The organism is Streptomyces sp. NPDC002104, assembly GCF_053593795.1.
Genome location: NZ_JBSFDF010000030.1, coordinates 55,392 through 103,684, shown reverse-complemented (window position 1 = coordinate 103,684; position 48,293 = coordinate 55,392). Strand labels below are relative to the sequence as shown.

Here is a 48,293-nt window from a genome sequence, read left to right as displayed (position 1 = left end):
CTACCCGCCCTTCCACCGTTCCCCGGGCGCTGCCCGGACCCCGGTCCTCAAACGCCGGACGGGCTGGGGAGGGGTCCCGGGCTGCGCCCGGACCCCCTGGGTCTCCGCCCCAGACCCCGCGCCTCAAACGCCGGCGGGGCTGGAATTGCCCTGCGGGCAATCCAGCCCGCCCGGCAAATCCAGGCCCGCCGGGCAAGATCCAGCCCCTCCGGCGTTTGAGGAGCGGGGGTCCGGGGGGCGGCCCCCGGCAACGGCGCCGCACGCGGCAAGGGTCCGGGCGGAGCCCGGGGAACGGTGGAAGGGCGGGTAGGGGACCCAGCCCCGCAGGGCCCAGCACCCGCACCCGCCCACCGACCCCAGGCCGGGACGGCCATGGCACCGGCACCGCCCCACCACCGCCGGACGGAGTCCGGCGCAGCGGCGCGAAGCCCGCGCAGCGGTGCGAGGGGCGCGTCAGAAGACGGACAGGCCCGTCAGGGTCGTGAAGCGGTCCAGGGCGGCCACCGCGGCGACGGAGTTGCCCTGGGGGTCCAGGCCGGGGCTCCACGCGGCCAGCGTGCACGCGCCGGGGACCACCGCGACGATGCCCCCGCCGACGCCGCTCTTGCCGGGCAGGCCCACCCGGTAGGCGAACTCCCCCGCCGCGTCGTACGTCCCACAGGTCAGCATCACCGCGTTGACCTGCTTCGCCTCGCTGCGGGTGAGCAGGCGCGAGCCGTCCGCGCGCAGGCCGTGCCGGGCCAGGAAGCGGCCCGCACGGGCCAGGTCGGCGCAGCTCATCTCGATGGAGCACTGCCAGAAGTAGTGCTCCAGCAGCATCGGCACCGGGTTGTCGATGTTCCCATAGGCGGCCATGAAGTGGGCCAGGGCCGCGTTGCGGTTCCCGTGTTCCTGTTCGGAGGCGGCGACCTCCGCGTCGAAGGTGACCTCCGGGTTCTGGCTCTCCTCCCGGAGGAAGCGCAGAAGTTCGCTGCTCGCGTCGCCCGTCAGTGTCTGGAGCCGGTCGGTGACGACGAGCGCGCCCGCGTTGATGAAGGGGTTGCGCGGGATGCCGTTCTCGTACTCCAGCTGCACGAGGGAGTTGAAGGGGTTGCCGGAGGGTTCCCGGCCGACCCGCTCCCACAGGCTGTCGCCGCCCTCGGCGAGCGCGAGGGCCAGTGCGAAGACCTTGGTGATGGACTGGGTGGAGAAGGGGGTCTTCCAGTCGCCCACCCCGTACACGTTGCCGTCGAGGTCGGCGATGGCCATCCCGAACTGCCGGGGGTCCACGGACGCCAGCGCCGGGATGTACTCGGCGGTGGCCCCGCTGCCGATCAGCGGGGCGATGTCGGTGGCGACCTGCTCCAGCAGGGCCTGGTAGTCCATCTCCGGCGGCCCGTCCTACGCGTGCTTGGTGCCGCGGTGCAGGGCCACGATGCCGCCGCTCAGGTTGCGCCAGGCCACCTTGGACCAGCCGGCCTTCTGCAGCAGCCCGGCCAGCGCCGGCTGGTCGGGCCAGGCGCGGATGGAGTCGGCGAGGTAGACGTACGCGTCGGGGTTGGAGGAGACCGCGCGGGCGACGGGCGGCATCGCGCGCATCAGGTACTCGGTGTACACGGTCCGGAACGGGGCCCAGGTGGGCTGCGAGAACTCGCAGATCACGACCTGGCCGCCGGGCTTCGTGACCCGGTGGAGCTCGCGCAGGGCGGCGTCGGTGTCCTGGACGTTGCGCAGGCCGAAGGAGATGGTGACGGTGTCGAAGACGTCGTCCTTGAAGGGGAGCTTCGTCGCGTCGCCGGCGGTCAGCGGGAGCCAGGGGTTGCGCTTCTTGCCCTCGCGGAGCATGCCGAGGGAGAAGTCGCAGGGCACGACGTACGCGCCGGTCGCGGCGAAGGGCAGCGAGGAGGTGGCCGTGCCGGCGGCCAGGTCGAGGACCAGCTGCCCGGGGCGCGCGCCGACCGCCTTGGCGACCTCCTTGCGCCACAGGCGGGCCTGCCCGAGGGAGAGGACGTCGTTGGTGAGGTCGTAGTTCGCCGCCACCCCGTCGAACATCGAGGCGACTTCGTGCGGCTGCTTGTCCAGGGAAGCGCTGGTCACTGGGATGGGCCCCTCGTGTGCGGTGCGGTGCGGATCGGCGGATACGGCCCCATCCTCTCAGGCCGCACCGCCCTCGGCGGCGAGGGCTCCCTCGGGGCGGGGCCGCAGCGGCGGCGGCACATGGCGTCCGGCTCCGCGGGGACCGCAGGGCTCAGCGGCGGCGGTGGAGCAGTCTGCCGCCGATGACCGTGGCCACGCAGCTCGTCGGGCCCTCCACCAGCAGCTCCGCCGGGCCGGGCACCGCGAAGACCGCGAACCGCGCCGGGGCGCCCGGCTCCAGGACCCCGTGGAAGGCCTGCTCGGCGGCGGTCAGGCCGGCGAGCGGGTCCAGGGAGGCGGGTCCCTCGCAGGGGGCGGGCGGGACGACGGTGAGCCCGGAGCGGACCACGGCCGTCCGGACGGCCGGGACGGTGAAACGGCCGGCCACGGCGACGACCCCGCGGGCGAGCAGCTTCTGCGTGCCGCGCCGCGCGCTGTTGCCCCAGCGCGGCTCGGTCATCTTCAGGTCCGCCAGCGCCTCGGCGCCGCTGATCGGTTCGGTCCCGAGCTCGGTGATCTCGTACGGGTCGTCCGGGTAGTACGTGCGCTCCAGCAGCTCGTCGCCGCCGCGCACCAGCAGCCCGGGGGTCAGTACCCCGGGCCAGGTGCGGGCGCGCGCGTGCGGATAGGCCGCGGCGAGTTCCTCGTACGGGCCCACCCGGGCGATGCGGTCGCCCTCGACCAGGACCGCGCCGCCGGGCAGCGGCGCGGGTCCCCGGCCGGAGGGGCCGGTCACGAGGAGTGCGGCGGTGTGGATCGTCAGCACGGGCGCGTCAGTTCGTGGAGATGAGCTTCAGCTCGGGGTGGGCCGTGCCGCCCTCGATGGCGGTGGAGGAGATGTGCGAGACGACGCGGTCGTCGACCGGGTCGTTCGCCGGGTCGTCGTGCACGAGGAGGTGCTCGTACGTCGTGGCGCGCTGGGCCGGGGTGCGGCCCGCCTTGCGGATCAGGTCGATGATCTCCATGCGGTTGGAGCGGTGCTTGGCACCGGCCGAGGAGACGACGTTCTCCTCCAGCATGATCGAACCGAGGTCGTCGGCGCCGTAGTGCAGGGAGAGCTGGCCCGCCTCCTTGCCGACGGTGAGCCAGGAGCCCTGGATGTGGGCGACGTTGTCGAGGAAGAGCCGCGCGATGGCGATCATGCGCAGGTACTCGAAGACGGTCGCCTGGGTCCGGCCCTTGAGGTGGTTGTTCTCGGGCTGGTAGGTGTACGGGATGAAGGCGCGGAAGCCGCCCGTGCGGTCCTGGGTGTCCCGGATCATCGCGATGTGCTCGATGCGCTCGGCGTTGGTCTCGCCGGTGCCCATCAGCATGGTGGAGGTGGACTCCACGCCCAGCTTGTGGGCGATCTCCATGATCTCCAGCCAGCGTTCGCCGGACTCCTTGAGCGGGGCGATCGCCTTGCGCGGCCGCTCCGGGAGCAGTTCGGCGCCGGCGCCCGCGAAGGAGTCGAGGCCGGCGGCGTGGATGCGCTGGATCGCTTCCTCGGCCGACACCTTGGAGATGCGGGCCATGTGCTCGACCTCGGACGCGCCGAGGGAGTGGATGACCAGCTGCGGGTAGGCCTGCTTGATGGCGGAGAAGTGGTGCTCGTAGTACTCGACGCCGTAGTCCGGGTGGTGGCCGCCCTGGAACATGATCTGGGTGCCGCCCAGCTCGACGGTCTCCGCGCAGCGGCGCAGGATGTCCTCGAGGTCCCGGGACCAGCCCTTCTTCGTGTCCTTGGGGGCCGCGTAGAAGGCGCAGAACTTGCACGCCGTGACGCACACGTTGGTGTAGTTGATGTTGCGCTCGATGATGTACGTCGCGATGTGCTCGGTACCCGCGTAGCGCAGCCGGCGGGCCGCGTCGGCGGCCTGGCCCAGCGCGTGCAGGGGCGCGTGGCGGTAGAGGTCGAGCGCCTCTTCCCGGGTGATCCGGCCCCCCGTGGCGGCTCGGTCGAGGACTGACTGGAGAGCGGCCTGGTCGGTCACCGGTGCGTCACCTTTCGGCTGTGTCGTTCGGCTGGCGCCCGGCTGCGGTCGAGATTCCCGGACCGATCCAGCCTACGCCAGCCCCTGCGGCTCCCGGTCTGGCCCCCTGCGGGATGTCCCGGGCGGGCTCAGGGAACCGCTCCCGCGCCCAGGACGGGGCCGGACCCCAGGTCGAGTCCCAGCCCCAGGCCCAGGCCCGCGTAGATCACGCCCGCGAGGGCGCCGCCGGCCATGAACGGGCCGAAGGCCATCGAGGTCCCGCGCTCCACCCGGCGCAGGGCGACCCGGGCGTAGCCGTGCACGGAGGCCGCGGTGAACGCGGCGAGGCTTCCCACGAACAGCACGAACCACCCGTACCAGCCCAGGACCTGCCCCACGGTCAGGGCCAGGGTGACGTCGCCGAAGCCCATGCCGGGCGGGTGGATCAGATGGAGGACGAGGTACACGGACCCGAGGACGAGCCCCCCGAGCAGGGCGCGCGTCCATGATCCGCCGGTACCCGCGAACAGGGCGGCCACGCCGAGCGCGGCCGCGGTGGTGACGGCCAGCGGCAGGGTCAGTACGTCGGGCAGCCGGTGGACGGCCTGGTCGACGAAGCAGAGCAGGACGGTGAAGGGGGCCAGCAGGAGCCAGGCGGCCAGCTCGGGCCGCGCCCCGACCCCGGCCCCGAGGGCGAGGCACACCAGCACGGTCGCCAGAACGGACCCCGCGAGGGGCGCGTAGCCCTCGCGCCGGCGGGAGCGCGGTGCGCAGCGGGGGCAGACCGGGAGGCCCAGCCAGCCTCCGGCCGGGCCGGTCAGCGGGTGGCCGGCCGGGCAGGCCGAGCGCCGGGGCAGGCCCACTTCCACGGAGAGGCGGTAGGCGGCCCGGGGCAGGAGGAGGCCCGCTGCCGCGCCCCAGAGCGTGACCCCGGCCACGAACAGCGCGATGCCCATGTCAGCCCGCCCCCGCGGCTGCGCGGCCCGGCGCCGCCGCCCGTTCCCGGATCCTCATCCCAGCCCCCGCCCCGCGCCCCGTGACTTGGCGAGGCACGCTAGCAGCGCCGCCGGGCACCCTCAAGGAGCGGCGGACCGCCACGCCTCACGTCCCGCGTCCCGCGTGCCCGCGGGGGCCGGGGGCGGGTGAAAGGAGAAGGCGTGCATTCGCGGTAAACGGCCGGGGTCCGGGGGCATTCGCCTTTCCGCTCCATTCCGCTGTGCGGAAAGGCGAATAACCTCATAAGCCGCGCTAATGACCCGGCACGGCCACCGGCAGGAGCTCCACGTTCACATCGGGCGCATAGCCCGTCGTGAGTCCCGTCCGCCGCGCGAATTCACGTACGCCGGCCAGTTGGTCGGGGCCGAAGCGGAAGTCGAGCGTCGTGAAGTAGCGCTCCAGCAGTTCCGCGTCGAAGGCCTCCCAGCGGGCCGCCTGCTCGGCGACCTTGCCGACCTCCTCCAGGGACACGTCCCGGGAGGCGAGGAAGGCCTCGTGCACCTTCTGCACGACCTCCGGCTCACGCTCCAGGTAGTCCTTGCGGGCCGCCCAGACGGCGAAGACGAAGGGCAGTCCCGTCCACTCCTTCCACATCGCCCCCAGGTCGTGGACGGTGAGTCCGAGCCGGGGCGCGTCGTGCAGCGAGGCCCGCAGCGCGGCGTCGCCGATCAGCACCGCCGCGTCCGCCTCCTGCATCATCAGGCCCAGGTCGGGCGGGCAGGTGTAGTAGTCGGGCCGGACCTCGTACTTCTCCGCGAGCAGCAGCTGGGCCAGGCGTACGGACGTTCGCGAGGTGGATCCCAGCGCGACGCGGGCGCCGTCGAGCTGGTCCAGGGGGACCTGCGAAACGATCACGCAGGACATGACGGGGCCGTCGCAGCCGACCGCGAGGTCGGGGAAGGCGACGAGGTCGTCCGCGTTGCGCAGGAACTCCACGAGGGTGATGGGGCCGATGTCCAGGCCGCCCTGGACCAGGCTCGCGCTGAGCTTCTCCGGGGTGTCCTTGGTCAGCTCCAGGTCCAGCAGCGTGCCGGTTCTGGCCAGCCCCCAGTAGAGGGGCAGGCAGTTCAGGAACTGAATGTGGCCGACACGGGGCCGGCTGCGATTGACGTCCACATCGCGAGACTAGCCCCAGTGTCCGCGTCAGCCGTCTGGCGGGTCTCAAACGTCCGAGTGACGTGATCTTTCCCTCTGGTCTCGGCCGGGAGGTGCGTGCTAGGCTCGACGCAAGTTGCAGTTTGGTTTCCCTTGCAGTACGAGGCCTGCGGAGAATGTGACCCGCAGGCTTTTGTAGTTTTCAGACTTCTTAGCAGGTTCTGGAGCAGGGCGACCCTTTGGCCCATAGGAGGGCTCATGGCTACCGGAACCGTCAAGTGGTTCAACGCTGAAAAGGGCTTCGGCTTCATCGCCCAGGACGGCGGCGGCCCGGATGTCTTCGTCCACTACTCCGCGATCAACGCCGCCGGCTTCCGCTCCCTTGAGGAGAACCAGCTGGTGAACTTCGACGTCACCCAGGGTCCGAAGGGCCCGCAGGCGGAGAACGTCACCCCGGCCTAGTCGCCTGGGCCAACCAGTCGCGGTTGGATATGCAGTACCCAAGGAGCCCTGTCTTCTCTGCGCGAGCAGAGTCGACGGGGCTCCTGCCTTTGCTCCGGCCGGGTCGTGGAACCGGTCGGGGCTTCGCCGTTTCCCGGGCCGCCCTCCTCCTCCTCCTCCTCCTCCTCCTAGGAATCCTAGGTGCATCCCTAGGAGCCCTAGATATAGGTTGGGGGGACTGATCAACGGGAGGGGCACAGCGTGCGGATGGGGTTGACGGCCGAGCGGGTCACCGCCGTGGGGGCCGAGGTGGCGGACGACGTCGGGCTGCACCGGCTGACCATGGCGCAGGTCGCGCGGCGGCTCGGGGTGCAGGACGCCAGCCTCTACGCGCACGTCCGCAGCCTGGAGGACCTCCGCGGGCGGATCGCGCTGCTGGCGACGGACGAGAAGACGCTGCTCATCGCGGAGGCGACGGCCGGGCTCGCCGGACGGGACGCGCTCGTCGCGTTCGCCAACGCCTGGCGGGAGTACGCCCACAAGTACCCCGGCCGCTACGCGGCGACCCAGGCCCCGGGCAAGATCGACCCCGAGCTCGCCGCCAAGGCCGCCGGGCCGCGCCGCGCGATCGCGCTGACGTACGGCATGCTGCGCGGCTACGGGCTGGCGGAGCCCGATCTGACCGACGCGGCCCGGCTGCTGCGCAGCACGTTCCACGGGTTCGTGGCCCTGGAGGCCTCGGGCGGTTTCGCCCACGCGCGCTCCCCGCAGGCTTCCTGGCTCTGGGCCCTCGACGGCCTGCACTGCATGCTGAAGCAGCGCACCGCCTCCCGCAGGGGAGGCTGCGCATGAGCACCGCGACCAGCGCCGGCCTGCGCGTGCCGGGCGCGACCCTGCACTACGAGGTGCGCGGCCGGGGCCCGCTCCTGCTGCTGATTCCGGGCGGGACGGGCGGCGCGGCCGCCTTCGACGGGGTCGCCGACGCCCTGGCGGCCGAGTACACCGTCGCGTCCTACGATCCGCGCGGCCTGTCCCGCAGCCCGCTGGACGAACCGGCGGCCGGGCAGAGCGTGGCCGAGCACACCGAGGACGCGCTGCGGCTGCTGGACCTGCTGTCGCCCGGCGAGCCCGCCCGGGTCTTCGCCTCCAGCTCGGGCGCGATCGCGGCCCTGCACCTGCTGGCCGCCCGGCCCGAACGCTTCGTACGCCTGGTGGCGCACGAGCCGCCGGTGGTGGAGGTGCTGCCGGACGCTCCCGCGCACCGCGTGTTCCTCGCACGCGTACGGGACACCCTGGACGCGGAGGGGCTGATGCCGGCGTTGGGGATGTTCGCGGCGGGGCTGAAGGGGGAGGGGGAGGACGGCGACGCCCCCGCATCCGAGCCCGCCCCTGCCCCTGCCCCCGCCCCGTTGCCGGCGCACGCGGCCGCCCGGGCCGCGCGGACGATGGCCGATCTGCCCTACTTCCTCGGGCGCATCGTGCCGAGCTTCATGGCCTACGCCCCGGACCTCGGGCGGCTGGAGGCGGTCGCGGACCGGCTCGTGCTCGCCGGCGGCCGGGACTCGCGGGGCGAGCTTCCGTACCGGCCGGCGGCGTACCTCGCCGAGCGCCTCGGCGTGGAGCTGCTGCACTTCCCCGGCGGGCACACCGGCCTGACCACGCACCCCGCCGAGTTCGGCGGGGCGCTCCGGCAGGCCTTCCGGGACCAGTCCTTGCGGGACCAGTCCTTGCGGGACCGGTCCTTGCGGGACTAGTCCTTGCGGGTCCGCTGCTCGGTCGCCGAGGGCTTCGTGTCCGGCTCCTCGGTGGCCGGCGGCTCGGCCGCGGTGACGGTGATCTCCAGGAAGAGCACCACCTGGTCCGAGATCCGCACGCGGAGGGTGTACGTGCCCGCGGCGACGCCCGTGGTGGACAGTTCGGGCAGGTCGACCTTGCCGTCCGCGCCGGTCGCCGGGAGCGCCAGCTCGGTCAGCTTCTTGCCGTCCTTGTCCAGGAAGTACGGGGTCTCCCCCGTCTTGGCCGGGTCCGCCGGGACCCACTTCCCGTCCTTGTCCTTGGTGCCGATCCCGGCCGTGGCCTTGGCTCCGGCGACCGGCTTGTCCTTCGCCGTCGCCAGGAACTGCACGCCCTTGATCCCGGTGCCGGCGACCGCGGTCAGCGGCTTGCCCGCGTTCCCGTCGCTGCGGACCAGCTCGTCCGCCTCGGGAACGGGGACCGGCGTGGCCGGGGTGACCTTGCCCCGGATGCTCACGGAGGCCTCGACCGCCATCTCGTAGCCCGAGGCCCGCAGGGTGAACTCGCCCGCCTTGCGGCCCGCCTTCAGCTTCGGGACCCGGATCAGGCCCTTGGCGTCGGTGATCAGGACCGCGTACTCCTGGCCGTCGGCCGCGAAGACGGTGCGGCCGGTGGTGTCGTCGTCGACGGAGACGATGATCCTCTTGCCGACGGCCGGCATGCCGTCGGTCAGCACGGCCTTGATGAGCGGCATGCGCCCGAACTCGGTCCCGGCCTCGGCCGTGAGCTCCCGGGTGCCGATCCTGATCAGCTTGTCCAGGGTCGGGGCGGGCTTCGGGGGCTTCGGCGGAGGAGTCTCCTTCGGGGGCTTGGTCGGGTCGGGAGCCGGCTTCGGGGGCGTCGTCGGGGCGGGAGGCGGCGTCGGCAGCTGCGGCGGGTTCGGCGTCGGGTAGTTGCCGGCCGGCGGGTTGGGGACCGGGGTCGCGCCCTGGCCCGCCATGTACTGCCGCATGTAGCCGAGCACGGAGTTCACGTACGCGCGCGACCTGTTGTAGCTGAGGATCGCCTTGTCGAGGTCGCCCGCGTCGGTGAGGTTGCGCTGGCCCGCGCAGAGGTAGAGGCCGGCGCCCAGCGCCGCGTCGTAGATGTTGTTCGGGTCGCGCTTGCCGTCGGCGTTGCCGTCGGCTCCCCAGGTGGTCCAGGTGGAGGGGATGAACTGCATCGGGCCGACCGCGCGGTCGAACTCCGTGTCCGCGTCCCACTCGCCCTTGTCGGTGTCCTTGACCTCGGCGAAGGCGTTGCCGTCCAGGCGCGGTCCGCGGATCGGCTTCTCGGTGTACCCGTCCGCCTTGAGCCCGTAGCCGGAGGCGTGCACGGATTCCACCCGGCCTATGCCCGCCAGCAGTTGCCAGGGCAGGTGGCAGCCGGGGAGGGCCGCGGCCACCGAGATCCCGGCACGCTTGTAGGCGTCGAGGGCGGTCGCGGGTATGCCCGCGGTGGCCGCGTCGGGGCTGGTGACGCCGGGGATCACCGGGGGCGGGTCGGCGACCAGGTCCGGGAGTTCCAGCCGGGCGTCACCGCGATCGGTGGCCTGGGGGCTGTCGGGGGTCGGCTCGGCTTCGCCCGCGCCCGCGATCGGTGTGTTGGTCACGACCGCGGCGGTGGTCAGGCTGGCCGCGAGGGCGGCCGTGCACACGACTTTGCGCGAGGTGTTGACGAGGTGACGGTGAAGTGGCTTCACAGTGCGGCGATCCCCCCAGAGCGGAGGCCGGTCCGGGCCCCCGTAATACGTAAAAAAGTCACATAACGCCCCGCGCACCCCAGCTGTCTTCGCGCGGACGGCCGATCGGGCCGTGGAGGTTAACTGTCTATCAGCTCTTCGCCCGCGACTCACCGCCGCCCCCGGAGATGTGGCCCACCATTTGCCGCATCTTCACGGACCCGCGCCCGGAGACGATTCGGGACTTAGGGCCCTGCCCGATTCGCACCAATGGCACATACTTGAGCGCTCTACGATCTTTATCCTTGGGGAATGGCAACCAGCAAGAAGACCCAGCGGCGCGAGGCCCGGACGCGCATGCGCGAGGAGCGCGAGGCCCTGGCCCGGCGCGACAAGCTGCGCGGGCGTCTGCTGATCGGCGGCGCGCTGGTCGCCGTACTGGCCCTCGCGACGGGCATCGGCCTCTACGTGTCGAAGCCCTCCGCCGACGAGGAGGCGGCCGGCAAGCCCTTCGTGCGGCCCGCCAACACCACCGGCAAGGACGGGATCGTGATCCCGTACGGCAAGGCGGACGCGAAGAACGTCCTCTCCATCTGGCTCGACCCGCGCTGCCCCTACTGCGCGGGCGCCGAGATCGGCCTCGGGAAGACCATCAAGGAGCAGGCGGACGCGGGCACGTACCGCGTCGAGTACCACTTCGCCACGTTCCTGGACAAGGCCATCGGCGCCGGCAAGGGCTCCAAGCGCGCGGTCAACGCCCTGGGCGCGGCCGCGAACGAAAGCCCGGAGAAGTTCATGGAGTACCTCCAGGTGCTCTACACGAACCACCCGGCGAAGGAAACGGACGACAAGTTCGGCTCCACGGCCACCCTGCTGGACCTCGCGAACCAGGTGCCGGGGCTGCGCACGCCGGCCTTCAACCAGGCGGTCAAGGAACTCACCTACATGCCGTGGGTCGAGAAGGTCGGCCAGGCCTTCTACGACCAGAACATGCAGGGCACCCCGGACGTCTCGATCAACGGCAAGAACCTCACCGTGAACTCGGGGCAGGGCATCGACTCGATCACCCCGGACGCGTTCAAGAAGCTGATCACCGCGAACCTGAAGTAGCGGGGCGGCCGCTCAGGCCGGCTCCGCCGCCGCCGCGCCCGCGGCTTTGGCCTTCTCGTCGAGCTTGTCCCCGTACCCGCCGGCGGTCCAGACGTGGTGCCGGAACCGCTCCGGGCTCGCCACGCCCTCCCACGGACCGCCCTGCGGCGCGAAGAACACGGCGTCGCACGCGGAGCAGAACCGGGCCCCCGCGGCCGCCTCGGCCGCCCGGCCCGCGCCCGCCTCCACCCGGCGCTTGTCCTTGCCCTCGCTGCGGATCACGGCGACCGTCCCCACCATCACGAGCAGCCCGGCCACGATCCCCACCGGCAGGAGCCACGGCCAGCCCCGGTCGTCGGCGTAGTACGCACCCCGGACACGACCAGCCCGGCGATCACCGTGCCCTCGATGAAGTTCGTGCACCCGTCACCGGTCGTGTTCGGCGCCGGGGCGAGCCGTATCCGGTCCTTGCCGCGCCGCACGTCCGCGACCGGAACGCCGTCCCCCGCCCCGCAGCCGGGACACACCACCGGACCGCCCTTCACTTCCCCGTCGTTCGTCATGGGCTCCATGATGACGGCCGTCCCCCAGCCCCCGGTGGCGCCCGGGGCCCGGGCCGCATTCCTCGGCGGGGTGTCGGAAGAGGCATAAGGCAAGGGGGCCACTGCCCGTGGCCCCCTTGCCTTCCGCTTTCCCCTTCAGCCCATCAGGGCCCTGACCGCCGCGATCACCGGAACTCCGGCCTCTCCCACGAGGGTGGCGATTCCGGAGAAGGTCGCGAGGATTCTCCGAAATCTCCCCTCGGGGGGATTCCCCTGGAGTTCTTCCACCGCCGCGTCGACTTCCGCCCGGTCGGTCTCGTCCAGGTGCTGCCTCATCGCCTGGACTTCTTCGAGGAGCTTTTCGAGCGCCGAGGGCTCCGGCGGAGTTCCGCCGACGTATTTGCCTCCGGCCACGATGTCTCCGGAACCACTGTGCGTGGCGTGTCCGATGCTTCCGGCTCCGTGCTGTGTATAACTGTCGCCGGCCATCACCGACCGCCTCCCCGGATGTCTCCGGCGCCGCTGTGCTCCGCCCGGCCGATGCTGCCGGCGCCGTACTGCTTGATCTGGTCGCCCATGACGGCTTCCTTGATGTTGATGGTCACCGGGGCGGCGTTGGGCCGGCCGATGGCCTTCGTGATCTCGAAGACCAGGTTCTCGATCTCTGCGCGGTCCAGCGACCACACCGCCTCGCGCTGGATGCCCGAGGTGTTGAGGACCAGGCCGTACACCGGGGGCCTGTTGATCACCTTCACGAGCTGCCAGATCAGCAGTCCGAAGACGATGACCGCGAGGACTCCGGCAACGTCGCCGAAGATGGCCGCCGCGATGGAACCGATGACAATGCACAGAAGGGCCCGGCCGATGAACTTGCGCCATGCCGCCCCCTTGTCCACCTCCAATACGCGCTGCCCCACGTGGGAGATGTTGTGCAAAGGATAGGCCTCACCGTCGACCCACAGCACACCCTCTTGAACACGGACTTGGACCGTCGAATTACTACCCGCCATTTCGCGCCCCCCTGGCTCTTTTTGGCGTTGACGGCTCGAAGTGTAGGACGGGTCCGACCGGTCAAGTAGGGATTGGACCATTTCGACGTAGTCATGATCGATTACGCGTTCCGCTTGACAGCCACGGACCGGAATGAATCATTTCCCCTCCCCCGCGCACGTGCTTCTCCAGCCTCTGCGTCCAGGCCTGCCGGCAGCGTGCCTGGTGGGAGCGTCCGCACTGTTCCGCCGGCGGCGGAACACCGGCCGGACCGGGTCGACGCTCACTACCGTCCCGTCTCATGACGACGATCACGACGATCACGACGCGCACGGTCGAGTACCCGGCCGACGGTTTGACGATGGTCGGGCACCTCGCGCTCCCGGCCGGCGGCGACCGCCGGCCCGCGGTGCTGGTCGGACCGGAGGGCATGGGGCTCAGCGACGTCGAGCGCCGCCGGGCCGATGCCCTCGCCGAGCTGGGATACGTGGCGCTGGCCTTCGACCTTCACGGCGGGCGCTATCTGGGCGACCCCGAGGAGATGCTGGCCCGCTGCCTACCGCTGCTCTCCGATCCCGGCCGGATGCGGGGCATCGGCCGTGCGGCGCTCGACGTGCTGCGCACCGAACCGCGGGCCGACCCCGACCGGATCGCCGCCATCGGCTACGGCACCGGAGGCGCCATCGGGCTGGAACTCGGCCGCGACGGCGCCGCCCTGCGCGCGATCGGCACGGTCAACGCGACCACCACGGGCCGGCCGGGCGAGGCCGCGCGCATCGGCTGCCCGGTGTGGGCCGGCGTCGGGTCGGAAGACCCGATCATGCCGCCCGCACAACGGGAGGCGTTCACCGCCGAGATGCAGGCCGCGGGCGTCGACTGGCGCCTCACGGTCTACGGCGGCGCCTTGCACGCCTTCCACCACCCGACGGTGGACCACCCCACGGTCCCCGGTGTCGGCTACCACCCCCTGCACGCACGGCGAGCCTGGCGCGACGTCGTCGATCTGCTCACCGAGTGCCTGCCCCTGACGGTGACGGAGGACCCGCGGGCGTGACCCCCGGGCGTGACCTCGGGCGTGACCCCCGGGCCTGACCCGGGCGGCTCCCGCACGGGCCACGACCAGGCCCGCGGCCCCGGCTCAGCCGTACAGCTCCTCGATCTCCGCCGCGTACCGCTCCGCCACCGCCCTGCGGCGCAGTTTCAGGGTCGGGGTGAGGGTGCCCGACTCCACGGTGAACTCCCCCGGCAGGACCCGGAAGGCGCGGACGCGGGCCGGGCGGGAGACCGTGGCGTTGGCCGCCTCGACCGCTTCCGCGACGAGGGCCCGTACGGCGGGGTGCTCGCCGGGGGCGGCCGGGTCCAGGGTCACCGACTCGCGTACGGCCCAGGCGGCGATCTCCTCCGCGTCCAGGGTGATCAGGGCCACCGGGTGCGGGCGGCGGTCGCCGATCATGACGGCGCGGGACACGTAGCGGGAGCGCTGCAGGGCGAACTCCAGCTCGGTGGGGGTGATGTTCTTGCCCGCCGAGGTGATGATCAGCTCCTTCTTGCGGCCGGTGATGTGGAGGTAGCCGTCCGGGTCCACCTCCCCCAGGTCGCCGGTGTGCAGCCAGCCCTCCCCGTCCAGCGCCTCCGCCGTCGCCGTGTCGTTGGCGTGGTAGCCGGGGAAGATCATCGGCCCCCGGGCCAGTACCTCCCCGTCCTCGGCGATGCGGACCTCGCACCCGGCGATCGGGCGGCCCACCGATCCGTGGCGGACCGCGTCCGGGTGGTTGAGGCTGATGACCCCGCCGGACTCCGTCATGCCGTAGCCCTCGAAGACCCCGATCCCGCAGGCCCGCAGGAAGTCGAGGGTGGCCGGGGCGATCGGGGCGCCGCCCGTCAGCGCCCACTTCAGGCGGCCCCCGAAGGCGCCCCTGACCAGGGAGTACAGGGATTCCTCGGCTGCCTGGTGGGCGGCGCGGCTCTCCGCCGTCAGACGGCCCTCCGCCGCCAGCAGCCCCACCCGGACCGCCTCCGCGAACCGCGCGCCGCCGCCCTCCTGCGACTCCGCGAGGGACAGGACCACCGAGTGCAGCTTCTCGAACAGGCGCGGTACGGACGGCAGATGGGTCGGTCGGGCCTCGGCGAGCTCCCCGATGACGTCCTCGATCCGGCCGCCGAAGTAGCAGAGCTCCCCGCCCTCCAGGAGGGTGGTGAACTGGATCAGCTGGGCCAGCAGGTGGGCGAGGGGGAGGTACAGGTACGTGGAATCCCCCGGGCCGCCCCTGACCAGCGGGAGGGTGGCGTCCTGGATGGCGCCGAGGTTGGCGTGCGTGAGGCGGCAGCCCTTGGGCAGGCCGGTGGTGCCCGAGGTGTAGACGATGGAGGCGTCGGCGGCGGTCTCCACCGCGGCGGCCCTGGCGAGGAGTTCGGCTTCGGGCGCCGCTCCGGGGAGGGCGCGCAGCCCGTCCATCTCCACCACCGCGCGCAGCGCCGGGAGCTTCGGGCGCAGCGCCTCCACCCGGGCGGCCTGCGCGGGGTCGTCGCAGACGACCACCACGGCCTCGGAGTCCGACAGCACCCAGGCGAGCTCTTCCTCCCCGGCCGTCGGGTACACCGGCACGAGGACGGCTCCGGCGGCCAGGACCCCGAAGTGGGTGTACGTCCACTCCGGCCGGGTCTCCGCGAGCACCGCGACGCGCTCGCCGGGAGCGATCCCGAGGCCGAGCAGGGCGCGCCCGGACTCCCGCACACGGGCGCGCAGTTGCCCGTAGGACACGGTGGTCCAGCCCTTCCCGCTCCCCTGACTCCCCTGGCTTTCGTGACTCCCCTCGCTCCCCTGGCTCCCCTCGTTCCCCTCTCCGCTCCTGTGGCGGAGCGCGGTCTCGGCCGCGTACCGCTCGCCGGTCCACTCCGTGAACACCGCCAGCGTCCGCGGCCGGCGCACGCCTCCGGCGGCCTCGCTCACCGGTTCGATCGGATCCCCCGCACTCGTCGCGCTCATAGGGCTCGCCTCCCCCTCGGTCACTCGGTCACTCGGTCACTCGGTCACTTGGCCGTACCAACGACGCTAGGCACCGGGATGCCGTCCGCGGCATGACCGGAAGCGTCACCCCCGCTGACCCCAGCGCTCATTGCGGCTACCGTCGGACCCATGGGGAGGCGGACGGTCACCGTGCACCACGTGCGTGCCGTGCTCGCGGGGGCGCGCGGCCGCGGGCTCGACATCGTGCCGCTGCTCCAGGAGGCGCAGATTCCGCCGCTGCTGCTGGGCGACGACCGGGCGCGGGTGACCCCGGCGCAGTTCGCGCGGCTGTTCCGGGCGCTGTACCGGACCACGCAGGACGAGTTCCTGGGCCTGGCGGCCGTCCCCAGCCGGCCCGGGACCTTCGCGATGATGTGCAGGGCCTCGCTCGGCTGCCGGGATCTCGGTGCGGCGGTGGAACGCTCCGCCACCTTCTACGGGCTGTTCCCGGGCGGGCCGGAGCTGGCGCTCGACGTCGAGGGCGGGCAGGCGTGGTTCGCGGTGCGGAACGATTTCGCGCGGGACGAGGAGCGTTTCCTCACCGAGTGCGTGCTCGCCATCTGGCACCGGCTGAGCAGTTGGCTGATCGGCCGGCGCATCCCGCTGGCCCACGCCTCCTTCGCGTATGCGGCGCCGCCGCACGAGGAGGAGTACGAGCTGCTCTTCGACTGCCCGGTCCGCTTCGGCGAGGCGCGCACGGGCGCGGCCGTGGCCTTCGACGCGCACTGGCTGACGGCCCCGCTGGTACGGGACGAGCCCGCGCTCGACGCGATGCTGCGGCGGGCCCCGTTCGACCTCCTCTCCCGGCCGGCGTACGGGACCACGGTCGCGGAGCAGGTCCGCCGGACCCTGACCCAGGCCCTGCGCGGCTCACCGCGCCTGCCGGAGCTGGGCGAGGTCGCGGGACGCCTGGCGGTGTCCCCGGCCACGCTGCGGCGGCGGCTCCAGCAGGAGGGCACGTCCTTCCAGCAGCTGAAGGACCACGTACGGCGCGATGCGGCCATCGCCGGGCTGGCGGAGAGCCGCGAACCGATCGCGGAGCTGGCGGCCCGCCTGGGCTTCTCGGAGGACACCGCCTTCCACCGCGCCTTCCGCCGCTGGACGGGCACGACCCCGGGGGCGTACCGCATCGCGTCGGGGGGTTAGGCCGTCTCTTTCGGATCTTGCCGGGCCCGCGACGCCTGGTACCGCGCGTACGAGGAGGGCGGGCCCGACGCCACGAGCGGCGTCGACGAGGTCACGGTCACCCCGTGGTTCCCGCTCGGCCGGTGGCTCCCGGCGCCCTCCCTACCGGGTGGCGCCGGGCACCTGAAGGGTGAACAGGCCGCATGCGCAGCCGCCGTTGCCGGCTGCGCACGAGCCCTTGGGGGCCGCGGCGCCGACCGGTACGGCGGCGGGGGCCGGGGTGGCGCGGGACGCGGAGCAGCCCGTGGGGGCGGCTTCGGCGCAGGTGTTGCCCGCGCAGGAGCGGCAGGCGGCGACTCCGCAGGACACGCACAGCTGCGTACCGCTGCCGCAGCCGCCCCGCTCGGTCCGCTCGCCGCAGTCACAGGCGCGGGCACGGGCGCTCCGGGAGACCGGCGCGGGGCGGGCGCCCGGCCCGAGGGTGCCGATGTCGGCGATGCGCAGCGTGGACAACCGGCCTCGGCTAGGCCAAGCTCAGCAGCTCCAGCACCCGGCCGACCGCCTCGATGACCGCCCTCCCGACCTCCCCGCCCGCGAGGGTCGCGAGGCCCAGTACGGCCATCAGGGCCCCGTGCCGCGCCTCCGGGCCGCTCTCCGCGGAGACGATCACGGGCAGGTTGCTGTCGATGGTGCCCGCACCGGCCGGCGCGACCTGGGCGCGAAGCTCCAGGAGCAGGCGCTCCAACTGGTGGATCGCCTCCTGCGGGGTGGTGGGTGCCGCCTGCTGGGCGATGGTTGGGGACTGGTTCTTGACGATGCCGATGTTGCCCGAGCCGTTCACGACGACGTGGTCCCCGAAGTGGTTCGAGCTGCCGGTGCCGCCGCCGCTTCCGCTTCCGCTCCCGCTTTCCGGCGTCATTTCTTCACCACTCCGATGTTTCCCGAGCCGTTGATGTTCGCGGTGTCCCCGACGTGGACGTAGTGCTTGATGTTCACCGTCAGCTGGGCCACGTAGAGGGAGAAATCCGTCTCGGGGCGCTCGATGGCGTCGACGATCCGCGCGACCAGCCTCCGCAGCTCGGCCCGGTCCGCCAGGGTCACCACCGCGGTGGACGCACCGGAGGTCTCCACTCCCATGACATACAGGTCCGGCCGGTTCAGCCGGCGCACGAGGGCCATCACCAGCAGGAGCACCGGGACGATCGTGATGATCACGCCCGGAGGGTTGGCGTCCATGACGGACACCGCGAAGAACACCAGGAGGAGGACGATCCACGGTACGTAGTCGGCGACGGCCTTCTTGCGGTCGACGCTGAGCACGTAGGTGTACACCCGGACGATGTTGTGCAGCGGATAGACCGCCTCCCCCACCCACAGCAGGCGATTGCTGACCCGCAGCACGAGGTCGGGTGCCCCGAAGTCCTGCCGCTGGGCCGGGTTCGCCGACGGGGTCGGCGCCGGCACCCACAACGGCGTCAGCGGAGCCGACGGTGGTGGCGGTGGTGGTGCTGATGGTGGTGGCGGTGATGCTGGCGGTGGTGCTGGCGTGGCCCCGTTGGACTCCATAACTCCCCCATGAGGAAACGCAGTTGACTGCGCGGGGAACCATTAAGCACCCGGAACCTCGACCGCGTAAGCGTCCAATACTCGCCAACTCGCAACCAGGCAGAGGATTTTGGGTTTTCGGCGCGGCAGCCCGTCAGGCCTTCCGCGCCCGGCGCCGCCAGATGGACCGCCCGCCGACAAGGTGGGCGGGGCGGGACGGCTGCGGTCCCGGGCCAGTAAAGCTGAGCTGTGCGGTCAGCGACGTTCCTACCGGTCGGTCACTACCTTCTCCTCACCCACCACCCCCACCCGGACCCTTGGGAGAGCCGCCCCATGCGCATCCGAAGCTCAGCCCTCGCCGCCGTGGCCGCCCTGGCCCTCTCGGCCGCCGTCCCCTCCGCCACCGCCACCGCCGCCGCCTCCACGCGGACGGAGGAGGCCACCGCCCGCCCCGGCGACATCGTCAGCAGCGCGCCGTCCGCGTTCCACCCACTGCCCGGTCAGCCCACCCACACCAAAGCCTGGAAGATCCACTACAACTCCACGACCGCCGACGGCGCCCCGAACGTCGTCTCCGGCACCGTCATCGTCCCGCAGGACGGCCGAACCGGCCCGCGCCCCCTGATCACCTACGCCGTCGGCACCGTCGGCATGGGCGACTCCTGCGCGCCGAGCAACAACCTCCCGTACGGCACCGCCCTGGAGGCCAACCTCATCCAGCAGCTCACCCTGCGCGGCTGGGCCGTCGTCGTCACCGACTACGAGGGCCTGGGCACCCCCGGCGTGCACACCTACACCGTCGGCCCCTCCGCCGGCCACGCCGTTCTCGACGCCGCCCGCGCGGCCACCCGGCTGCCCGAGGCCGGGCTGTCGGCCACGACACCCGTCGGGATCATGGGGTACTCCCAGGGCGGCCAGGCCAGCGCCTGGGCCGCCGAGCTGCAGGGCTCGTACGCACCGGAGTTGCGGGTCAAGGGCACGGCGACGGGCGGGGTCCCGGCCGATCTGCTGAAGGTGGCCGACTTCAACAACGGCTCCTACGGCTCCGGCCTCATCTTCATGGCCGCCGCCGGCCAGGACGCGGCCTTCCCGGAACTGAAGCTCGACTCCTACCTCAACCCGGCCGGGAAGGTCCTGGTCGGCGCCATGAAGGAGAACTGCGTCGCGATCGACGCCATCGGCGGCTCCTTCAAGCGGATCTCCGACCTGACCACCCGCGACCCGCTGGCGCAGCCCGACTGGCAGGCCCGCCTGAACCAGAGCAGGCTCGGGCGCACCGCCCCGGCCGCGCCCGTGTACCAGTACCACGCGCTCGGCGACGAGCTCATCCCGTACGCCGTCGGCAGCCGGCTGCGCTCCGACTGGTGCGCGCGGGGCACGAACCTCGAATTCGACACCATCTGGATCGGCGAGCACGTCAGCGGGGTCATCACGCAGTCCCTGGCGGCGGGCAACTGGCTCGCGGACCGTTTCGCGGGCCGCTCCACGCACCCCAACTGCTGACCCGGCAGCGGTGGTTGCCGCTGCCCCGCCGGGGAGGAGGCCGCGCCGGGCGGGCTCACTCCCCGGCGGGGCAGGAGCGCGTCCCGGAGGGCAGCCGGCCGTCGATCAGGAAGTGGTCCACGTACCCCTGCACACAGCGCGAGGCGACGTACCCGGTGTGGCCGTCGCCCTTGTAGTCCACGATCACGGTGTTGCCGAGCCGCTTCGCCGTCTCCTCCGTCCACTCGTACGGGGTGGCCGGATCTCCGCGCGTACCGACGAGCAGGATGCGCGGGATGCCGGCGGGGCGGTCGATCCTGCGGATGAAATCGGTGCCGGCGGGGCGCCCGTAGCAGGCCAGCACCGTCATCAGCTGGCGCGGGCCGAAGATCGGCGAGGCGGCGAGGAACAGCGGCTGGAGCTCGGCCAGTTCCCGCTCGACGGCCGCCGGGGAGGCCTTGGCGTCCCCGCGGTCCGGGTCGTCGGCGCAGTTCACGGCGACGAGCGCGGCGGCGGCGTTGTCGGCGGGCACGGCGGCGGCCCCCTCCTCCGCGGGGTCCTGCCCGGGGTCCTCCCCGACCGGGGACGGTTCGTCCGGACCGCCGAGCTGCATCAGCCCCACGGGGTCACGGTGGCGCTCGACCAGGGCCAGCGCCTCCGCGAGGGCGGGCCAGGCCTTCGGCGAGTACAGGGCGGTCCCGATGGCGTCGGCCACGTCCTGCCCGGTGAAGCGCAGTCCGCCCTCGCCGGTCAGCGGCTCCGCGTCCAGGCGGGTGACGAGGGCCTGGACCTTCTCCTTGGCGGTACGGGTGTTCGTGCCGTAGACGCAGTCCTGCCGGTGGGCGCACCAGACGAGGAAGTTGTCCAGCGCCCGCTGCTGGCCGACCGCCGACAGCAGGGCCTGCTCGCCGAGCGGCTCGGTGAGGGTGTCGACGCCGTCGAGGGCCATGCGGCCGGTGCGGTGCGGGAACAGCGCGGCGTAGACGGCGCCGAGGCGGGTCCCGTAGGAGAAGCCGAGGTAGTCGAGCTTGTCCTCCCCGAGGGCCTGGCGCAGCAGGTCCATGTCCCGGGCGACGCTGACGGTACCGACGTACGGGAGCACCCGGCCCGAGTCGAGCGCGCAGCGCTTGGCTTCGGCCCGCAGGGCGGCGAGCTCGGCGGCGGGCCCGCCGGGGGCTCCGGCGCCTCCCCCCTGCATGCTCCCTCCGCAGGTGACGGGGGCGCTGTGGCCGACGCCCCGGGGGTCGAAGACTACGAGGTCGTAGCGCTTGTTGAGCTCCGCGAAGGCGTTGGGGTCGGCCGCGAGGGTGGAGACGCCGGGGGCGCCGGGGCCGCCGAAGTTCAGCACGAGGGAGCCGATCCGCTGGGCGGCGGGGCCGGTGGCGGGGAGCCGCGCGACGGCGACCCGGAGGGTCCCCTGGGCCTTGCCCCGGGTCGCGTGATCGAGCGGCACGGTGAGGGTGCCGCAGCGCATTCCGTCGGGCACGGGCTTCTCCGGGCACGCGCCCCACTGGATCCCCGTCCGGGCGGCTCCCGTGCGCGCGGGTGCCGGGCCGGCCGGGCCGGGGACGGCGGCGAGCAGGGCGCCGGCCAGGGCGGTGCCGAGGAGGCCGGCGCCTATTCGGGAACGGGAACGGGAACGGGAACGGTGCACTGCACCCTCCTGGGGCGGCCCCCCGGACCAGTGACCCCACCCTATGCGCGCCCTCCGCGCCTCGCTCTGCGAGCCCCTCACCCGTCCGGCCCCTTGACGGGGGGCGCGGCGGGGTGGGCCCTGCGGGGCTGGTGTGTCCCCTACCCGCCCTTCCACCGTTCCCCGGGCTGCGCCCGGACCTCTGCCGCGTGCGGCCCCGTTCCCGGGGGCCATCCAGCCCCGCCGGCGTGCGAGGCGCGGAGCCCCGGAAGGGGTCCGGGCGCAGCCCGGGGAACGGGCGAAGGGCGGGTCGGGGGACTCCGCCCCGGCCCGGGCTGCGGCACCGCGAACGCCACCGGCCCGGGCTGCGGCCCGACCCGCGGGTCAGGACGGCCGGTACAGGGCTTCGATCTCGCGCTCGAAGTCCCGTGCGACCGCGCCCCGCTTCAGCTTCAGGGAGGGCGTCAGATGCCCCCGCTCCTCCGTGAACTCCCCCTCCAGCACCGCGAACCGCCGGATCGACTCCGCCCGCGACACCAGCCGGTTCGCCTCGTCGACCGCCCGCTGGAGGTCCGCCCGCAGTTCCTCGTCGGCCACCAGCTCCCGGATCGGCACGCCCGTCTTCTTGCGCATCTGCCGCCAGTGCTGGAGCCCCTCCGGTTCCAGGGTGATCAGCGCGGTGACGTAGGGCCGGTTGTCGCCGACGACCATGCACTGGCCCACCAGCGGGTGGGCCCGCAGCCAGTCCTCCAGGGGTGCGGGGGCCACGTTCTTGCCGCCGGAGGTGATGATCAGGTCCTTCTTCCGGCCGGTGATCGTCAGGTACCCGTCCGCGTCGAGCTCCCCGATGTCCCCCGTGGACAGCCACTGCTCCCCGCCCACCGCCACGCCGCTGTTCCAGTACCCCGCGAACACGTGCGGCCCGCGCAGCAGCACCTCCCCGTCGTCGGCGATCCGTACCGCCGTCCCCGGCAGCGGCCACCCCACCGTGCCCAGCCGGGGCCGCAGCGGCGGGGTGACGGTCGCGGCCGCGGTCGTCTCCGTGAGTCCGTACCCCTCGAAGACCTCGATGCCCGCGCCCGTGTAGAAGGCGGCGAGGCGCCGGCCGAGGGGGGAGCCGCCGCTCAGGATGTACCGCACGCGCCCGCCCAGCGCCCCCCGGATCCGCCGGTACACGAGCGGCTCGTACAGGGCCCGGCCCAGCCGCAGGCCCAGCCCCGGCCGCTTGCCCTCCACGACCGCCACCTCCCCGAGGCTGCGCGCGATCCGCGCCGCCCGGTCGAAGGAGGAGGCCCGGCCCATCTTCTCGGCCGTGGCCCGCGCGGTGTTGTAGACCTTCTCCAGGACGTACGGGATCGCCAGCAGGAACGTCGGCCGGAAGCCGGCCAGGTCGGCCAGCAGGTCCTCGCCGCGGATGCTCGGCGCGTGGCCGACCTTCACCCGTGCCCGCATGCACCCGACGGCCACCATCCGCCCGAAGACGTGCGACAGCGGCAGGAACAGCAGGGTCGAGGCCGGGTCCTTGCTGACCGACTTGAAGACGGGGTGCAGCAGCTCCACCGCGTTGTCGACCTCGGCGAAGAAGTTGGCGTGCGTCAGCACGCACCCCTTGGGCTGCCCGGTCGTCCCGGAGGTGTAGATCAGCGTCGCGACGGACTCCGGCGCGCACCCGGCCCGGCGGGCCGCGACGACCTCGTCGGGCACGTGCTCGCCGGCCTTGACCAGCCGGGCCACCGCGCCCGTGTCGATCTCCCAGAGGTGGCGCAGCCAGGGCAGGTTGGCCCGCTCCGAGCTGATGATCCGCGCCTGCGTGGTGTCCTCGACCGCGCAGGCGACGGCGCCGGAGTCCTGGATGATCCAGCGCGCCTGGAGCGCGGAGGAGGTGGGGTACACCGGGACGGTGATCAGCCCGGCCGCCCAGCCCGCGAAGTCCAGCAGGGTCCATTCGTAGGTGGTCCGCGCCATGATGGCCAGCCGGTCACCGGGCCGCAGCCCCTCGGCGATCAGCCCCTTCGCGACGGCGAGCACCTGGCCGGCGAACTCGGCGGCCGAGACGTCCCGCCAGGTCCCGTCCCGCTCCTTGCGGGCGAGTACGGGTTCCCGCGGAGCCTCCCGGGCATTGTCGAAGGGAATGTCCCCGAGGGATCCGCTGACCGGCACCGGGGCCAGCGGGGGCACCCACACCTGGCGCACCCGCCCTTCGATCACGGTCTTGACCGGTTCTACGTGCTTCGGCGGACTGACGACCCTCACCAGGCTCGATTCGGCGGTCACGGTGTGCCTCCCTGGCCGGAACGGAGTGTTACCGCCGGTAATTTACTTAGCGGTAACCACCCTGAACACCCCTGTGCCCGGCTTTTCACCGATGCTCCACGCCGTGCCGCCCACACCCCCACCTCGTGCGCACGCCTGCGGCCCCCGGCTGCGCTCCCGTGTGCCCCGTAAACCCGGTGAACGAAGATCGGCAGTCGACCAGACTGATCTCATGACCTCTCCCGAACCGCATCCCAAGGCCGAGCTCCACTTCTACCTCCAGTCCGCCCGCGAAGCGCTCCTCTGGAAGCTCGAAGGCCTCTCGGAGTACGACGTACGCCGCCCGCTGACCCCGACCGGCACCAACCTCCTCGGCCTGGTGAAGCACGCGGCCACCACGGAGCTGGGCTACCTCGGCGACACCTTCGGGCGGCCCTCCGGCGAACCCCTGCCCTGGGTCGCGGAGGACGCCGAGCCCAACGCGGACATGTGGGCCACCCCCGACCAGTCGCGCGCGGACATCGTGGCGCTCTACCACCGCGCGTGGGCCCACGCGGACGCCACGATCGAGGCCCTCCCCCTGGACACGATCGGCACGGTCCCGTGGTGGCCGAGCGGCGACGACAAGGTGTCCCTGCACCACGCCGTGGTCCGCATCATCTCCGACGCCCACCGGCACGCCGGCCACGCCGACATCCTCCGCGAACTCCTCGACGGCACCACGGGCATGCAGCCGTCGAACCCCGGCCTCCCGGACACCGACCCGGCCTGGTGGGAAGCCCACCGCGCCCGCCTGGAGCAGGCGGCACGGGAGGCCTGAGCCGGCCACGGGGGCGGACTGGGATACTCCCGCCATGGATACCGAGGTGAGGGGAAGCGGACCGCGGCCGGACACGACCGTGCCGCCGCCCGTACGGGCCACGCCGGCGCACGGCGCGGACTGGGCGCTGCGTCCCGCGGTGACGGCGGACGTGGAGGTGATCGCGGAGCTGCGGGCCCGGGTCATGCGCGCGGACCTGGAACGCCTCGGGCGCTACGACGAGCACCGGGTACGGCAGCGGCTGCGGGACGCCTTCTCCCCGCGGCACACGTCGGTCATCACCGTCGGCCGTGAGCTCGCGGGATGCGTCACGGTCCGGCCGGCCGACGGCAGGCTCTGGCTGGAGCACTTCTACCTCGCTCCGCCCCATCAGGGCCGCGGCCTCGGATCCGCCGTGCTGGGCACGGTCCTGGAGCGGACGGACGCGCAGGGCATGAGCGTGCGCCTGAACGTACTGCAGGGCAGTGCCGCCCGCCGGCTCTACGAGCGTCACGGATTCGCCGTGGAAACCGAGGACCCGGTCGACGTCTTCATGATGCGCCCGCCGGGCTGCCCGGCCACCGCTCCCGCGCGGCCCTGACCTGCGACGGGCGCCGCCCTCACGCGCGCCCCGGGCCCTCGCCGCCCTCCACGACCCGCGCGGGCGCGCCCTCTTCCGCTCCCTCCGCCTCTGCCTCTGTCTCTGTCTCTGCCGCTGCCTCTGACTCTGCCTCTGCCTCTTCCGTTTCCTCCTCGGGCGGCAGCACCTGGAGGATCTGGCCGGAGGACGTCATCAGGTACCGGATCTCCGTGTCGCCACCGGTCTCGGGCGGGGAGATCTTGGCGCGGAACTTCTCCTGCCAGTCCGTCACCGAGTTGCCGAAGTCGTGCCAGCGGCCCTTGAGTTCGACCGTACCGAGACGTTCGGTCAGCTCGGTCGCCATCGCATCGGCGTCCTCCACCTGATGGACCTGCGCCTCCAGGAGCCTGCGCAGTGCGGCGTAGGGATTGCCGGGATCCGCGAGGGCCACGGCCGCCGCGTGGGCGACCATCGCCTTGCGCCGGATCGCGATCGCCGCGCGGGCCAGGTGGAGCTCGCGGGCGAAGTGGTCCGTGTCCTTCGTCCGTCCGCCGAGCGCCTCCTCCAGCCGGCGGTGGTCGATCCTGCCGTCCTCGTCCGTCAGCTCGTCGACGACCCCGCGGTGCTTCTCCAGGAACTGCTGGGAGCGGTAGAACTCGTCGTCCGCGCTCTTCAGGGCGAGTTCGATGTGCGGATCGCCGCCGTCGAGCAGCGTGCTGATCACACGGGACAGCTGACCGTCGGCCGACCGCTGGGCCGTGATCCGGTCCTCGTAGTGCCGCTCCTCCTGACGTTCCAGGAGCCCTTCGACCCGGCGCTGGTGAGCCCGCTGTTCCCGTTGGGCGAACATGTCCATCGCCATGACCGTTCCCGCGACGGCGAGCAGGGGCCAGCCCGCCATGATGGCTCCTCCGGCGGCCACCGGCTTCAGAACGGCGTGCGCCGTCTGCCCGTCGGTCCGGGAGAACCCCCGGAACCCGGAGGTTCCGACGGCCTTCACGAGTTCCGCCCCCTTGGGCAGGACCACCCGGAACAACGTCTCGCTCTTCGGGTCGAGGGCCTTCACCATCCCGGTCAGCGCCTGCTGGGCCGTGGCGTTCACGGGCACGGTACGAAGCTTCGCGACCTCCGCTTCGGTGACCGGGTGGTACTCGACGGCGACCGGCACCGCTGCCGCTTCGAGCGCGTCCCAGATCGCGGAGGACGAGGAGCCGACGGATCGCAGGACCTCGTCGGAGACCAGGATCCCGGCCGGAGGAAACGCGGGCCGCGCTTCGGCCACGACCGCGCCGGGTGGCGTGGCGGTCCCGTCCGGGGCGGTGGCGTCACCGCCGGGGACGGCCGTGTTCCCGGGGGACCTCCAGCGCAGCCACCCGGCGACGAGCACGGCGGCGCCGGCGAGCGCCACCGGCGCGGCGATCAGCTCAACGGGCATGGATATCAAGCCGATTCACGTCCTCGGATACAGCTGCGGCGAATGGTTGGTGCAAACGACAGTCGAGCATAACGAGAACCGCAGCGGTCAGGAGCCCGCCCGCCGGCGCCCCTTCGGCCCCCAGGCCACTACTGCGCCCCCGCCGCCGCGATGATCTCGTCGATCCGCCGGGCGTTGTCCTCCAGGGCCTTCCGCTCCTCCGTGAGCGTCTCGGTGTTCTGGGCGATCTGCTCCTTCTGGTACACGGTCTCCACCGCCACCCAGATGCCGACGACGTTGGCCTCCTTGCCACACGTCCAGGAAGCCACCGCCGTCCCGATCTCCTCCGAAGTCGCCTCCGGGGCGCTCCACTTCTTGTCGCCGATCGCGTCGAACGGGCCCCTGTAGGCGCCGTAGCCCTTGCCGGCCATGCACGCGGCCCACTTCTTCTCGGCGGCGATCACGCGCGGGTCGTTCTTGGCCGTCTCGAAGGAGCGTGCCTTGATCGCCGCGGCGGTCTCGGCGTGCCCGGTACGGGCGCCCGTGCCGTCCGCGAGCTTTCGCTGGGCCTCCCCGGAGCAGCCCCCCTCGGGCACCTTCATGCCGTTGTACGTGGTCAGGGGTTCGCCACTGCCCTCCTTCATGCCGCGCGCCACCTCGATGACAGCGACCGGCTGACGCACCATCCGATCGGGAGTCAGGGCCCGCGGGTCGTTCTGCGCCATGTGGAAGCCGTACTTCTGGGCGACTTCGAGAGAGGCGGGGGTGCCGTAGCGACGGGAGTGCACGGAGCCCTGGGCGACGGCCGTGGCGGGCGGTTCCTTCATCTGCAGGCCGAAGCGGGAGAGGCACTGCTTCCTCAGCAGGTTCAAGGCCTGCCCGGTCTGCACGATGCGGTCGGTGGACACGTCGTAGGCGTCGATCGGCAGGACCAGGTCGCCGGTGCCGTCCTTGTCCTCGGCCTTGCCCGCGCCGGGGCCCCCCGGCTGTTCCTCGGCGGGCGGCGCCGACCTGTCGCCCCCGGCCTGCTCGGCGCCGGAGCTGCACGCGGTCGCGGCGAGAACGCTGAGAACACTGAGAACAGCCGCGGTCAGCCCGGTGCGAACGGAACGAGACGTGATCATCAAGGCACCTCGCGTGGGAAGCGGGCCGGCACAGCGGGGTCGGAGCAGGCGTCCGCTCAGGCGGGTTCGATGCTGAGCTGAGCGCCCAGTTCCGCGAAGCCCAGCGCGGCAGCCACCCGCCGGGAGGCGGGGGTGCGTGCCCGCCATTGCGGCAGCAGCCCGGCGGCGAGGGCGTGCGCGACCGCCGCCGATCCCGTCAGCCGGGCCAGTCCGCGGCCCCGCGCCGCCGGCGCCGTCAGTACGGAGACGTGGGCCGTCCGGCCCGGCCAGGTCCGGAATCCGGAGGCGGCGACCACTCGGCCGTGCCCGTCGCGTACGAGGAACGCGGGCGAGGTGAGCTCGTCGAGCGCGGCCTCACCGGCGTCCTCGGCGCCGGCCGCCCGCTCCAGGGCCCGTACGTCCGGATGGCCGGCCGGAAGCCGCTCCACCGTCAGCACCCCGGCCGCCACCGGCCGGAACCCGTCCGGGGACACGTACGCCAGGGCCGGTGGCCCGAGCACCCGGGCCACCGGAAGGACGTCCCGGACGGCGCCGCCGTCCACGACGGCCTCCGCCGACAGCCCCGCCAGCGCATCGCGCACGAGCCCGGCGGCAGCCTCGCCCGGCACCGTCACGATCGCCGAGCCGCCCAGGGCCACCGCCCCGACCCACCCGGCCGGGCACAGCCCGGACCCCGGTGAGACCGCCACCTCCACACCGCCCGACGGGGCGAACGACACCGGCACCCGGGCCAGTTCCTGCCACACCCCACGGGCCCGGACCAGCAGCGGACGATCCATCGACATGGCACCGATACTGCCAGCCGCAGCAAGCCGTGCGCTGGTGAAGTGGCGGCGATACCAAGGCTCTTGACCCTCACGCGACGTCAGGCCGCATAGTCGTGGCCGTGGAGGATCACTGGAACGTGGGACGCGTGGCCGAGCTGGCCGGGGTGAGCGTCCGCACCCTGCATCACTACGACGCGATCGGGCTCGTCCGGCCCTCGGCACGGACCTCGGCCGGGTACCGGGCCTACGCGCCGGGCGACGTGGAGCGGCTGCGGGAGGTACTGGCCTACCGGCGGCTGGGCTTCGGCCTGCGGGAGGTCGCCGAGCTGATCGGCGAGCCGTCCACCGACGCGGTCGCCCACCTGCACCGGCTGCGCGGCCTGCTGCTGGAGCGGCGGGCGCGCGCCGACGCCATGGTGGCGGCCATCGACAGGGAGCTCGTAGCGCGGGCGAAGGGGATGACGGTGACACCGGAGGAGCAACTGGAGATGCTCGGTGCGCGGCTGTACGACGCGATCGGCGGGGGCTACACGACGACACGGCGTACCGAGCCGCGGATCGCCGCGCAGATCTGGGACGCGCTCGGGGACGCCCGGACCGTGCTGAACGTCGGCGCCGGCACCGGTTCCTACGAGCCCGCCGACCGGGCCGTGACCGCGGTGGAGCCGTCGGCGGTCATGCGCGGGCAGCGGCCGGCCGGCGCGGCTCCGTGCGTGGCCGCCGCCGCGGAGAGCCTGCCGTTCGAGGACCGCTCCTTCGACGTCGCGATGGCCGTCTCCACCGTGCACCACTGGGCGGACCCGATCGCGGGGCTGCGCGAGATGCGGCGGGTGGCGCGCCGCGTGGTGGTGCTCACCTTCGACACCGACGAGCCCGGATGGCAGGACCGGTTCTGGCTGACCCGCGACTACCTGCCCGAGTTCTCCGCCGTCCTGGCCGGCTTTCCCCCGCTCGCCGGGATGGCCGGCGCGATCGGCGCCCGCGCCGAGCCGGTGCCGGTCCCGTGGGACTGCGCCGACGGGCTGTTCGAGGCGTACTGGCGCCGGCCGGAGGCGTACCTGGAGGATCACGTGCGCCGTGCGATGTCGGTGTGGACGAGGGTCGGGCCGCAGGCCGAACAGCGGGCGGTACGAAGCCTCCGCACCGACCTCGGCTCCGGCCGGTGGGCCGAGCGCAACGGCGGCCTCGCCGGCCTGCCCGAGGCGGACCTCGGCCTCCGCCTCCTCACGGCGTGAGTGCCCTCCGCCCGCTCCGCCCGGTCCACCCCCGCCCCCGCCCCCACCCCCCGGTGCCGCCGGAATTGCCTTGCCCGGGTGCCACGGCGCTCGCATCATCTCCGCATGGACGACACTCCGAACCAACTCCCCTCCGCCCTGCCCGCGTTGCGCGCGAGGGCGGCCGGCGCCGGCTTCTCCCTGTCCTGTGAGGACCGCACGGGCAGCCTCCTGGCGGGGCTCGCCGCCGGGCGGCCCGGGGGGCGCATCCTGGAGCTCGGTACCGGTGCGGGCGCGGGCGCCGCCTGGCTCCTCAGCGGGATGGACCGGGCCTCCCGGCTGACCACCGTCGAACTCGACCCCGCCGTCCAGGCCATCGCCCGGGACGAGCTGGGCACCGACCCGCGGGTGACCTTCGTGTCCGGGGACGGCGGCACGTGGCTGGAGGGGTTCGGCGGCCCGCCCTTCGACCTCGTCTTCGCGGACACCTGGCCGGGCAAGTTCACCCACCTCGACCGGGCCCTGGCGCTCGTGGCGCCCGGCGGGACCTACCTGATCGACGACCTCCTCCCCCAGCCCGGCTGGCCGCAGGACCACGCGGACTCCGTCGTACGCCTCCTGGCCGAGCTGGAGGCGCGCAAGGACTTCCGGTGCGTCCGCCTGGCCTGGGCGAGCGGCCTGCTGATGGCGGTGCGTACAGCCGCCTGACGGGGCCGGGACCGGCCCCGCGTCACGTGGCGCGCCGCGCCGGAACCCGTGCCTGCGGCCGGCGAGGACCAGGCCCAGGCCCAGGGCCTGCCCACGGGTCGGGCGGGCAGAGCGCGAGGACCCGCACGAAGGACCGCACGAAGGGCCGCACGAAGGACCGTACGAAAGACCGCGCGGCGAACACCGCAGCCCCCGCCCGGACGGGGGCGGAGGCTGCGGTGGGTGTGCGGGGTACGGCGCGGGGTCAGGCGGAGACCAGGACCTTGTCCTTGTCGGCGGCCTCGGCCGTGTCGGCGTCCGCGTCCGCGTCGGCGAGCTCGGCCGGGGCCTCGTCCAGGAGGGAGGAGGAGGCGGTGGCGTAGGCCACCTTGTCCAGGATTCCCTCACGGGCCGAGACGATGACCGGGACCAGCGCCTGGCCGGCCACGTTCGTGGCGGTGCGCATCATGTCCAGGATCGGGTCGATCGCCATCAGCAGGCCCACGCCCTCCAGCGGGAGGCCCAGCGTGGAGAGGGTCAGGGTCAGCATGACCGTGGCGCCGGTCAGACCGGCCGTGGCGGCGGAGCCGACGACCGAGACGAAGGCGATCAGCAGGTAGTCGGTGATGCCGAGCTGTACGTCGAAGATCTGCGCGATGAAGATCGCGGCGAGCGCCGGGTAGATCGCGGCGCAGCCGTCCATCTTGGTGGTCGCGCCGAACGGGACGGCGAAGGAGGCGTACTCCTTCGGGACGCCGAGGCGCTCGGTGACCTTCTGGGTGACCGGCATCGTGCCGACGGAGGAGCGGGAGACGAAGGCCAGCTGGATGGCCGGCCAGGCGCCCTTGAAGAACTGGAGCGGGTTGACCTTGGCGACGGTCCACAGGAGCAGCGGGTAGACGCCGAACATCACGAGCGCGGAGCCGACGTACACGTCGACCGTGAAGGTGGCGTACTTGCCGAGCAGGTCCCAGCCGTACGTGGCGATCGCGGTGCCGATCAGACCGACGGTGCCGATCGGAGCGAGGCGGATGACCCACCACAGGGCCTTCTGGAGCAGTTCCAGGACCGACTCGGCCAGGCTCAGCACCGGCTGGGCCTTGGCGCCGAGCTGGAGGGCGGCGATGCCGGCGACGGCGGCGAGGAACACGATCTGCAGGACGTTCAGTTCGGTGAACGGCGTGATGATGTCGGTCGGCACGATGCCGGTCAGGAAGTCCAGCCAGGACCCTTCGCGCTTCGGCAGCTTGCCGTCCTGCGGGGTGAGGCCGGTGCCGGAGCCCGGGTTGGTGATCAGGCCGATGGCGAGGCCGATGGCCACCGCGATCAGCGAGGTGATCATGAACCAGAGCAGCGTGCGGGAGGCGAGCCGCGCCGCGTTGTTCACCTTGCGGAGGTTGGTGATCGACACCAGGATCGCGAAGAAGACGAGCGGGGCGACGGCCAGCTTCAGGAGCTGGACGAATATGTCGCCTATCTGCTCCAGGGTCGTGCCGAGCCAGCTGATCTCCTGGCTGCGGGAGACCCAGCCGAGCAGCACGCCGAGCACGAGGCCGGTGACGATCTGGGCCCAGAAGGGGAACTTGAAGGACTTCTTCGCCGGGGCGGACTCTACGGGGGCCTCGGCGGCAGGGGTCTGCGGTGACGCGGACACGGACACTCTCCGGGTGGGTCTGCGGTTTCTGCGGTGGGGTGGTGGTGCGGTGCGGCAGCACCCGGAAAAGCCAAGAGCCGGGCGGGCGGGACCGCTGCTGTGCCAGAGCTGGTCGCGGAACGGGTCGCGGGACTCAGCGACAACAGCAACAGGCCGCGGACGCGCGGCGGCAGAGGTCGACGTGCAGGCGCGCCACGAGCGGAACGCTCGTGATCGTTCGGTGCGCGGCTGTCGTCAACATGTTGAATACGCTAACACTTCACCTTTGGGAATCTCAAAGGCTCCCTTTGGGCCGACGGGCCCACCGCAGCCCGCGAAGCCCTGCGAACCCCCCGGAAAACGCCGAAAGCCCCGGCGTTCCGGGGGTGAACCCGGTGCCGAGGCTTTCGGTGTGTGATGAAGCTAACTGCGCCGACCGCGCTATCGAGCGGCGCGCGCGGCCTCGTCGACCGCGTCGTCCTCCTGGCTGCGGTTCGCGGCGAGCTTGTCCTTCGCGCCCGCGACGCGTCCGGCGATGACCGCGGACATCTCGTCGCGCTGCTTGCGCAGCAGCACGAAGGAGAGCGGCGCGGAGAGGACGAGGGCGAGCAGGACGACCCAGGCGGGGTTGGCGTCACCGAGGCCGGAGGGCACCCAGCCCAGCCGGACCAGAACGGCGACGACGACGAGGCACCCGACGAAGATCCCCAGGCGCATCGCGGTGTATCGGATCGTCGCGCTCGGCTTGAGGGACACGGTGACCCCTTCTCTCTCGTCGTCCTACGGCGGTACGTGCCCGTCCAGTGAAGCACGTCCGGGCCGCGGTCCGGGGCGCCGGGGGTCACCCGGCCCGGCCCCCCGGACCCCCACCGTCAGGAGATGCGGACGCCCGACCAGTTCGTGGCCTTGCCGACCTGCGTCCGGTTCTCGAAGCCGCCCTTGCCGTTGCCCCGGTTCAGCCAGGCGTGCCCGTCCTTGTCGACCGAGACCAGGTCGGCCTTGCCGTCCCCGGACAGGTCGAGCCCGCCGACCACGTCCTTGTAGGTGGTGCCCCAGTCCTTGAAGACCAGGGTCCGGGCCTTGAAGGTGCCGGCGCCGGTCCCGCCGAACCGCCACAGCTCGTTCGACGCGTCGAGGCCGAGCAGGTCGTTCTTGCCGTCGCCGTCGAGGTCCCCGGCGGAGATCAGCTTCTTGTACGCGCCGAAGCCGGACCCGGCGAGCGTGCGGGCCTTGAAGCCGACCTCACCGGTGTTCGCGTACACGTACAGCTTCCCGGTCGAGGCGGACCGGGTCACCAGGTCGGCCCGGCCGTCGCCGGTCACGTCGCCGGGCGAGAGGACCTGGTCGTACGCGCTCCAGTCCGAGGAGACGTTGACGTGGGCCGACTGCAGGTCGGGCAGCCCGCCGCAGGCCGTCAGGTAGACGCGGGCCTCGCCCTTCGGGAAGCGGACGAACACGTCGTTGCAGCCGTCGCCGTCGAGGTCGCCGAACGGCAGCACCTGCGTGTCCACCGACGTCCAGGTCATCGCGCGCTTGCCCGCGGTCAGCTTCGTCGCGTCGCCCGCGTACACCTTCGTCCCGGTGCCGCTCAGGCCGAACAGGTCGGCCTTGCCGTCGTCCGTGTGGTCACGCCACGCGGGCAGCGCGCGGCTGGTGGTGGTGGCCCGGTAGACGCCGGTCAGGACGACGTTGTTGGCCTCGTTCCGCTTGTACTCGTCCCACAGGACGACCGGCAGGCCGAGCGCGTCGGCGGTGATCCGGGGCTCCCCGGCCCAGCTGGTGCCCGTCGAGCTGAGCCGCTGCGGAGCGGACCAGCTGCCGCCCTTGAACACGGAGGCCATCACGTACTGCCCCTGCGAATACCCCTCCCGCCAGGTCAGCGTGACGGTGCCGCCCGACGTGGCGGCCGCGGAGACCGCGGTGACCGACTTGTGCGTGGAGAAGGGCTGCGTGTACGGCATCCACTCCCCGAGGGCCGCCGAGCGCACCGCGTACGAGAGCTGCCCCTGGGTGAAGGGGTCGACGGCGACGAAGAGGTCGCCGCCCGGCAGGTAGACGGGATCCCCCGCCATCTCGTACGTGTTGGTGCTTGGGAGCACGGCATGCGGGGTGCTCCACTCCCCGACCGCCGGGGACCAGCTCGTGTTCATGAGGGGCCCGACGCCGCCGTAGAACACGTCGAAGCCGCCCTGCGGCTGGGCGATGACCTTCGGGAGCGCGTTGACCACGCTGGGGACCGGGAAGTCCTTGACCGCGGTCCACCCGGCCGCGCCCGGGGCCTTCTGCAGGGCCACGACGGCCTTGCTCTTCTTCCACTGCCACACCAGCAGGGCGGTGCCGTTCCTGGCGACCGCCAGGTCCATGGAGACGATGTCCCGGCTGCCGGACGGCGGCTGCTCGTTGAGGACGGCCGGAGCGCTCCACGCGGCCTTCGGACCGGCCTTCTCGACGGCCTTCACGACGCCGAAGACCGACCACACCGCGGTCAGCCGGCCGTCGGGGGTGGCCGCCAGGTAGTGGTGGCCCTTCTCGGGGACCGGGGCCACGTACTCCGGCTCGGAGAAGGCGGTCGCGCCGGGCGCGAGGGTGGCCACCTTCAGCCAGGGGTTGTCGTGGTCGTCGGCCCGCTTGGCCCGCCACACCAGGCGTACGGAGCCGTCGGCGAGCGCGACCAGCTCGGTGTTGTACCCGCCGGCGTCCGGCCAGGCCTGCGCGGAGAGCCAGCTGGTGGCGCCCGCGGGCCGGATCCGGGTGGAGCGGGAGAGCCCGTCGCCGGTGAGGGAGACGAGCGCGCCGTTCCCCGCCGACACCAGGGCGTTCAGCCCGCCCGAGGCGGAAGCGGGGTCGGGGCTCGGAGCGTGCAGGGTACTGGCGCCCCACGGGCCCGGCGCACGCGTCGCGGCGGCGGCGGCCGGAGCGGCGGCCGCCGCGAGGGCGTCGGCAGCAGTGGTGGCGTCGGCCGCCGCAGCCGTGCCCGCGGCCGGAGCGGCGGCGACGGCCGGAGCCGCGGCCGCCAGGGCGAGTACGGGAGTGAGCGCGATGCCCAGCAGCGCGCGGGAATACGAAGTCATGAGAGAAGCCCCCCCGGGCAGGACGATCCGGTGGCCCGGATGCGCCGGACTGTTCGAACAGATCGTGCGCAGCGTATATCAGCCAAGATCACCCGGGGCCGGGGATTCCCGAGAGACGGCCTAGTGCAGCGGCAGCAGCATGGTGATGTCGTCGCGGTCGTCGCCCGGGGCCACCCGGATCGCGTCGGGGACGCGGCCGACCTCCTTGTAGCCGCAGGCGGCGTAGAAGTGCTCCAGGCCCAGCCCGCCGCGGCAGCCGAGGCGGATCGCCTCGATGCCCTCCATCGTGCGGGCGGCGTCCGCGACGGCCTCCATCAGCGCGCGGCCGGCGCCGCGGCCCTGGAGGGCGGGGTCGACCATGACGGTGTAGGCCCAGACCCAGTGCTTCTGCAGCCGGTGCTGGTTGGCGGCGAGGACGGCGGTGGCGCGCACCCGGCCGGTGGCGTCGCGTCCGACGAGCAGGCGGCTGCGGCCCCCGGCGGCCGCGGCGAGGTGTTTGTCCACCTCCGGCCGCACGTCCTCGACGGCGACGGGCGCCACGAAGCCCACCGCACCGCCGGCGTTGGTCACGTCGGCCCAGAGCACGGCGAATTCCTCGGCCAGGGCGGGGCCGACGACCGGATCGAAGGTGTAAGTAAGGGTCATGATCCGAGTTTAACTATTACCGCACCTCGTGCGCAAAGGGCCCCGGCCACCCCCTGAGGGGGACCGGGGCCCGAAGCGTCACAGCAGGGGCCGGACCGTCAGACCCGCATCGCCTGCGGCGTCTCGCGGAGCTCCGCGTCCGCGCCGGGGTACTCGCGGATGATCTCGTAGCGCGTGTTGCGCTCGACCGGGCGGAAGCCCGCCTCGCGGATCAGCTCCAGCAGGTCCTCGCGGCCCAGCTTGTTCGGGGTGCCGTAGTTGTCCGCGTCGTGCGTGATCTTGTACTCGACGACCGAGCCGTCCATGTCGTCCGCGCCGTGCTGGAGCGCGAGCTGCGCCGTCTGCACGCCGTGCATCACCCAGAAGACCTTCACGTGCGGGACGTTGTCGAAGAGCAGGCGGGAGACCGCGAAGGTCTTCAGTGCCTCGGCGCCCGTCGCCATCGTCGTGCGCGCCTGGAGCTTGTTGCGTACCTTGCCGTCCTTCATGTCCACGAAGTCGTGCTGGTAGCGCAGCGGGATGAAGACCTGGAAACCGCCGGTCTCGTCCTGCAGTTCGCGCAGCCGCAGCACGTGGTCCACGCGGTGGCGCGGCTCCTCGATGTGCCCGTAGAGCATCGTCGCCGGGGTCTTGAGGCCCTTGGAGTGCGCCAGGCGGTGGATGCGCGACCAGTCTTCCCAGTGGGTGTTGTGGTCGACGATGTGCTGGCGGACCTCCCAGTCGAAGATCTCCGCGCCGCCGCCGGTGAGGGACTCCAGACCGGCCTCGATCAGCTCGTCGAGGATGTCGGAGGCCGACATCCCGGAGATCGTCTCGAAGTGGTGGATCTCGGTCGCCGTGAACGCCTTCAGCGAGACGTTCGGCAGCGCCTCCTTCAGCGCGGAGAGCGAGCGCGGGTAGTACCGCCACGGCAGGCTGGGGTGCAGGCCGTTGACGATGTGCAGCTCGGTGAGGTTCTCGCCCTCCATGGTCTTGGCCAGGCGGACGGCCTCCTCGATGCGCATCGTGTACGCGTCCTTCTCGCCCGGCTTGCGCTGGAACGAGCAGTACGCGCACGAGGCCGTGCACACGTTGGTCATGTTGAGGTGGCGGTTGACGTTGAAGTGGACGACGTCGCCGTTCTTCCGCGTGCGCACCTCGTGGGCGAGGCCGCCGAGCCAGGCCAGGTCGTCGGACTCGTAGAGGGCGATGCCGTCCTCACGGGTCAGCCGCTCGCCGGAGCGAACCTTGTCCTCCAGCTCACGCTTGAGCCCAGCGTCCATGCCGGTCCACTCCCTCTGTCCTCTGTCCTCGCGCCGCTCGCGCCTGCCGCCCTACGCGGACCGCGCCCCCACCGTACTCTCAGCGCCCTCAGGCTTCTTCCGGCAGGCCCCCGACCCGGTTCTCCCACTTGGTGGAGAGCACGATCGTCGTGCGCGTGCGCGAGACGCCCTTGGTGCTGGAGAGCTTGCGGATGATCCGCTCCAGCCCGTCCACGTCACCGGCCCGGACCTTGAGCATGTAGGAGTCGTCGCCGGCGATGAACCAGCAGTCCTCGATCTCGGAGAGGTCGCGCAGCCGGCGGGCCACGTCCTCGTGGTCCGCGGCATCGGAGAGCGAGATGCCGATCAGTGCCGTGACGCCCAGGCCGAGCGAGGCCGCGTCCACGGTCGCGCGGTAGCCGGTGATCACTCCGGCCGTCTCCAGCCGGTTGATCCGGTCGGTGACGCTGGGGCCGGAGAGGCCCACGAGCCGGCCCAGCTCGGCGTACGAGGCACGTCCGTTCTCACGAAGTGCCTGGATGAGCTGCTTGTCCACCGCGTCCATGTACCTGGAACCTTCCATTATTCGGCAATCCCTCAAGTTTACGTATAGAATCTAAGGTGCACAGGGTCGACACCCTGTGAATCTTTCAACAGATCAACGACGATCTGACAATTTTCAGGAGTGGTTCACCGTGTACACGATCGAGATGGCCTACGCGCACATGCGACAGCTCCAGGAGCTGGCCAACCGATCCCGCACCGACCAGCCCGTCGCCGCCCACCGTGTCGACAAGATGCGCAAGCCGGGGCGCGCCAAGAAGCGCTAAGCGCCACCGCTTTCCCCCCGGGGACGGGAGCCTCCGAGCTCCCCTTCCCACCGGCGGTACAGCCCGTGCGGCACCCCTGCCGCGTCGAGCACCCGCCCCGCGACGAAGTCCACCAGATCCTGGATGTGCGTCGCACCCGCGTAGAACGCCGGAGAGGCGGGCAGCACCACTGCGCCCGCCTCGTCCAGGCTCACCAGATGCTTCAGCGTCTGCCCGCTCAGCGGGGTCTCCCGTACCGCCACCACCAGCCGGCGCCGCTCCTTGAGCGTCACGCTCGCGACCCGCTGGAGCAGGTCCTTCGACAGCCCGAGCGCCACCCCGGCCACGCAGGCCGTGGACGCGGGCACGATCAGCATCCCCTTGACGGGGTACGAGCCGCTGCTCGGTCCGGCCGCCAGGTCCCCCGCCGCCCAGTGGCGCACGCCGTCCAGTTCCGGGCGCGCGAAGGTGCCGGGCTTGCCGTCGGCCCCGCGCTGCAGCCACTCCCCCAGGTCGCCCTGCCAGTGCGCGTCGCGGAAGGCGATCCCCGTCTCGTCCAGCAGGGTCAGTCTGGACGCCCGGCTCACCACCAGGTCCACGCTCTCGCCCGCCGCCAGCAGCCCGCGGATCACGGCGGCCGCGTACGGCGTCCCGGACGCCCCGGAAACCCCGACCACCCACGGGGTGCGCTTGCCCTCAGTCATACCTCCGAGACTATCCGGCCACCGACGACGGGCACTGGCTAAGGTGTCGGCACGTTCAAGGGGTGGACACGGCGGAGGGGTCGTCATGAGCGCAAGCAGTACACACCCGGGCGGTACGGGCCCCGTCGCCCGGAGCCTGACCGGCCGGGCCGCGGCCGCCGCGAAGCTGATGCTGGGCTGGGTCGCACTGCTGTGGCTGATCGAGGCCGTCGACCACGCCACGGGCCACGCGCTCGACGCCTACGGGATCAAGGCCCGGGAGGCCGACGGCCTGAGCGGCATCCCCCTGGCGCCCTTCCTGCACTTCGGCTTCGACCACGTCGCCTCCAACAGCGTCCCGCTGCTGGTCCTCGGCTTCGTCACCGCACTGAGCGGCATCGGCCGCTTCCTGGCCGTCTGCGCGGCCATCGCCCTGGCCGACGGGTTCGCCGTCTGGCTGATCTCCCCGCCCCACACCATCACGGCGGGCGCCTCGGGCCTGATTTTCGGCCTCTTCGGCTACCTGCTGATCCGCGGCTTCGTGGAACGCAACCCCCTCGGCGTGGCGGTCGCCGTGGTCATCGCCGCCGTCTGGGGCACGACCTTCCTGGCCGGAGCCCTCCCCACGGACTCGGTGGTCAGCTGGCAGGCCCACCTCTTCGGCCTCCTGGCCGGCGCGGCGGTGGCCACGGTGGCCCGGCCCCGGCCGGAGGTGGCGGCCCTCTAGGCCGCGAACCGCCGGATACCGCCGGATACCGACGGATACCGCCGGGCACACACGATCGAGCTACAGCGACAGGCCCCGCACCACCAGGTCCGCCAGCGCGCACACGAACAGCGCCATCCCGATGAAACCGTTCACCGTGAAGAAGGCCCGGTTCAGCCGGGACAGGTCGTGCGGGGTGACGATGGTGTGCTCGTAGACGAAGGCCGCCACGACGATCAGCAGGCCCAGCCAGAACAGCCAGCCCGCGTCCGTCGCCACCGCGTACCAGGCCAGCAGGCCCGTGGTCACCACGTGCGCGCCGCGCGCGCCCCACAGGGCGGCCGGGATGCCGAAGCGGGCCGGGACGGACCTGACGCCCTCCGCGCGGTCCGCGGCCACGTCCTGGCAGGCGAAGATCAGGTCGAAGCCGCCGATCCACACGCCCACCGCGAGGCCGAGGATCACCGCGTCCCAGGACCACTCACCCGTGATCGCGATCCAGGCCCCGACCGGGCCCATCGCCTGGGCGATGCCGAGGATCGCGTGCGGGAAGTTCGTGAACCGCTTCCCGTACGGGTACACCACCATCGGCACCACGGCGATCGGCGCCAGCATCAGGCAGAGCGGGTTCAGCAGCGCCGCCGAGCCGAGGAAGACGGCCAGGGCGATCCCGGCGCCGGTCCACGCGGAGCGGACCGAGACGGCGCCCGTGACCAGCTCCCGCCCGGCGGTGCGCGGGTTCCGCGCGTCGATCTCCCGGTCGATGATCCGGTTGGCGGCCATCGCGAAGGTCCGCAGGCCCACCATGCAGACGGTGACGAGCAGCAGCTTCGTCCAGTGCATCCGCTCGTCGAGCGTGTACATGGCGGTGAGCGCGGCGATGTAGGCGAAGGGCAGCGCGAAGACCGAGTGCTCGATCATCACGAGCCGCAGGAAGGCCTTGACCTTGCCGACCGGCTGCGGCGCCGGGCCGGACGAGCCGAGCAGTTCGTCGGCGGTCGTCATCATGCGAGGCTTCTCCGGAAGTCTTCGAGGTCGGCCAGCAGGTCGGCCGTGGGGAGCGTGCCCAGCTCCAGGGTCCACGGGCCCTCGTCGTGGCCCTCGGGCGGGGTGACGTGGGCGGTCAGCCGCCAGGTGGTGGGGGACGGGCTCGCGTCCAGGCGCAGGAAGTTCCCGGCCTCGGCGGTGAACGGCTCGCCCGCGACCAGGGCGCGCTGGAGCTGCTCGGTGAAGTCGTCGGCCTCGATGTCCCGCGCGCCGGGCAGCTCGAAGCCGTCGCCCTCGCCGTCCTCCTCGAACATCAGCGCCCAGACGTTGCCGGGCCCCGCGAACTCCTCGGGCGTCACGCCCGCCTCCTCGGCGGCCAGGACGACGCCCGGGTCGGCCGGGTCGAGCTCCGGGCGGACCAGGGCCACGTAGACCTCGTCGGTCCCGATGAAGAGGGCCGGGCCCCCCATGGCGACGGTGCTCACAGTCCGTACTCCTTCCAGCGGCTGTCGACCAGGGCGGCGGTCGCCGGGTCGGACTCGACCATGTCAGGCCAGCCGCCGTCCCGGGTGTACCCCTCCGTCGGCAGCTTCTTCGTGGCGTCGATGCCCGCCTTGCCTCCCCAGAACTGCTGGTAGGAGGCGTGGTCCAGGTGGTCGACGGGGCCCTCCACGACGGTGAGGTCGCGGGAGTAGTCCGTGTTGCCGAGCGCCCGCCAGGAGACCTCGTGGAGGTCGTGGACGTCGCAGTCCTTGTCCACCACGATGATCAGCTTGGTCAGCGACATCATGTGCGCGCCCCAGATGGCGTGCATGACCTTCTGCGCGTGCTTCGGGTACTTCTTGTCGATCGAGACGATCGCGCAGTTGTGGAAGCCGCCCGACTCGGGGAGGTGGTAGTCCACGATGTCCGGGACGATGATCTTCAGGAGCGGCAGGAAGAAGCGTTCCGTCGCGCGGCCGAGCGGGCCGTCCTCCGTCGGCGGGCGGCCGACGACGATCGACTGGATCAGCGGACGCTTGCGCATCGTCACGCAGTCGATCGTCAGCGCGGGGAACGGCTCCTGCGGGGTGTAGAAGCCCGTGTGGTCGCCGAAGGGGCCCTCGGGGAGGGTCTCCCCGGGCTCCAGCCAGCCCTCGATGACCACCTCGGCGTGGGCCGGGACCTGGAGCGGGACCGTCTTGCAGTCGACCATCTCGATCCGCTTGCCCGCCACGAACCCGGCGAAGAGGTACTCGTCGATGTCGCCCGGCAGCGGCGCGGTCGAGGCGTACGTCACGGCCGGCGGGCAGCCGAAGGCGATGGCGACCGGCAGCCGCTCACCGCGGGCCGCGGCCACCGCGTAGTGGTTGCGGCTGTCCTTGTGGATCTGCCAGTGCATGCCGATGGTGCGCTTGTCGTGGCGCTGGAGGCGGTACAGGCCGAGGTTGCGCACGCCCGTCTCCGGGTGCTTGGTGTGCGTCAGGCCGAGGTTGAAGAAGGACCCGCCGTCCTTGGGCCAGGTGAACAGGGCCGGGAGCCGGTCCAGGTCCACGTCGTCGCCGGTGAGGACGACCTCCTGCACGGGCGCGGACTCGCCCTTCACCTTCTTCGGCGGCACGTGCACCATCGAGCCGAGCTTGCCGAAGGCCTCGCGGACGCCGATGAAGCCCTGGGGCAGCTCCGGCTTGAGCAGGCCGCCGATCTTCTCGCTGATCTCGGCGTACGACTTCAGCCCCAGCGCCTTCAGCAGGCGCCGGTCGGTCCCGAAGACGTTCATGGCCAGCGGCATCGCCGAGCCCTTGACGTTCTCGAAGAGCAGCGCGGGTCCGCCCGCCTTGTTCACTCTGTCGACGATCTCCCCGACCTCTAGGTACGGGTCCACCTCGGCCTTGATGCGCTTGAGGTCGCCCTCCCGCTCGAGGGCCCGGAGCAGCGAGCGGAGATCGTCGTAAGCCATGCGGCAATTGTGGCATCCCCGCTCCGAGCCCGAACCGCGGCCGGGCCTCTACCCTGGAGGAGTCCACGGCGGACCCGTCCGGTCCGCGCCGTTCTTCTGGGGGTCGGTCCCACACCGTGCTGCGCTATCTGCCGTTCCTGCTGATCATCGCGCTGACCATCTACACCTTCATCGACTGCCTGAACACGCCGGAGGAAGAGGTCAAACACCTTCCGAAGGTCGTCTGGGTGCTGATCATCCTGCTCTTCTCGATCGTCGGTCCGGTGGTGTGGCTGTTCGCGGGCAAGAAGCGGGTGCCCGGCGGCGCCGGCCGGCCGCGGCAGGGCCGCCGCACCTGGGTGGCCCCCGACGATAACCCGGAGTTCCTGAAGTCCCTGCGCGAGGAGCAGGACGAGAAGAACAGGAACGACAAGGACACGGACTGACGGCTCCTCGGCGGGGGTTCCCCGGCCGAAGACGCCTCAGGCCGGGGCGTGGTCACCGGCCTTCGCCGTGCGCTGCGCCGCCTGCGCGAAGGCGCGTACGGCGCCGGTGTCCTCGCCCGCGCGCCAGACCAGGCCGTAGCCGACCGGCTCGGCGTCGGCCACGGGGACGTGGGTGACGCCCGGCCGGGCGTGGTAGGCCGCGGCGTGGGCCGAGGTCAGCAGGGCGCCCCGGCCGGCCGCGACCATCATCAGCGCCTCCTGGAGGTTCGTCACCTCCGGGCCGCGCCGGATCGGCCGGCCGCCCGGGGTCCGCGCGGGGGCGTGGTGTTCGCGCAGGTACGGGGGCAGGTCCCCGGCCACGCTCAGCAGCGCGACCCCCGCCAGCTCCTCCAGCGTCACGGAGTCCCGCGCGGCCAGCGGATGCCCGGCGGCGACGGCCAGCGACCGCGCCTCGGTGAACAGGGTCGGCCCCTCCCCCAGGTCGGGTTCGCGGACCGGGAACTCGGCGAAGGCCACGTCGAAGGCGCCGCCGCGCAGTTGCCCGTACGGGTCGGAGAGCGGCACCTCGCACACCTCGACGGTGATGCCGGGGTGGGTGCCGCGCAGGGCTTGCGCGGTGCGCAGGACGAGTTCGCCCGCGGGCGGGGTGGTGAAGCCGACGTGCAGCACCCCGTCCGCGGCGCGGGCCGTCGCGGCGGCCCGGTCCAGGGCGGCGGCGATGCCGCGGTGATGGGGTTCGAGGTCGGCGCGGAGCTGCGCGCCGAGCGCGGTGAGGGCGACGCTGCGGCTGGTGCGCAGGAAGAGCCGGGCTCCCACGCGCCGCTCCAGGCGTTGGACGAGCTGGCTGACGCGGGCCCGGGAGAGCAGCATGCGCTCGGCGGTGCGGCCGAAGTGCAGTTCCTCGGCCAGGATCAGGAAGCAGTCGAGCTCATCGCGATCGGTAAGCATGGCTGAACGAACGTTGAGATGTTCGGCGTTGTTCCCGTGCGGGCGGCGGGCGAGGGTGGTTGAGCCGGCAACTTTCCGCTCCTCCCTCCGTACTGCGAGGTCTCTCCATGCACACCATCCGCGGGCGCCGGCTCGGCGTCCTGCTCGTCCTGTGCGGCGCCATCTTCCTCGAAGGCATCGACGTCGCGATGCTGAACGTGGCCCTGCCGTCCATCCGCGCCGACCTAGGCCTCGAAACCGGCACGCTCCAGTGGGTGATGAGCGCCTACGTGCTCGGCTACGGCGGCTTCATGCTGCTCGGCGGCCGCGCGGCCGACCTCTTCGGACGCCGCCGGATGTTCATCGGCTGGCTGACGGTGTTCCTGCTCTTCTCCGGGCTCGGCGGCCTGGCCACCGAGGGCTGGCAGCTGATCGCGGCCCGCTTCGTGACCGGGGTCGCCGCCGCCTTCATGACCCCGGCGGGCCTGTCCATCATCACCACCGGCTTCGACGAGGGGCCCCAGCGCGAGAAGGCGCTGCTGGTCTACTCGGGCACGGCCGCCGCCGGGTTCTCCGTCGGGCTGGTCGCGGGCGGACTGCTCGCCTCGGTGGGCTGGCGCTGGGTGTTCTTCGCTCCGGTGGCGCTGGCCGCGCTGATCCTGGCGGGCGCGCTGGCCTTCGTACCGAAGGCCGCGGCGGCCGAAAGGGCCGCACTGCGCGAGCGGGGCCGGATCGACGTGTGGGGCGGGGTGCTCGTGACCGCGGGCGTCGTCCTGCTCGTCCTCGGCGTGGAGGAGCTCGCGGCGCTGCCCGTGGTGGCGGGGCTGGCGCTGCTCGGGGCGTTCGCCCTCGTGGAGCGGCGCACGGCCGAGCCCCTGGTGCGGCTCGGCATCCTGCGCTCGCCCGGACTGCTGCGGGCCAACGCGGCGGCGCTGCTCTTCTCGGCGGCGTTCTTCGGCTTCCAGTTCCTGGTGGTGCTCTACCTCCAGGAACTGCGCGGCTGGTCCACCCTGCAGACCAGTCTCGCGATGCTGGTGATCGGGATCGACGCGGTCCTCTCGCCGACCGTGGTGCCCAAGCTGGTGTCGCGGTACGGGAACGGCCGGCTGATCTTCGCCGGTCTGCTGCTGGCGGCGCTGGCGTACGGGCTGTTCCTGCCGCTGGGCGCCGACTGGTCCTACCTGCTCATGCTGCCGAGCCTGATCGTGCTCGGGCTGGCCTTCGCCCTGGTCTACGGGCCGCTGACCATCGTCGCCACCGAGGGGGTCGCGGAGGAGGAGCAGGGCCTGGCGGGCGGTCTCCTCTACACGGCGTTCCAGTTCGGCGCGGCGCTCGGCCTGGCGGGTGTGACGGGTGTCGCGGCCGGCGCCGCCGAGCCCCTGGAGGGGTACCGGGCCGCGCTGCTCGTCCCCTTCGCCGCCGTACTGGTGGCCGCGGCGATCAGCCTGCCGGGGCTCCGGCGGGGCTCACACCGCCCAGGGCAGGGGGCGGGCGCCCTCGGTGCCGGGGACGCTGACGAGGCCGTCGGCGCGCATGGCGACGTACACCTCGGTGTCCGCCAGGGCGTGGACGTGGCGCAGGACGTCCGGGGGTAGCACCACGGCCCCGCCCGCGGCGACCGTCTCGGTACGGCCGCCGCAGGTGACGTCCAGGGCGCCGGCGGTGACCGTCCAGACCTGCTCGCGGCTGACGGAGTGTTCGGGGCCGGTGGTTCCGGCGGGGATGGCGGCGTGCCAGGTGCTCAGCTCGGCGCTGCCCCGGCCGGGGGAGGCGAAGCCGGTCATGGTCGCGTTCGGGGTGGTGATGACGTGGTCGGGTGACGGGTTGATGACGCGCACGGCGGGTCCTCCGCTTTCTCCGAGCCTGCTCAGAGCCTTCTCCGGGCGAGTGAGTCAAGCTGCTTTACTCACACGAGTAAAGCAGCTTGACTCGCTTGTGTCACCATGTTTCCGTGACCACCCAAGACAACGCCGCCCCGGACATCGAGCTGGCCTTCCTCCTCGGCCTCGGCTTCCAGCTCCTGCTCGGCGAGTTCACCCGGCGCCTCGAAGAGGACGGCCACGCCGACGGCCTGCGCCCCCTGCACGGCATGGCCTTCCAGGCCCTGGGCACCTCCGGCGCCACCGCGACCGAGCTCGCCGAACGGCTCGGGGTCACCAAGCAGGCCGCCGGTCAGCTCGTCGACGACCTGGAACGGCGCGGCTACCTGCGCCGCACCCCGCACCCCGGCGGCGGCCGCCGCAAGCTGGTGGTCCTGACGGAGGCCGCGACCGCCCACCTGGGCGCCGCCGGCCGCGTCCTGCACGAGCTGGAGGCCGAGCTCGGCCGCGGCAGCGTCGACCTCGGCGCCCTGCGCACCGAACTGGGCCGCCTCGTCCGCACCCTGAACGGCGACGGCCCCCTCCCGCCCCTGCGCCCCTCCTGGTGACGGCGTGACCGGCGAACCGTGACCGGCGAACACGGAAAGGGGCCGGGCGGCCTTTCGGCTGCCCGGCCCCTTCGGCCATCGGTCCCGCGGGTCAGACGCCCGCGTACGAGTGCTTTCCGCTCAGCAGGATGTTCACCCCGTAGTAGTTCCAGATCCAGCAGGCGAAGGCGAAGAGCGCGAGGTACGCGGCCTTGCGGCCCTTCCAGCCGGCGGTGGCGCGGGCGTGCAGGTAGCAGGCGTACGCCACCCAGGTCACGAAGGACCAGACCTCCTTGGGGTCCCAGCCCCAGTAGCGGCCCCACGCGTCGCCGGCCCAGATCGCGCCCGCGATGATCGTGAAGGTCCACAGCGGGAAGACCGCCGCATTGATGCGGTAGGAGAACTTGTCGAGCGAGGCCGCCGACGGGAACCGCTCCATGACCGAGGTGGCGAACCGGCCCGGCGTGCCGCCCCGCACGAGCTTCGCCTCGTAGGAGTCGCGGAACAGGTACATGACCGCGCCGGCCGCGCCGATGTAGAAGACCGCACCGCAGATGATCGCGGTGGAGACGTGGATCAGCAGCCAGTACGACTTCAGGGCGGGGACCAGCTGGTCGCTGTCGGTGTAGAGCACCGTGGTGGCGATGCCCAGGTCGAGCAGGACCGTGGTGACCAGGAACAGCCCGAGCCACCGCACGTTCTTCTTCAGCACCAGGAGCAGCAGGTACGCGCCGACGGCCACCGTGGAGAAGGTGATCGAGAACTCGTACATGTTGCCCCACGGGGCCCGCTCCACCGAGAGCGCACGGGCGCCGACCCCGCCCGCCGCGAGGAGGAACCCGAGGGTGGTCAGCGAGACCGCGATGCGCCCGTACAGGTCGCCCTGGACGGTGCCGCCGGCCGCGCCGGGGCCGTCGGGGACGTCCCGGCTGCCGGCGGCGCTGCGCGTGACCACCGTGGGCTTGTCGAGCACGGCGGTGGCGCCGCCCTTGCCGCGCACCTGGACGGCGGGGGCGGCGGCCTTGGCACCGGCCTTCTCCCCGGCGCCGGACTGGGTGAGCGCGGCGGCCGTACGGGCCACCTTGCTGCGGCTGCCGAAGATCCACTCGGCGATGTGGGCGAAGAAGGCGAAGGTGTAGACCGCCATGGACGCGTAGATCAGGTTGTTGCTGAGGTGAGCCAGACTCTCGTTGGCTGCGGCCGCGAGCTGCATCACGCGCGCTCCCCTTCGACTTCTTCGGGTTGTTCGGCAGGTTCTGCGGGTTCGGTATCGGTGCCGGTGTCGGCGGCGGGCGCCGCGCTCGGCGCCCGCTCGTGGAGCGCGCCGGCCAGGGCCCCGAGCTCCTCGGGGAGCTTGGCGGACTCGCTGCGGCCCAGGCCCGCCATCTCGACGACGGTCACGCCGTCCTTGCCGCGGACCGCGCGTACCCAGATCCGGCGGCGCTGGATGAAGAGGGACCCGGCGAGGCCCGCGATGGCGGCGGCGGCGCCCGCGAGGGCGAGTCCGCTGCCGGGCTGGTGGGTGATCGAGAAGGTGGCCCAGCGCTCGATGCTCTCGAACTTCACGGTGCCCTGGCCACCGGGCAGCTCCATGGACTCGCCGGGGTGGAGCAGCTTCTTGAAGAGCTCGCCCTTCTCGTCCTTGAACATCTCCATCTTCGCCGTGTCGAGCTGGTAGACGTTCTGCGGCAGGCCCGAGTCCACGCCGAGGCTGCCGTGGTAGGCGTTGAGCGTCATCACCGGGTCGAGCAGGTCCGGGAACTGGGAGAGCATCGTGCCCTGGTTCTTGCCGGCGTACGCCGGGATGAACCAGGTCTGGAAGCCGAGCTGCTCGGACTTCCCCTCCTTGTTCCTGTACCCGTCGGTGACCTTGACGGCTCCGGAGGAGGTGAGGTTGCCGTCCTGCGGCAGCATCGGCACGGCGTCCCGGTAGATCACCTTGCCGGTGGGGTCGGTCACCGAGATGACCGGCGCGTAGCCGTGGCCGAGGAGGTAGACCTTGGAGCCGTCCACCACCATCGGCTTGTTGACCTGGATCTCGCGCTTCTCCGGCTTGCCGTGCGCGCCGTTGGTGAAGGTGACGTACGCCTTGAAGTCGCGCGGGGTGCCCTTCTGCGGGCCCGAGCGCTCGAAGGTGGCGTCGAACTTGTCCAGGGTGAAGGAGAAGGGCGGCAGGTCGTCCGTGTCGAAGAGGCCGCCCGACTTGAAGTCGTCGTACTGGGTGAGCGTGTTGGAGAAGCCCTTGCCGCGCAGGACGAGCTTGCCGCCCTCGGACTTGAAGTACTGGCCCCAGGCGAAGGCGATCAGCATGACGATGAGCGCCACGTGGAAGATCAGGTTCCCGGCCTCGCGCAGGTAGCCCTTCTCGGCCGAGACCGATCCCGCGCCCGCCTCCGTACGGAAGCGGCGGCGGCCGAGCAGGCCGCGCGCGGAGGCGAGCACCTCGTCCGGGGAGCTGTCCGTGCGCCAGGTCGTGTACGCGGGCATCCGGTCGAGCCGCTTGGGCGCGGCCGGCG

50 protein-coding genes and 1 pseudogene (1 of these 51 only partly in view) are annotated in these 48,293 nt (G+C 72.3%); 16 read left to right on the top strand and 35 right to left on the bottom strand.

What is annotated here, in order from left to right; all coding sequences use genetic code 11:
* Window positions 1-453: 453 nt before the first annotated feature.
* The 6 genes from ACWCP2_RS24360 to ACWCP2_RS24335 form a co-directional block, all read right to left on the bottom strand.
* Window positions 454-1,365 carry a glutaminase gene (locus ACWCP2_RS24360; RefSeq protein ID WP_450910680.1) on the bottom strand — a complete coding sequence of 304 codons (912 nt, stop codon included), beginning with the start codon at window positions 1,363-1,365 and terminating at the stop codon, window positions 454-456.
* A 15-nt stretch (window positions 1,366-1,380) separates the two neighbouring features.
* The gene (locus tag ACWCP2_RS24355) at window positions 1,381-2,076 is read right to left on the bottom strand and encodes a demethylmenaquinone methyltransferase (RefSeq protein ID WP_383948734.1); all 696 of its coding nucleotides are present in this window, start codon (window positions 2,074-2,076) and stop codon (window positions 1,381-1,383) included.
* A 151-nt stretch (window positions 2,077-2,227) separates the two neighbouring features.
* Window positions 2,228-2,881, bottom strand: coding sequence for an imidazolonepropionase-like domain-containing protein (locus ACWCP2_RS24350; protein WP_450910679.1), 654 nt, complete (start codon window positions 2,879-2,881; stop codon window positions 2,228-2,230).
* A 7-nt stretch (window positions 2,882-2,888) separates the two neighbouring features.
* Window positions 2,889-4,088, bottom strand: a complete 1,200-nt coding sequence (gene mqnC / locus ACWCP2_RS24345; RefSeq protein ID WP_450910678.1) for a cyclic dehypoxanthinyl futalosine synthase — start codon at window positions 4,086-4,088, stop codon at window positions 2,889-2,891.
* Window positions 4,089-4,216: 128 nt separating this feature from the next.
* Entirely contained in the window at window positions 4,217-5,023 is an 807-nt protein-coding gene (locus ACWCP2_RS24340) for a prepilin peptidase (protein WP_450910677.1), read from the bottom strand.
* A gap of 292 nt (window positions 5,024-5,315) precedes the next feature.
* Window positions 5,316-6,179: a menaquinone biosynthetic enzyme MqnA/MqnD family protein gene (locus tag ACWCP2_RS24335; protein WP_450910676.1), complete on the bottom strand. Its 864-nt coding sequence runs from the start codon at window positions 6,177-6,179 to the stop codon at window positions 5,316-5,318.
* Window positions 6,180-6,416: 237 nt separating this feature from the next.
* Between ACWCP2_RS24335 and ACWCP2_RS24330 the strand changes: the two genes are divergently transcribed.
* The 3 genes from ACWCP2_RS24330 to ACWCP2_RS24320 all read left to right on the top strand — a co-directional run bounded on the left by ACWCP2_RS24330 (window position 6,417) and on the right by ACWCP2_RS24320 (window position 8,353).
* Window positions 6,417-6,620, top strand: coding sequence for a cold-shock protein (locus tag ACWCP2_RS24330; protein WP_112451444.1), 204 nt, complete (start codon window positions 6,417-6,419; stop codon window positions 6,618-6,620).
* Window positions 6,621-6,866: 246 nt separating this feature from the next.
* A complete protein-coding gene (locus tag ACWCP2_RS24325) occupies window positions 6,867-7,451 on the top strand; it encodes a TetR/AcrR family transcriptional regulator (RefSeq protein WP_450910692.1) in 585 nt (194 codons plus the stop codon).
* Window positions 7,448-8,353, top strand: coding sequence for an alpha/beta fold hydrolase (locus tag ACWCP2_RS24320; protein ID WP_450910675.1), 906 nt, complete (start codon window positions 7,448-7,450; stop codon window positions 8,351-8,353). The genes ACWCP2_RS24325 and ACWCP2_RS24320 overlap by 4 nt, the downstream gene beginning before the upstream one ends.
* On the opposite strand, the gene ACWCP2_RS24315 is transcribed toward ACWCP2_RS24320, so the two are convergent.
* Window positions 8,350-10,074 (bottom strand): lytic transglycosylase domain-containing protein, encoded by a 1,725-nt coding sequence (locus ACWCP2_RS24315; protein WP_450910674.1) that lies wholly within the window; start codon window positions 10,072-10,074, stop codon window positions 8,350-8,352. The two genes, ACWCP2_RS24320 and ACWCP2_RS24315, sit on opposite strands and share 4 nt — an antisense overlap.
* A 291-nt stretch (window positions 10,075-10,365) precedes the next feature.
* Here ACWCP2_RS24315 and ACWCP2_RS24310 point away from each other — a divergent pair, with 291 nt between their 5' ends.
* The gene (locus tag ACWCP2_RS24310; RefSeq protein WP_450910673.1) at window positions 10,366-11,163 is read left to right on the top strand and encodes a thioredoxin domain-containing protein; all 798 of its coding nucleotides are present in this window, start codon (window positions 10,366-10,368) and stop codon (window positions 11,161-11,163) included.
* Between the two features lie 12 nt (window positions 11,164-11,175).
* On the opposite strand, the gene ACWCP2_RS24305 is transcribed toward ACWCP2_RS24310, so the two are convergent.
* The 4 genes from ACWCP2_RS24305 to ACWCP2_RS24290 all read right to left on the bottom strand — a co-directional run bounded on the left by ACWCP2_RS24305 (window position 11,176) and on the right by ACWCP2_RS24290 (window position 12,694).
* Window positions 11,176-11,469 carry a hypothetical protein gene (locus tag ACWCP2_RS24305; RefSeq protein WP_450910672.1) on the bottom strand — a complete coding sequence of 98 codons (294 nt, stop codon included), beginning with the start codon at window positions 11,467-11,469 and terminating at the stop codon, window positions 11,176-11,178.
* Entirely contained in the window at window positions 11,442-11,705 is a 264-nt protein-coding gene (locus ACWCP2_RS24300) for a hypothetical protein (RefSeq protein WP_450910671.1), read from the bottom strand. The genes ACWCP2_RS24305 and ACWCP2_RS24300 overlap by 28 nt, the downstream gene beginning before the upstream one ends.
* A 135-nt stretch (window positions 11,706-11,840) precedes the next feature.
* Window positions 11,841-12,173, bottom strand: a complete 333-nt coding sequence (locus ACWCP2_RS24295; protein ID WP_450910670.1) for a hypothetical protein — start codon at window positions 12,171-12,173, stop codon at window positions 11,841-11,843.
* On the bottom strand, window positions 12,173-12,694 hold the full coding sequence (locus ACWCP2_RS24290; protein WP_450910669.1) for a DUF6232 family protein: 522 nt from the start codon (window positions 12,692-12,694) through the stop codon (window positions 12,173-12,175). The genes ACWCP2_RS24295 and ACWCP2_RS24290 overlap by 1 nt, the downstream gene beginning before the upstream one ends.
* A gap of 290 nt (window positions 12,695-12,984) precedes the next feature.
* On the opposite strand from ACWCP2_RS24290, the gene ACWCP2_RS24285 reads away from it, so the two are divergent.
* Window positions 12,985-13,728, top strand: coding sequence for a dienelactone hydrolase family protein (locus ACWCP2_RS24285; RefSeq protein WP_450910691.1), 744 nt, complete (start codon window positions 12,985-12,987; stop codon window positions 13,726-13,728).
* 84 nt (window positions 13,729-13,812) lie between these two features.
* Here the strand turns inward: ACWCP2_RS24285 and ACWCP2_RS24280 are convergent, their stop codons facing one another.
* Window positions 13,813-15,660: an AMP-dependent synthetase/ligase gene (locus ACWCP2_RS24280; RefSeq protein WP_450910668.1), complete on the bottom strand. Its 1,848-nt coding sequence runs from the start codon at window positions 15,658-15,660 to the stop codon at window positions 13,813-13,815.
* Window positions 15,661-15,810: 150 nt separating this feature from the next.
* On the opposite strand from ACWCP2_RS24280, the gene ACWCP2_RS24275 reads away from it, so the two are divergent.
* Window positions 15,811-16,827, top strand: a complete 1,017-nt coding sequence (locus ACWCP2_RS24275; RefSeq protein ID WP_450910667.1) for an AraC family transcriptional regulator — start codon at window positions 15,811-15,813, stop codon at window positions 16,825-16,827.
* A 141-nt stretch (window positions 16,828-16,968) separates the two neighbouring features.
* On the opposite strand, the gene ACWCP2_RS24270 is transcribed toward ACWCP2_RS24275, so the two are convergent.
* Genes ACWCP2_RS24270 through ACWCP2_RS24260 form a run of 3 tightly spaced genes read right to left on the bottom strand, consistent with a single transcriptional unit; the run spans window position 16,969 to window position 18,270 of the window.
* Window positions 16,969-17,319 (bottom strand): hypothetical protein, encoded by a 351-nt coding sequence (locus ACWCP2_RS24270; protein ID WP_450910666.1) that lies wholly within the window; start codon window positions 17,317-17,319, stop codon window positions 16,969-16,971.
* A gap of 10 nt (window positions 17,320-17,329) precedes the next feature.
* On the bottom strand, window positions 17,330-17,725 hold the full coding sequence (locus tag ACWCP2_RS24265) for a hypothetical protein (RefSeq protein ID WP_450910665.1): 396 nt from the start codon (window positions 17,723-17,725) through the stop codon (window positions 17,330-17,332).
* Window positions 17,722-18,270 (bottom strand): DUF6232 family protein, encoded by a 549-nt coding sequence (locus tag ACWCP2_RS24260; RefSeq protein ID WP_450910664.1) that lies wholly within the window; start codon window positions 18,268-18,270, stop codon window positions 17,722-17,724. Before ACWCP2_RS24260 ends, ACWCP2_RS24265 begins: the two co-directional genes overlap by 4 nt.
* A gap of 414 nt (window positions 18,271-18,684) precedes the next feature.
* Between ACWCP2_RS24260 and ACWCP2_RS24255 the strand changes: the two genes are divergently transcribed.
* A complete protein-coding gene (locus ACWCP2_RS24255) occupies window positions 18,685-19,854 on the top strand; it encodes a lipase family protein (protein ID WP_450910663.1) in 1,170 nt (389 codons plus the stop codon).
* Between the two features lie 55 nt (window positions 19,855-19,909).
* Here ACWCP2_RS24255 and ACWCP2_RS24250 read toward each other — a convergent pair whose 3' ends face one another.
* On the bottom strand, window positions 19,910-21,487 hold the full coding sequence (locus ACWCP2_RS24250; protein WP_450910662.1) for an alpha/beta hydrolase: 1,578 nt from the start codon (window positions 21,485-21,487) through the stop codon (window positions 19,910-19,912).
* A gap of 363 nt (window positions 21,488-21,850) precedes the next feature.
* Window positions 21,851-23,740: an AMP-dependent synthetase/ligase gene (locus tag ACWCP2_RS24245; RefSeq protein ID WP_450910661.1), complete on the bottom strand. Its 1,890-nt coding sequence runs from the start codon at window positions 23,738-23,740 to the stop codon at window positions 21,851-21,853.
* 211 nt (window positions 23,741-23,951) lie between these two features.
* Here ACWCP2_RS24245 and ACWCP2_RS24240 point away from each other — a divergent pair, with 211 nt between their 5' ends.
* Together ACWCP2_RS24240 and ACWCP2_RS24235 are read left to right on the top strand one after the other, a co-directional pair.
* Window positions 23,952-24,539, top strand: coding sequence for a DinB family protein (locus tag ACWCP2_RS24240; RefSeq protein WP_450910660.1), 588 nt, complete (start codon window positions 23,952-23,954; stop codon window positions 24,537-24,539).
* A 34-nt stretch (window positions 24,540-24,573) separates the two neighbouring features.
* Entirely contained in the window at window positions 24,574-25,119 is a 546-nt protein-coding gene (locus ACWCP2_RS24235; RefSeq protein WP_450910659.1) for an N-acetyltransferase family protein, read from the top strand.
* 19 nt (window positions 25,120-25,138) lie between these two features.
* Here ACWCP2_RS24235 and ACWCP2_RS24230 read toward each other — a convergent pair whose 3' ends face one another.
* From ACWCP2_RS24230 to ACWCP2_RS24220, 3 genes are all read right to left on the bottom strand, one after another.
* Entirely contained in the window at window positions 25,139-26,533 is a 1,395-nt protein-coding gene (locus tag ACWCP2_RS24230; RefSeq protein ID WP_450910658.1) for a hypothetical protein, read from the bottom strand.
* A gap of 128 nt (window positions 26,534-26,661) precedes the next feature.
* On the bottom strand, window positions 26,662-27,636 hold the full coding sequence (locus ACWCP2_RS24225) for a hypothetical protein (RefSeq protein WP_450910657.1): 975 nt from the start codon (window positions 27,634-27,636) through the stop codon (window positions 26,662-26,664).
* A 56-nt stretch (window positions 27,637-27,692) separates the two neighbouring features.
* Window positions 27,693-28,421 (bottom strand): GNAT family N-acetyltransferase, encoded by a 729-nt coding sequence (locus ACWCP2_RS24220; RefSeq protein WP_450910656.1) that lies wholly within the window; start codon window positions 28,419-28,421, stop codon window positions 27,693-27,695.
* A 119-nt stretch (window positions 28,422-28,540) separates the two neighbouring features.
* Here ACWCP2_RS24220 and ACWCP2_RS24215 point away from each other — a divergent pair, with 119 nt between their 5' ends.
* Both ACWCP2_RS24215 and ACWCP2_RS24210 read left to right on the top strand, forming a co-directional pair.
* Window positions 28,541-29,638: a MerR family transcriptional regulator gene (locus tag ACWCP2_RS24215; protein WP_450910690.1), complete on the top strand. Its 1,098-nt coding sequence runs from the start codon at window positions 28,541-28,543 to the stop codon at window positions 29,636-29,638.
* Between the two features lie 105 nt (window positions 29,639-29,743).
* Complete coding sequence (locus ACWCP2_RS24210) at window positions 29,744-30,325, top strand: O-methyltransferase (RefSeq protein WP_450910655.1); 582 nt, start codon at window positions 29,744-29,746, stop codon at window positions 30,323-30,325.
* A 244-nt stretch (window positions 30,326-30,569) separates the two neighbouring features.
* On the opposite strand, the gene ACWCP2_RS24205 is transcribed toward ACWCP2_RS24210, so the two are convergent.
* The 7 genes from ACWCP2_RS24205 to ACWCP2_RS24175 all read right to left on the bottom strand — a co-directional run bounded on the left by ACWCP2_RS24205 (window position 30,570) and on the right by ACWCP2_RS24175 (window position 37,459).
* Window positions 30,570-31,964, bottom strand: a complete 1,395-nt coding sequence (locus tag ACWCP2_RS24205) for a dicarboxylate/amino acid:cation symporter (RefSeq protein WP_450910654.1) — start codon at window positions 31,962-31,964, stop codon at window positions 30,570-30,572.
* Between the two features lie 127 nt (window positions 31,965-32,091).
* Window positions 32,092-32,199, bottom strand: coding sequence for a putative leader peptide (locus ACWCP2_RS24200; RefSeq protein ID WP_450910653.1), 108 nt, complete (start codon window positions 32,197-32,199; stop codon window positions 32,092-32,094).
* A 179-nt stretch (window positions 32,200-32,378) separates the two neighbouring features.
* Entirely contained in the window at window positions 32,379-32,654 is a 276-nt protein-coding gene (locus ACWCP2_RS24195) for a DUF4229 domain-containing protein (protein ID WP_450910689.1), read from the bottom strand.
* Window positions 32,655-32,809: 155 nt separating this feature from the next.
* Window positions 32,810-35,008, bottom strand: a complete 2,199-nt coding sequence (locus tag ACWCP2_RS24190; protein ID WP_450910652.1) for an FG-GAP repeat domain-containing protein — start codon at window positions 35,006-35,008, stop codon at window positions 32,810-32,812.
* A 120-nt stretch (window positions 35,009-35,128) separates the two neighbouring features.
* Entirely contained in the window at window positions 35,129-35,653 is a 525-nt protein-coding gene (locus ACWCP2_RS24185; protein WP_450910651.1) for an N-acetyltransferase family protein, read from the bottom strand.
* Window positions 35,654-35,751: 98 nt separating this feature from the next.
* Window positions 35,752-36,915 (bottom strand): aminofutalosine synthase MqnE, encoded by a 1,164-nt coding sequence (gene mqnE / locus ACWCP2_RS24180; RefSeq protein ID WP_450910650.1) that lies wholly within the window; start codon window positions 36,913-36,915, stop codon window positions 35,752-35,754.
* An 88-nt stretch (window positions 36,916-37,003) separates the two neighbouring features.
* Window positions 37,004-37,459, bottom strand: coding sequence for an Lrp/AsnC family transcriptional regulator (locus ACWCP2_RS24175; protein ID WP_243340137.1), 456 nt, complete (start codon window positions 37,457-37,459; stop codon window positions 37,004-37,006).
* A gap of 130 nt (window positions 37,460-37,589) precedes the next feature.
* On the opposite strand from ACWCP2_RS24175, the gene ACWCP2_RS24170 reads away from it, so the two are divergent.
* Window positions 37,590-37,724, top strand: a complete 135-nt coding sequence (locus ACWCP2_RS24170; protein ID WP_266905748.1) for a hypothetical protein — start codon at window positions 37,590-37,592, stop codon at window positions 37,722-37,724.
* Here the strand turns inward: ACWCP2_RS24170 and ACWCP2_RS24165 are convergent.
* Window positions 37,721-38,407, bottom strand: coding sequence for a UbiX family flavin prenyltransferase (locus ACWCP2_RS24165; RefSeq protein ID WP_450910649.1), 687 nt, complete (start codon window positions 38,405-38,407; stop codon window positions 37,721-37,723). The two genes, ACWCP2_RS24170 and ACWCP2_RS24165, sit on opposite strands and share 4 nt — an antisense overlap.
* 85 nt (window positions 38,408-38,492) lie before the next feature.
* Here ACWCP2_RS24165 and ACWCP2_RS24160 point away from each other — a divergent pair, with 85 nt between their 5' ends.
* The gene (locus ACWCP2_RS24160; RefSeq protein WP_450910648.1) at window positions 38,493-39,113 is read left to right on the top strand and encodes a rhomboid family intramembrane serine protease; all 621 of its coding nucleotides are present in this window, start codon (window positions 38,493-38,495) and stop codon (window positions 39,111-39,113) included.
* A gap of 60 nt (window positions 39,114-39,173) precedes the next feature.
* Here the strand turns inward: ACWCP2_RS24160 and mqnP are convergent, their stop codons facing one another.
* The 3 genes from mqnP to ACWCP2_RS24145 are packed head-to-tail and all read right to left on the bottom strand — an operon-like array spanning window position 39,174 to window position 42,018.
* A complete protein-coding gene (gene mqnP / locus ACWCP2_RS24155) occupies window positions 39,174-40,100 on the bottom strand; it encodes a menaquinone biosynthesis prenyltransferase MqnP (protein ID WP_450910647.1) in 927 nt (308 codons plus the stop codon).
* Entirely contained in the window at window positions 40,097-40,564 is a 468-nt protein-coding gene (locus ACWCP2_RS24150; protein ID WP_450910646.1) for a hypothetical protein, read from the bottom strand. Before ACWCP2_RS24150 ends, mqnP begins: the two co-directional genes overlap by 4 nt.
* Window positions 40,561-42,018 (bottom strand): menaquinone biosynthesis decarboxylase, encoded by a 1,458-nt coding sequence (locus ACWCP2_RS24145; protein WP_450910645.1) that lies wholly within the window; start codon window positions 42,016-42,018, stop codon window positions 40,561-40,563. The genes ACWCP2_RS24150 and ACWCP2_RS24145 overlap by 4 nt, the downstream gene beginning before the upstream one ends.
* A 116-nt stretch (window positions 42,019-42,134) precedes the next feature.
* On the opposite strand from ACWCP2_RS24145, the gene ACWCP2_RS24140 reads away from it, so the two are divergent.
* Window positions 42,135-42,443 carry a PLD nuclease N-terminal domain-containing protein gene (locus ACWCP2_RS24140; protein ID WP_450910644.1) on the top strand — a complete coding sequence of 103 codons (309 nt, stop codon included), beginning with the start codon at window positions 42,135-42,137 and terminating at the stop codon, window positions 42,441-42,443.
* Between the two features lie 36 nt (window positions 42,444-42,479).
* Here ACWCP2_RS24140 and ACWCP2_RS24135 read toward each other — a convergent pair whose 3' ends face one another.
* Window positions 42,480-43,391 (bottom strand): LysR family transcriptional regulator, encoded by a 912-nt coding sequence (locus ACWCP2_RS24135; RefSeq protein WP_450910643.1) that lies wholly within the window; start codon window positions 43,389-43,391, stop codon window positions 42,480-42,482.
* A 107-nt stretch (window positions 43,392-43,498) separates the two neighbouring features.
* Between ACWCP2_RS24135 and ACWCP2_RS24130 the strand changes: the two genes are divergently transcribed.
* On the top strand, window positions 43,499-44,965 hold the full coding sequence (locus tag ACWCP2_RS24130) for an MFS transporter (RefSeq protein ID WP_450910642.1): 1,467 nt from the start codon (window positions 43,499-43,501) through the stop codon (window positions 44,963-44,965).
* A 9-nt stretch (window positions 44,966-44,974) separates the two neighbouring features.
* Here ACWCP2_RS24130 and ACWCP2_RS24125 read toward each other — a convergent pair.
* Window positions 44,975-45,154, bottom strand: a pseudogene (locus ACWCP2_RS24125) (hypothetical protein); the annotation flags it as partial.
* A gap of 167 nt (window positions 45,155-45,321) precedes the next feature.
* On the opposite strand from ACWCP2_RS24125, the gene ACWCP2_RS24120 reads away from it, so the two are divergent.
* A complete protein-coding gene (locus ACWCP2_RS24120) occupies window positions 45,322-45,798 on the top strand; it encodes a MarR family winged helix-turn-helix transcriptional regulator (RefSeq protein ID WP_450910641.1) in 477 nt (158 codons plus the stop codon).
* A gap of 91 nt (window positions 45,799-45,889) precedes the next feature.
* On the opposite strand, the gene ccsB is transcribed toward ACWCP2_RS24120, so the two are convergent.
* Together ccsB and resB are read right to left on the bottom strand one after the other, a co-directional pair.
* Window positions 45,890-46,990 (bottom strand): c-type cytochrome biogenesis protein CcsB, encoded by a 1,101-nt coding sequence (ccsB, locus tag ACWCP2_RS24115; protein ID WP_450910688.1) that lies wholly within the window; start codon window positions 46,988-46,990, stop codon window positions 45,890-45,892.
* A protein-coding gene (gene resB, locus ACWCP2_RS24110) for a cytochrome c biogenesis protein ResB (protein ID WP_450910640.1) crosses the window boundary here: on the bottom strand, window positions 46,990-48,293 show its 3' portion. The gene runs 466 nt beyond the window's last position; only the last 1,304 of its 1,770 coding nucleotides appear in the window; the start codon falls outside the window, past its right edge — the gene reads right to left on this strand; the stop codon is at window positions 46,990-46,992. The genes ccsB and resB overlap by 1 nt, the downstream gene beginning before the upstream one ends.

Excerpts from the sequence above, each read along its gene's own strand:
- ACWCP2_RS24280 (WP_450910668.1), bottom strand. The coding sequence starts at position 15,660 with ATGAGCGCGACGAGTGCGGGGGATCCGATCGAACCGGTGAGCGAGGCC.
- ACWCP2_RS24165 (WP_450910649.1), bottom strand. The coding sequence starts at position 38,407 with ATGACTGAGGGCAAGCGCACCCCGTGGGTGGTCGGGGTTTCCGGGGCG.
- ACWCP2_RS24135 (WP_450910643.1), bottom strand. The coding sequence starts at position 43,391 with ATGCTTACCGATCGCGATGAGCTCGACTGCTTCCTGATCCTGGCCGAG.
- ACWCP2_RS24265 (WP_450910665.1), bottom strand. The coding sequence starts at position 17,725 with ATGACGCCGGAAAGCGGGAGCGGAAGCGGAAGCGGCGGCGGCACCGGC.
- ACWCP2_RS24255 (WP_450910663.1), top strand. The coding sequence starts at position 18,685 with ATGCGCATCCGAAGCTCAGCCCTCGCCGCCGTGGCCGCCCTGGCCCTC.
- ACWCP2_RS24230 (WP_450910658.1), bottom strand. The coding sequence starts at position 26,533 with ATGCCCGTTGAGCTGATCGCCGCGCCGGTGGCGCTCGCCGGCGCCGCC.
- mqnP (WP_450910647.1), bottom strand. The coding sequence starts at position 40,100 with ATGATGACGACCGCCGACGAACTGCTCGGCTCGTCCGGCCCGGCGCCG.
- ACWCP2_RS24275 (WP_450910667.1), top strand. The coding sequence starts at position 15,811 with ATGGGGAGGCGGACGGTCACCGTGCACCACGTGCGTGCCGTGCTCGCG.
- ACWCP2_RS24240 (WP_450910660.1), top strand. The coding sequence starts at position 23,952 with ATGACCTCTCCCGAACCGCATCCCAAGGCCGAGCTCCACTTCTACCTC.
- ACWCP2_RS24190 (WP_450910652.1), bottom strand. The coding sequence starts at position 35,008 with ATGACTTCGTATTCCCGCGCGCTGCTGGGCATCGCGCTCACTCCCGTA.
- ACWCP2_RS24185 (WP_450910651.1), bottom strand. The coding sequence starts at position 35,653 with ATGACCCTTACTTACACCTTCGATCCGGTCGTCGGCCCCGCCCTGGCC.
- ACWCP2_RS24330 (WP_112451444.1), top strand. The coding sequence starts at position 6,417 with ATGGCTACCGGAACCGTCAAGTGGTTCAACGCTGAAAAGGGCTTCGGC.
- ACWCP2_RS24340 (WP_450910677.1), bottom strand. The coding sequence starts at position 5,023 with ATGGGCATCGCGCTGTTCGTGGCCGGGGTCACGCTCTGGGGCGCGGCA.
- ACWCP2_RS24210 (WP_450910655.1), top strand. The coding sequence starts at position 29,744 with ATGGACGACACTCCGAACCAACTCCCCTCCGCCCTGCCCGCGTTGCGC.
- ACWCP2_RS24200 (WP_450910653.1), bottom strand. The coding sequence starts at position 32,199 with ATGTTGACGACAGCCGCGCACCGAACGATCACGAGCGTTCCGCTCGTG.
- ACWCP2_RS24290 (WP_450910669.1), bottom strand. The coding sequence starts at position 12,694 with ATGGCGGGTAGTAATTCGACGGTCCAAGTCCGTGTTCAAGAGGGTGTG.
- ccsB (WP_450910688.1), bottom strand. The coding sequence starts at position 46,990 with ATGCAGCTCGCGGCCGCAGCCAACGAGAGTCTGGCTCACCTCAGCAAC.
- ACWCP2_RS24325 (WP_450910692.1), top strand. The coding sequence starts at position 6,867 with ATGGGGTTGACGGCCGAGCGGGTCACCGCCGTGGGGGCCGAGGTGGCG.
- ACWCP2_RS24160 (WP_450910648.1), top strand. The coding sequence starts at position 38,493 with ATGAGCGCAAGCAGTACACACCCGGGCGGTACGGGCCCCGTCGCCCGG.
- ACWCP2_RS24130 (WP_450910642.1), top strand. The coding sequence starts at position 43,499 with ATGCACACCATCCGCGGGCGCCGGCTCGGCGTCCTGCTCGTCCTGTGC.
- ACWCP2_RS24310 (WP_450910673.1), top strand. The coding sequence starts at position 10,366 with ATGGCAACCAGCAAGAAGACCCAGCGGCGCGAGGCCCGGACGCGCATG.
- ACWCP2_RS24320 (WP_450910675.1), top strand. The coding sequence starts at position 7,448 with ATGAGCACCGCGACCAGCGCCGGCCTGCGCGTGCCGGGCGCGACCCTG.
- ACWCP2_RS24295 (WP_450910670.1), bottom strand. The coding sequence starts at position 12,173 with ATGGCCGGCGACAGTTATACACAGCACGGAGCCGGAAGCATCGGACAC.
- ACWCP2_RS24220 (WP_450910656.1), bottom strand. The coding sequence starts at position 28,421 with ATGTCGATGGATCGTCCGCTGCTGGTCCGGGCCCGTGGGGTGTGGCAG.
- mqnE (WP_450910650.1), bottom strand. The coding sequence starts at position 36,915 with ATGGACGCTGGGCTCAAGCGTGAGCTGGAGGACAAGGTTCGCTCCGGC.
- ACWCP2_RS24175 (WP_243340137.1), bottom strand. The coding sequence starts at position 37,459 with ATGGACGCGGTGGACAAGCAGCTCATCCAGGCACTTCGTGAGAACGGA.
- ACWCP2_RS24300 (WP_450910671.1), bottom strand. The coding sequence starts at position 11,705 with ATGACGAACGACGGGGAAGTGAAGGGCGGTCCGGTGGTGTGTCCCGGC.
- ACWCP2_RS24235 (WP_450910659.1), top strand. The coding sequence starts at position 24,574 with ATGGATACCGAGGTGAGGGGAAGCGGACCGCGGCCGGACACGACCGTG.
- ACWCP2_RS24360 (WP_450910680.1), bottom strand. The coding sequence starts at position 1,365 with ATGGACTACCAGGCCCTGCTGGAGCAGGTCGCCACCGACATCGCCCCG.
- ACWCP2_RS24195 (WP_450910689.1), bottom strand. The coding sequence starts at position 32,654 with ATGCGCCTGGGGATCTTCGTCGGGTGCCTCGTCGTCGTCGCCGTTCTG.
- ACWCP2_RS24225 (WP_450910657.1), bottom strand. The coding sequence starts at position 27,636 with ATGATCACGTCTCGTTCCGTTCGCACCGGGCTGACCGCGGCTGTTCTC.
- ACWCP2_RS24145 (WP_450910645.1), bottom strand. The coding sequence starts at position 42,018 with ATGGCTTACGACGATCTCCGCTCGCTGCTCCGGGCCCTCGAGCGGGAG.